The organism is Streptomyces sp. JJ66, assembly GCF_019303495.1.
Classification (GTDB): Bacteria; Actinomycetota; Actinomycetes; order Streptomycetales; family Streptomycetaceae; genus Streptomyces.
In genome coordinates, this window is record NZ_JAEVFI010000017.1 from 1 (window position 1) to 56,392 (window position 56,392).

Sequence of the window (56,392 nt, forward strand, 5' to 3'; positions counted from 1 at the left end):
GGGAGAGTAGGACACCGCCGAACAGTTTGTGTGGGAGAGCCCCGTCGGGATAACCGACGGGGCTCTCCTGCGTTCGGGGATCCGGTAAGGGTGGTGCCGACGTGCCGGTTCCGTACCCCCATAGGCCCTTCGTCCGAGCCTGCCGGTAAGGTCGGGGAGCAGGGTTGGCACGTCCGGTACAGGAGGCCCCGGGTGGAGGTCCAGGAAACACGCGTCCAGACGGACCGGGTCTTCACCATCCCCAACGTGCTCAGCATGGCCCGGCTCCTGGGCGTGCCGCTGTTCCTCTGGCTGGTTCTGCTGCCGGAGTTCGGTGGTCCGAACGCCGACGGCTGGGCGCTGGCGGTACTGGCGCTGAGCGGCGTCAGCGACTATCTGGACGGGAAGCTGGCCCGGCGCTGGAACCAGATCAGCAGCCTCGGCCGGATTCTCGACCCAGCTGCGGACCGGCTCTACATCCTGTCCACCCTGGTTGGCCTCACCTGGCGGGACGTCCTGCCGTTGTGGCTGCCGATCTTGCTGCTCTCGCGTGAGGTCATGCTGCTGGCCATGGTGTGGCTGCTCGACCGGCGCGGTTTCGCTCCACCCCAGGTGAACTTCCTGGGCAAGGCAGCGACCTTCAACCTGATGTACGCCTTCCCGCTCCTGCTGCTCAGCGACGGCAGCGGGTGGCTTGCGTCACTTGCGGCGATTTTCGGATGGGCGTTCGCCGGATGGGGTACAGCTCTGTACTGGTGGGCAGGAGCCCTCTACGTGGTCCAGGTCCGCCGGATTCTCGCGGCGGACGCTGCAACCGGCTGAGCCGTACTCCGACAGTCGCGGAGGTGCGGCGCCACTCGTTCTGGTGGGTAGACCCCTCAGGACGCGGCCGGGCTGACCGTCGTCTTGCTGAAGGAGGACGTTACCAATATGAAGGCCGTAGTGATGGCTGGTGGCGAAGGCACCCGGCTTCGCCCGATGACCGCGAGTATGCCCAAGCCGCTCCTGCCCGTGGCCAATCGGCCGATCATGGAGCACGTACTGCGGTTGCTGAAACGTCACGGCTTGACCGAGACCGTGGTGACGGTCCAGTTCCTCGCCTCGCTGGTCAAGAACTACTTCGGCGACGGCGAAGAGCTCGGCATGGACCTGTCCTACGCCAATGAGGAGAAGCCCCTCGGCACGGCGGGCAGCGTCAAGAACGCGGAGGAGGCACTGAAGGACGACTCGTTCCTGGTCATCTCCGGTGATGCCCTCACCGACTTCGACCTCACGGACCTCATCAACTTCCACCGCGAACGCGGCGCGCTGGTGACGGTCTGCCTGACGCGGGTGCCCAACCCGCTGGAGTTCGGCATCACCATCGTCGATGAGGACGGCAAGGTCGAGCGCTTTCTGGAGAAGCCGACCTGGGGGCAGGTGTTCTCCGACACCGTCAACACCGGTATCTACGTCATGGAGCCGGAGGTTTTTGACTACGTGGACCCGGACGTGCCCGTCGACTGGTCCGGTGACGTCTTCCCGCAGCTGATGAAGGAAGGCAAGCCGGTCTACGGCTACGTGGCCGAGGGCTACTGGGAGGACGTCGGCACCCACGAGAGCTACGTCAAGGCGCAGGCCGATGTCCTGGAGGGCAAGGTCCACGTTGATCTCGACGGCTTCGAGATCTCGCCCGGCGTATGGGTGGCCGAGGGTGCCGAGGTCCACCCGGACGCGGTGCTGCGCGGCCCGCTGTACATCGGCGACTACGCCAAGGTGGAGAGCGGCGCCGAGGTGCGCGAGCACTCCGTGATCGGGTCGAACGGCGTCGTCAAGAGCGGCGCCTTCCTGCACAAGGCCGTCGTCCACGACAACGTCTACATCGGTGAGCAGACCAACCTGCGCGGCTGCGTCATCGGCAAGAACACCGACGTCATGCGCGCGGCCCGGATCGAGGACGGCGCGGTCATCGGGGACGAGTGCCTGGTGGGCGAGGAGTCCATCGTGCAGGGCAACGTGCGTGTCTACCCGTTCAAGACGGTCGAGGCCGGCGCCTTCGTCAACACCTCCGTCATCTGGGAGTCGCGCGGGCAGGCGCACCTGTTCGGGGCGCGCGGGGTGTCGGGCATCCTGAACGTGGAGATCACTCCGGAGCTCGCCGTGCGGCTGGCGGGGGCGTACGCGACCACGCTGAAGAAGGGCTCCACGGTCACCACCGCGCGCGATCACTCCCGCGGTGCCCGTGCGCTGAAGCGGGCCATCATCTCGGCGCTGCAGGCCAGCGCCATCGACGTCCGCGACCTGGAGAACGTACCGCTGCCCGTGGCCCGGCAGCAGACCGCGCGCGGCAGCGCCGGTGGCATCATGGTCCGCACCACGCCGGGCGTGCCCGATTCGGTGGACATCATGTTCTTCGACGAGCGCGGGGCGGATCTCTCCCAGGCCAGCCAGCGCAAGCTCGACCGCGTCTACGCCCGCCAGGAGTACCGCCGCGCGTTCCCCGGCGAGATCGGCGACCTGTCCTTCCCGGCCAGCGTCTTCGACTCCTACACCGGTGCCCTGCTGCGTGCTGTGGACACCAGTGGCGTCGCCGAGTCGGGGCTGAAGGTCGTCGTGGACGCCTCTGGCGGCAGCGCCGGGCTGGTGCTGCCCAGCCTGCTGGGCCGCCTCGGCGTGGACGCCCTGACCATCAACCCCGGCCTGGATGAGACACGGCCTACCGAGACGGCCGACGGCCGCCGCTCCGGGCTGGTACGGCTCGGTGAGATCGTCGCCTCCGCCCGGGCCGCCTTCGGTGTGCGCTTCGACCCGGTGGGCGAACGCCTCTCGCTGGTGGACGAGCGCGGCCGCATCATCGAGGATCACCGCGCGCTGCTGGTCATGCTCGACCTGATCGCCGCCGAGCGACGCAGCGGCCGGGTCGCGCTGCCGGTGACGACCACGCGCATCGCCGAACAGGTCGCCGCCTACCACGGCACGCAAGTGGAGTGGACAACGACGTCGCCCGATGACCTCACCCGCGTCGGCCGGGACGAGGCGACGATCTTCGGCGGCGACGGCCGGGGCGGGTTCATCGTGCCCGAGTTCAGCTCCGTCTTCGACGGCGCCGCCGCGTTCGTCCGGCTCATCGGTCTGGTGGCGCGCACGCAGCTCACCCTCAGCCAGATCGACGCCCGCATCCCGCGCGCCCATGTGGTGCGACGCGACCTGGCCACGCCGTGGGCGGTCAAGGGCCTGGTGATGCGGCACGTAGTCGAGGCGGCCGGGGACCGCTCGGTGGACACCACCGACGGCGTGCGCGTGGTGGAGTCCGACGGCCGGTGGGTGATGGTGCTTCCGGACCCGGCCGAGGCCGTCACACACCTGTGGGCTGAGGGCCCCGACGACGCCTCCGCGCAGGCCCTGCTGGACGAGTGGGCCGCCGTCGTGGACGGCGCCGGACGCTGACGGCAACCCGCGTGGGCCCTCTGACGGAGTATCGGAGGGCCCATTCGGCGGTACGCCCGCCGACGTGCGACGATGAGCGGCATGTCGCAGCAGCACCCCGCACGGAGTACCGCACCGCGGCCTGCGCGACCGGACGCCTCCATGTCGCTCCTGACCAACGTCATGGAGCACAGCCTCGACGACGGCTACGCGGAGGCCGCCGCCCGGCGGGACGCGGAGGGCCGGGCCGGTCTGCCCCGCTCGCTGCGGGCCAAACTGTGGCTCGGCGTCGGCCTCGTCCTGGCCGCCCTGGTGGTGACGCTCGGCGCCGCGCAGGCGCGGCACGACGCGCCGACGGCGGCCAGGGAGCGCGCGGAGCTGACCGACCGGATCAACACCGGCACCGAGGAGGCTGACGCCTTGGAGGAGCGGGTCCACGACCTGCGTCAGGACGTGGCCGCCATGCAGCGTGACGCGCTGGAGGCCGACGGCGGTTCCCGGGACGACCTCGTCGGGCTGCTCGCCGGGGCAGTGCCCGTCTCCGGCCCGGGCCTGGAGGTCGTCGTTGACGACGCCGAGGACACCCGCGGCGGCGCGGGCAGCCCGCGCGAGACGACCGGCTTCTCCGACACCGGCCGGGTCCGCGACCGGGACCTCCAGCTCGTGGTCAACGGGCTGTGGGCCGCGGGGGCCGAGGCGACCTCCATCAACGGCCAGCGACTGACCTCCCTGTCGGCGATCCGCGCGGCGGGCGAGGCCATACTGGTCGACAATCGCCCCCTCGTCCCGCCGTACACCGTCCGCGCGATCGGTGATCCCGGCCAGCTGCGCTCCCGCTTCGAGAGCAGCGTGGACGGCCAGTACCTCCAGGTACTCGAAGACAACTACGGCATCCGGGCGCGGATCACCGAGCAGGAGCGGCTGCGGCTGCCCGCCGCGCCGAGCCTGACCCTCAGAACCGCCGAGCCGCTCCCGAACGGAAAGGGCAGCAATTCGTGATCGCCGTACTGGGACTCGTCGTGGGAGTCGTGGCGGGGCTGGTGCTCCGGCCCGTGGTGCCGACGGTGGTGGAGCCCTACTTGCCTATCGCCGTGGTCGCGGCGCTGGACGCGGTCTTCGGCGGATTGCGCGCGATGCTGGACGGCATCTTCGTGGACAAGGTCTTCGTCGTCTCGTTCCTGTCCAACGTCGTCGTTGCCGCCCTGATCGTCTTTCTCGGTGACAAGCTGGGAGTGGGGGCGCAGCTGTCGACGGGCGTGGTCGTCGTCCTCGGCATCCGCATCTTCTCCAACGCGGCCGCCATCCGGCGGCACGTTTTCGGGGCGTGAGGGCATGAACGAGGACCGGACACCGGACGAGGAGCGCGCCGCTCCGGCCCCCGGCGAAGCGCTTGGCCCCGGGCGCCTGGCCGACGAGCCCGCCGCCGGTCGGCCCGAGCCCGGCCTGTCAGGCTCCGGCCGGCCGCGCCCGGCGGCGCCCGCCGAAGCCGCGGGCGGCGTCCCACCGGGACCCGAGTCGGCGCGGCCCACCCAGCCGCAGCCCCCGGAAGGGGAGGCGCAGGACGCCCCGGCGCCCGGCCAACCGGGGCCCGGGCCGAAGGGGGAGCCGCGGCTCACCGGACGCCAGCGGCTGGCGGCCGGGCTGTGGCCGCCGCGACTGAGCCGCAACCAGCTGATCGCCGCCGCCCTGCTGTTCGTGCTGGGCCTCGGTCTGGCCATCCAGGTGCAGGCCACCAGCGAGGATGACGCTCTGCGCGGTGCCCGCCAGGAGGACTTGGTGCGTATCCTCGATGAGCTCGACGACCGCACCACGCGGCTGGAGGAAGAACAGGAGCGGCTGGACAGCCAGCGCTCGGAGCTGGAGAACAGCTCGGACCAGGCCGAGGAGGCGCGCCGCCAGACCCGCGAGCGTGAGCGCCAACTCGGTATTCTGGCCGGTACGGTGGGAGCGCGGGGGCCCGGTATCCAGCTGGAGATCCGCGCCCCGGCCGACGTCGTGAAGTCGGGGCGGCTGCTGGACGCCATCCAGGAGCTGCGGGCCGCGGGCGCGGAGGCGATCGAGATCAACGATGTGCGCGTGGTGGCCGACACCTACTTCACCGACGCCGACGGGGGAGTGCGGATCGATGGCCGTGCCGTGTCGTCCCCGTACCGCTTCCAGGTCATCGGCCAGCCGAAAGACCTGGAACCGGCGATGAACATCCCTGGCGGGGTGGTGCAGTCGCTCCAGGGTGACGGCGCCACGGTGACCATCACGCCGTCGGAGAATGTCGTGGTGGACGCCTTGCGGTCTGCGCAACGGCCTGACTACGCTCAGTCGTCATCGCGGTGAGGCGAGAATGATCTCTTCAGGGGGTCGGCGGGTCCACGGCGCGTCGCGTGGTGGAAACTGTGTACTGGCTGCGGATGCCTGCCGGAGGTTCGCTCCGGCCGGTGTGAGCATCAAGGGTCTGTCCTGCCCCGCGGGCGGGTCTGTTTCGTGCGAGGGGAATCGCCCGTGAGTTTTCTTTCGAAGTTGTTCGGCAAGCGCAAGGACGCCGGTGGTGGCGCCCACCGCGCGCCCAAGCACTCGGGCGCCGGTGAGCAGCCGACGCAGGCCGGTGGGGAGCGTCCGCTGTTCCGCCCGGAGCCCCCTGCTCCGGTGGGCGGTACTCCGGGTGGTCAGGTCCCGGTTTCTGGTGACCCGGCCGCTGCCCCAGGCATAGGTTCCCCGGTACCATCGGCCTCGACTACGGGGGGCGTACCGGGTGTGACGTTCTGTCCCAGGTGCGGAACCCAGGCGGCGGAATCGAGTCGTTTCTGCTCGAACTGCGGTGCGCCCCTGCGCGGCCGTGCCGCGGCTGAGCGCCCGTCCGAGACGACGTCAACGATCTCGATCAGCGGGCTGGAGGCGTACGACGCCGAGGCCACCGGGCAGACGCCGATGCTCTCCCCGGATGCCGTGGCCGCCATCGACGCGCTCCCGGTCGGCTCCGCGCTGCTGGTCGTGCGCCGCGGGCCGAACTCCGGTGCCCGCTTCCTGCTGGACAGCGAGCTGACAACGGCTGGGCGCAGCCCGCAGAGCGACATCTTCCTGGACGATGTGACCGTCTCCCGCCGTCACGTGGAGTTCCGGCGCGGTGCGGACGGGGGCTTCACGGCGTCCGACGTCGGCAGCCTCAACGGCACCTACGTCAACCGGGAGCCGATTGACTCGGTCCCGCTCAACAACGGTGACGAGGTGCAGATCGGCAAGTTCCGGCTGGTCTTCTTCGCCCACCAGCGAGGCGCCTGACCAGCACCGACGGCCAGGGAAGGGTCATGCTGCACACACCCTCGGGCGGCGCCGCCAGCGGCGCCGCCACCGCGCAGGACGGGCCGATGAGCATCGGGGCCGTGCTCGGTCTGCTGCGCGAGGAGTTCCCGGACGTCACGGTCTCCAAGATCCGCTTCCTGGAGTCCGAGGGACTTATCGAGCCGCAGCGCACTCCATCCGGCTACCGCAAGTTCTCCGGGGAGGACGTCGAACGGCTGGCGTTCGTGCTGCGCATGCAGCGCGACCACTACCTGCCGCTGAAGGTGATCAGGGAGCAGCTGGACGCCGTGGACCGCGGCGAGCAGGTGACGGTACCCGGCCCCTCCCAGCCCCGCGACCTGCTGGACGGGGCAGCGGTGCCGCTCCAGCCGGTGGACGCGGCACGCCTCGGCCGCACCGAGCTGCTCACCGCCGCCGAGGTGAGCGAGGAGGATCTGCGCGAGTGGGAGTCCTACGGCCTGCTCGGCCCCGCCGCGGACGGCCGGTACGACGCCGACGCGGTGGAGATCGCCCGGCTGGTGGCCGACCTGGGCCGGTTCGGCCTGCGGGCGCGGCACCTGCGCGCCGCCCGGGCGGCGGCCGAACGGGAGGCCGGACTGGTGGAGCAGGTCGTGGCCCCGCTGCGGCGCCACCGCAATCCGCAGACCCGGGCCCGTGCCGAAGCGACGGCTCGTGAGCTGGCCAGCCTCTCGGTACGCCTGCACGCCAGCCTCGTCCAGGCCGCGCTGCGCTCCCAGCAGCCCTCCCACGGCTGAGCTGCACCTCGGACGCTCGGGCACGGGGGTGCCCGACTACCCAAACCGGCGGCGCAGCGCCTAGGGTTACTGTGTGAACGAGCTCGATGTCGTGGGTGTCCGGGTCGAAATGCCCTCCAACCAGCCGATCGTGCTGCTGCGCGAGGTCGGGGGCGACCGCTATCTGCCCATCTGGATCGGCCCCGGAGAGGCGACGGCGATCGCCTTCGCACAGCAGGGCATGACCCCGGCCCGTCCACTGACGCATGACCTCTTCAAGGACGTCCTGGAGGCCGTCGGGCAAGAGCTCACGGCCGTCCGCATCACCGACCTGCGCGAGGGCGTCTTCTACGCTGAACTGGTGTTTGCCAGTGGGGCAGAGGTGAGCGCGCGTCCCTCCGACGCCATAGCGCTCGCGCTGCGCACCGGCACGCCGATCTACGGCAGCGACGGGGTGCTGGATGACGCGGGCATCGCGATCCCGGATGAGCAGGAGGACGAGGTGGAGAAGTTCCGCGAGTTCCTCGATCAGATTTCGCCCGAGGACTTCGGCACCAGCAACCAGTGACGCCCCGGGCCGGACCTCGCACCGGGCCAAATCCGCCGCCTTTACCCAGGAACAGGTCACGCAAAACCACACGTCCGGGGAGTACCACCCGGCGTGCCGAGTGTGGCGATCGTTGACGCACCCGGGGTGACTGCCTACCGTCATGGAGGCAGGTCCCGGAGGCGTTGGTCGGGACGTGAAGGGATGGAGGGTCGGCGTGACCAGCACCGGCGACGGCGAGCCCGCGAGCAGCCCGTTTCCGCTGCACGGGGCCCTTCCGCAGCCCGCGGTCCAGCAGGCCGGGGACACCGGCGAAATCTCCGGCGAACAGGTTGGCTACCGCGGGCCGACAGCATGCGCGGCGGCCGGCATCACCTACCGCCAGCTGGACTACTGGGCCCGCACCGGGCTGGTCGAACCCAGCGTGCGTCCGGCCTTCGGTTCGGGCACCCACCGCCTGTACAGCTTCCGCGACGTCGTCGTGCTGAAGATCGTCAAGCGGCTGCTGGACACCGGCGTCTCCCTCCAGAACATCCGCACCGCGGTACAGCACCTGCGTGGCCGTGACCTGCCCGACCTGCCGCAGCTGACGCTGATGAGCGACGGCGCCACGGTCTACGAGTGCTCCTCGCCCGACGAGGTGGTGGAGCTGCTCCAGGGCGGCCAGGGCGTCTTCGGTATCGCGGTGGGCGTGGTCTGGCAGGACGTGCGGGCCGCGTTGTCCCACCTGCATGCCGAGCGGGTCGGCACCGGCGAGACACTGGTCCGCGAGCACCCGGGCGACGAGCTGGCCCGCCGCCGCAACCGCGCGGGCTGACCCGCGCCCCGCCCAGCTTCACCGCCCCGCCGGGCGACTGTCAGTGCGGTGCGGCAGCATCGAGGTGTGAGAGACGCACCGACGATCCTCCATCTGGATATGGACGCGTTCTACGCGGCCGTCGAGCAGGCGGCCAAACCCAGCCTGCGCGGAAAGCCGGTGATCGTCGGCGGGCTCGGACCGCGTGGTGTGGTGGCCACCGCCTCCTACGAGGCACGCCGCTTCGGGGTGCACTCGGCCATGCCCACGGCCCAGGCGCGAAGACGCTGCCCGAACGCCGCCTACCTCATACCCCGGTTCGGCTTTTACCGGAGCATCAGCCAGACGGTGATGGAGCTGCTGGCGGGGCTCTCCCCGCTGGTGGAACCGCTGAGCCTGGACGAGGCGTTCGTCGATCTGGAGGCGGGCGGTACTCCGCCCGACGGGGCCGCCGCCCGCACAGTCGCGCGCCAGCTGCGGGCCGACATCCGGGCGGCGACGGGCCTGGCCGCCTCGGTGGGGCTCGCCGGGTCCAAGATGCTCGCCAAGATCGGCTCTGAGCAGGCCAAGCCGGACGGGCTGGTGGTGCTGGAACCCGGTAGCGAGCGGGAGCTGCTGGCGCCGCTGCCCGTCCGCACCCTGCCGGGCGTCGGTCCCGCCACGGCCGAGACGCTGCGGCGCGCGGGCATCACCACCGTCGGTGACGCCGCCGAGTCGGGCCGCGAAGAACTGCTGCGCATGCTCGGGCGGGCGCACGGGCCCGCCCTGTATGCCATGGCTCTGGGCAGGGACGACCGTCCGGTGGTGGCCGAGCGGAAGTCGAAATCCGTTTCGGTCGAGGACACCTTCGACACCGACGTCACGGACCGGGCGCGTATCCAGTCCGAGCTGGCCCGGCTCGCCGAGCGGTGCGCCCAGCGGCTGCGTGCCGCCGGACGCTCGGGCCGCACGGTGGTGATCAAGGTGCGGCGCTATGACTTCGCCACCCTCACCCGTTCCGACACCCTGCGCGGCCCCACTGATGACTCCGCCGTCATCCGCGAGGCCGCCGAGCGCCTGCTGGAAGCAGTCGACACCACCGCGGGGGTCCGCCTGCTCGGCGTCGGCGTGAGCGGCCTGGCCGACTACACGCAGGAGGACCTCTTCGCCCAGGCGGCCGGGGACGACCGGGGCGGGCCTTTGGAGGCCGACACCCAAGCACGTCCAGCACCGGAACCCCCGGCTGGCTCCAAACCGGTCTCCGCCCCGCCGGCCGCATCGCCCCCGCCCACCCCGGCACCGGCCAGCCAGCGGCTCTGGCTGCCCGGCCTCGACGTGCGGCACACCGAGCACGGCCCCGGCTGGGTGCAGGGCAGCGGCGTGGGCCGCGTCACGGTGCGTTTCGAGCAGCCCGGCTCACCGCCCGGGCGCGTACGCACCTTCCGGGCCGACGACCCGGCCCTCACCCCCGGCGAGCCGCTGCCCCTGGTGCCCGGCGGCCATGCCGCCGGCCCTGACCCGCCGTCTCACGCACCACCCGGGCCGCCGGCGCATCCGGAGCCCTCCTCGCCCGCGGCCGGCCCCGGCTCTCCCACGCTGGGGATGTCCAGCCCATAGTGGTGATAGAGCTGCAACTCCTGCTCGGGGGACAGGTGGCGGCCCACCCCGAAGTCGGGCGCCTCCCTGATCAGGTTCCGGGTGTAGGGCACGCGCAGGGTCTCCTCCACCACCTCGCTGGGTTCCAGTGGCACGAAGGCGTCCCGGCCGAACAGGCCAGTGCGCACCGCCGCCCACTCCGGCCGACCGGTCGCGTCGTCGAGGTACACCTCGTCCACGGTGCCGATCTTCGCACCGTCCCTGTCATACGCCTTGCGACCTATCAGGCTCCGCGGATCGATATCGGGCTGCACGGTTCCTCCACCAGATAGCCGTTCTCCCCGAAACTCCCTGCCTCAACACAAAGCCACAATCCGCACCCTGGCCAGTCGGCAGCGGGCCCGGAGCCGCTCCAGCGGGCGCTGGTAGGCTCGTAGGCGGCTGCTGACCCCGCGCGGGAGAGTCCTCCGGTACACGTTTCCGGGGGCGCCGAAGGAGCAAACCCTCCCCGGAATCTCTCAGGCCCACGTACCGTGCGGGCGAGGTCACTCTGGAAAGCAGGGCAGGTCACGGGCGTCATGACGCCCCGCGGCCTCTCCTCACCGACGGTGAAAGCCGGGCTGTGGCTGGCGGGCCCGGTGAAACTCTCAGGTTGAGATGACAGAGGGGGAGGCCGTTCGGGCACTGACCTGGTGCCCCTCGAAGGTCGTGACGACCAGGAGGCCCCCGCAGATGACCACCGACCGCACCTCCCTGACCGAGCTTGAGGACGGCACGCCGTTCGCCCGTCGGCACATCGGCCCCGACGCCGGGCAGCAGGCCAAGATGCTGGCCCATGTGGGTTACGGTTCCCTGGACGAGCTGACGGCCGCGGCCGTGCCCGACGTCATCAAGTCCACCGAGGCGCTGGCCCTGCCCGGGGCCCGCTCCGAGCCCGACGTGCTAGCCGAGCTGCGAACCCTGGCCGACCGCAACCAGGTGCTGGACTCCATGATCGGCCTGGGCTACCACGGCACCTTCACCCCGCCGGTGATCCTGCGGAACGTCATGGAGAACCCGGCCTGGTACACCGCCTACACCCCGTACCAGCCGGAGATCTCCCAGGGCCGCCTGGAAGCGCTGCTCAACTTCCAGACCGTCGTCGCCGACCTCACCGGGCTGCCCACCTCCGGCGCCTCCCTGCTGGACGAGGGCACCGCGGCGGCCGAGGCCATGGCGCTTTCCCGCCGGGTGGGCAAGGTCAAGGAGGGTGTCTTCCTGATCGACGCCGACTGCCTGCCGCAGACGATCGCGGTCATCGAGACCCGCGCCGAGCCGACCGGTGTCAAGGTCGTCGTCGCCGACCTGACCGACGGTATCCCCGCCGACATCGCCGAGCGCGGCGTCTTCGGCGTGCTGCTGCAGTACCCCGGTGCCTCCGGCGCCGTGCGCGACCCGCGTGCCGTCATCCAGCAGGCCCACGAGCTGGGCGCGATCGTCACCGTCGCCGCCGATCTGCTGGCCCTCACCCTGCTGACCTCGCCCGGCGAGCTGGGCGCGGACATCGCCGTCGGCTCCAGCCAGCGCTTCGGCGTGCCCATGGGCTTCGGCGGCCCGCACGCCGGGTTCATGGCGGTGCGCGAGACGTTCGCCCGCAACCTGCCGGGCCGCCTGGTCGGCGTCTCCGTGGACGCGGACGGCACCAAGGCGTACCGGCTCGCGCTGCAAACTCGCGAGCAGCACATCCGGCGGGAGAAGGCCACCAGCAACATCTGCACCGCTCAGGTGCTGCTGGCGGTCATGGCGGGCCTGTACGCCGCTTACCACGGTCCCGAGGGCCTGCGCACGATCGCCCGGCGCACCCACCGCTACGCCACGCTGCTGGCGGCCGGGCTGCGTGCGGGCGGCGTCGAGGTCGTGCACGACGCCTTCTTCGACACCGTCACCGCCCGCGTGCCCGGCCGCGCCGCCGAGGTGGTGGCCGCCGCCGCCAAGGCCGGGGTCAACCTGCGCCTGACCGACGCCGACCACGTGGGCGTCAGCTGCGACGAGACCACCGCGCGCCGCCACCTGGCCACGGTGTGGACGGCGTTCGGGGTGAGCGCCGACGTCGCCGGACTCGACGCGGCCACCGGCGACGCCCTGCCGGACTCCACCCTGCGCGGTGACGACTACCTCACCCACCCCGTCTTCCACGAGCACCGCTCCGAGACCGGCATGCTGCGCTACCTGCGCCGCCTGTCCGACAAGGACTACGCGCTGGACCGCGGCATGATCCCGCTCGGCTCGTGCACGATGAAGCTCAACGCGACCACGGAGATGGAGCCCGTCACCTGGCCGCAGTTCGGCGCACTGCACCCGTTCGCGCCCGCCGAGCAGGCCGGCGGTTACCTGACGCTCATCCGCGAGCTGGAGGAACGGCTGGCCGAGGTCACCGGCTACGACCAGGTCTCCCTCCAGCCCAACGCCGGTTCCCAGGGTGAGCTGGCCGGGCTGCTGGCGGTGCGCGCCTACCACCGCGCGAACGGTGACGACCAGCGCACGGTGTGCCTCATCCCCTCTTCCGCGCACGGGACCAACGCGGCGAGCGCCGTGATGGCCGGGATGAAGGTCGTCGTCGTCAAGACCGGCGAGAGCGGCGATGTCGACACCGACGACCTCAACGCCAAGATCGAAAAGCACCGCGACGAGCTGGCCGTGCTCATGGTCACCTACCCCTCCACGCACGGCGTGTTCGAGGAGAACATCTCCGACATCTGCGCCGCCGTGCACGACGCGGGCGGCCAGGTGTACGTGGACGGGGCGAACCTCAACGCGCTCGTCGGCCTGGCCCGGCCGGGCCGGTTCGGCGCCGACGTCTCGCACCTGAACCTGCACAAGACGTTCTGCATCCCGCACGGCGGCGGCGGTCCGGGCGTCGGACCGGTCGGCGTCCGCGCCCACCTGGCGCCATACCTGCCCAACCACCCGCTGCAACCGCAGGCCGGGCCCGGGACGGGCATCGGCCCGGTCTCCGCCGCGCCGTGGGGTTCGGCGGGCATCCTGCCGATCTCCTGGGCGTACGTGCGCCTGATGGGCGCCGAGGGACTGCGCCGCGCGACGCAGGTGGCCGTGCTCAGCGCCAACTACATCGCCAAGCGCCTGGAGCCGCACTACCCGGTGCTCTACACCGGCCCTGGCGGGCTCGTCGCGCACGAGTGCATCATCGACGTGCGGCCGCTGACGAAGGCCACCGGCGTCAGTATCGACGACGTCGCCAAGCGGCTGATCGACTACGGCTTCCACGCGCCGACCATGTCCTTCCCCGTCGCGGGCACACTGATGATCGAGCCGACCGAGAGCGAGGACCTCGCCGAGCTCGACCGGTTCTGCGATGCGATGATCGCCATCCGGGCCGAGATCGAGCGGGTGGGCTCCGGCGAGTGGAGCGCCGAGGACAGCCCGCTGCGCGGTGCCCCGCACACCGCCGCCCAGCTGGCGGGGGAGTGGGGGCTGCCCTACACCCGGGCGGAGGCCGCCTACCCGGCTGGTGTCGCGGCTGAGGGGAAGTACTGGCCGCCGGTGCGCCGCATCGACGGCGCCTTCGGTGACCGCAACCTGGTGTGCTCCTGCCCGCCCCCGGAGGACTACGAGGGCTGACGGCCCCGGACGGTACCAGAACCGGCCCGGGGCCCGGCGGCACGCACACCGCCGGGCCCCGGGCCGGTCCGCGTGCCGCCGGGCCCCGGGGTGCGTCCCGTGGACGGGCCGAAGCCTCAGGCCGCCGTCACCACCGCCCCGGCCTCCAGCGGGCGGCGCGGTGCGATCACGCGTCCGTCCGGCAGGAGCTCGCCGGTGTCGTCGAAGAGCAGGACGCCGTTGCACAGCAGGCTCCAGCCCTGCTCGGGGTGGTGGGCCACCGGGTGGGCGGCCTCCCGGTCGGCGGAGTCTGCGGACGGGCAGGTTGGCTTGTGCTGACACATGACAGTGTGCTCTCGGTTCTCTCGCTGCGGTGTGACGTGCGTGCTGCGGCGGTGCTGGACGCTCATGGCCGCTCCCCCGGTTTCTCCGGTACTCGTGGTCCCCAGTGTCGTCCCGCGGACGGTGTTCCGCAGGGATTTCCTTGCAGCGGTCCTCTACGGGTGATGACGCGTCACCCGCACGAGCGGTTGCCCCGCGCGCGGACCATCTTTCCGGGTGGTACGGGGGCCCACAGTGACTAGTTCATCGGACGCCCCTCCCCAGGCGGCCCCGGCCTGAGGTGGTGGACGCCGCGACACGGGGAAGCACTGCCCGCGGCCGCGCACGGATGGCCACGGGCAGCGAACAGGCCCCGCGGCCAGGGACCGCGGGGCCTGTTCACCCCCATCGCCGAACGAACGTTCCGCCTTCTGGGACGACCGCTACACCGGAGTCTGCAGCAGCGGCGACGGTACCAACCGGTGCGTCAGCAGGGGCAGCAGCGCCCCGACCCGGTGCGGGACGCTGGCGGCGATGCCCGGAGGCGCGGGCGCCAGCGGCATGAGCAGGTCAGCGGGCAGCAGCGTACCGCCGGCCGGGTCGGCCGTGGCGTCGCTGTGCAGCCACAGTGTCAGCATGTACAGCTCCGGCACCGACAGCAGCCGGGGCTGGTACGGCGTCGGCAGGGCCTCCGCGTGCCGCAGTGCCGTTTCCGTCGAGCGGACGTAGGGGCCCTCGCCGAAGTGGGAGAACGCCCAGCCGTCCGCCGTCAGCCTCGCCTCTGCCGTACCCACCGCCCTGTCATTGCCGCGCAGCAGGAAGCGCCACCCGGTGAGCCGGGGGCTCGGCGGGCCGTCGGCCCGGGTGATGCCCGTCAGTACGTGCACGGGCAGCGGCAGTTCGGGCCGCAGCGTGCCGTAGGCGGCGGTGCGGGAGCGGACGCCCCGGACCGCGGCGGTGGGGGATCCGAGCGCGGCGAGAACGCTGCGCAGGGCGGCGGAGGGGGCCGGAGGAACATACATCGGCATGGCGGGTCGCCTCTCACTTGGGGAGACAGAAGGGTGCGCGGAGAGGCCGGACGACACTGTCGGCACCACCGGTGGCACGGCGCAGGGCCGGGCGGAGAGAAGAGGGACCGGAACCGAGAGTTGTCACGTCACGGCCTCATGGCGAAGTTTATACGACATTTGTTCCCGGGGCGTTTCCGCTAGGCAAACCGGGTGTGCCGCGCAAGGAGAAATCTCGCCGCATGGCGAATCGTACCGACCTGGAGTGGGAACGCGCCGGTTTCGGTGACCTCGGCGGCTGCACGTTCCACGGATGGCCGGAACTCGGCCGTGTTTGCCGTCACTCTCAGCGGGAAACCGCGATCAGACTACCGTATGCCCTCGGAATGTGCCGCTCGAAAAGTACCCCGGCCGTCTCGGCCTTCCGCGCCCCCCGGGGGTTGCCGATCGTGACGCGGGGCATCATCGAGGCACCGCCGAACGAGGAGGAACACACCCATGGGGGAGAAGGTCGCGGCCGACGGGTTCGGTCTCCCGGACCGTCGGCGCTACCGGGAGAAGCTCCACCAGTGCCTGACGGGGCTGGAGACACTGCTGGGTCAGCAGCGGTTCGAGCGCCCGCGCAACCTCATGGGGCTGGAGATCGAACTCAATCTCGCGGATGCTGGCGGAATGCCCCGGATGATAAACGGAGAGGTCCTGGACCGCATCGCGAGCCGCGATTTCCAGACCGAGCTGGGGCAGTTCAATCTTGAGGTCAATATCCTGCCGCATCCGTTCCACGGCCGAGTCCTCGACCAGCTTGCCGAGGAACTGCGTACCGGTTTGGCCTACGCGGACCGCAAGGCGCGGGAAGCCGATGCCCGCATCCTCATGACCGGCATTCTCCCCACCCTCACGCCCGACGACCTGATCTCCGCGAACTTCTCCGACGCCGAGCGCTACACGTTGCTCAACGACGAGATCATGGCGGCCCGGGGCGAGGAGATCGCACTCGACATCCGGGGCCCGGAGCACCTGACGTACAGCTCTCCGTCCATCGCCCCAGCCGCCGCCTGCACCTCTGTGCAGCTGCACCTGCAGGTCACCCCGGACCGCTTCGCCGACGTGTGGAACGCCGCCCAGGCCGTGGTCGGGGTGCAGCTGGCCGTGGGCGCCAACTCACCGTTCCTGTTCGGCCGCGAGCTGTGGCGCGAGTCGCGCATTCCGCTCTTCCTGCAGGCCACCGACGCCCGCCCGCCGGAGTTCGCCGCCCAGGGCGTGCGTCCGCGCGCCTGGTTCGGTGAGCGCTGGATCGACTCGGCCCACGACCTGTTCGCCGAGAATCTGCGCTACTTCCCCGCGCTGCTCCCGGTGTGCGACCCAGAGGAGCCGCTGCGGGAGCTGGAGGACGGCGGCATCCCCACGCTGGCCGAGCTGGCCCTGCACAACGGCACGGTCTACCGCTGGAACCGGCCGGTCTACGGCGTCGCCGACGGCGTGCCGCACCTGCGGGTGGAGAACCGCGTGCTGCCCGCCGGGCCCACCGTGACCGACATCCTGGCGAACACCGCGCTCTACTACGGTCTGGTGCGGGCACTGGCCGACGAACAGCGGCCGCTGTGGAGCCGGATGCCGTTCGCCGTGGCCGAGGAGAACTTTCACGCCGCCGCCCGGCACGGCATCGACGCCCGCTTGCGCTGGCCGCGGCACGCGCGCGGCGCGCTGCACACCGTGCCCGCCCACCGGCTGGTGCTCGACGAACTGCTGCCGCTGGCCGCCGCAGGGCTGGACGCCTGGGGGATCGAGGCAGCCGACCGCGACTTCTACCTCGGCGTGATCGAAGCCCGCTGTCGTCAGCGGACGAACGGTGCCGCCTGGCAGGTAGCGGCCTACCACCGCGCCCGGGACGGCGGGCTGGACCGCGAGAAGGCTCTGGCCGCTGTGACCCGCCAATACGCCGACCTTGTCCACACCGGTGAACCCGTGCACACCTGGCCAGCGCAGAACTGACGCGCGCCGCCGTGCCGGGCGGCCGCCACCCGGGTCTGGACCACCCGGCCGGCGCGGCGGTGCGGTGCATGCGGCAAGCTGGAGCGCAACCAGCAGTCCAGCGCCGCCGGGAGGCCCCAGGGTGAAGTCGTGGTTCGCGGACGGCGCCGCAGGCGCGCCCCGGCTGGAACTCGCCGACCCGGCCGCCCGCCGGGTGCTCGGCCGCGAGACGCTCTTGGTGCTCGCGCTCTCCCTCGGTGCGAGCGCGGTGTCGTCGTTCATCAGCTTCACCGGTGCGCTGACCCGCCCCGGCGGCCTGAACGCCCAGGCGGCGAACCTCAACAGCTCCTTCGCGCCCGACCGCCCCTGGCTCGACCTCGCCTGGCAGCTGTTCGGCATCGCCACGGCCCTGGTGCCCGTCCTGCTGGTCGGGCATCTGCTGCGCCGCGAGCCGACGGGCGTCCCGGCCGCGTCCGGTCTGGGTGCCCTCGGCTTCGACCTGCGCCGACCGGGGTTCGACCTGAGCCGGGGTGTGCTGGTGGCCGCTGGGATCGGGGGCAGCGGCCTGCTGCTCTACCTCGGGGCCCGGGCGGCCGGGGCCAACCTGACGGTGGTGCCCGAGTCGCTGCCCGAGGTGTGGTGGAAGCTGCCGGTGCTGGTGCTCGCGGCGGTGGAGAACTCCGTCGTCGAGGAGGTCATCGTCCTCGGCTACCTGCTGCGCCGTCTGGACCAGCTCGGCTGGAGCCCACTGGCCGCGCTCGGCGCCAGCTCCGTGCTGCGCGGCAGCTACCACCTGTACCAGGGCATCGGCGGCTTCGTCGGCAACCTCGCCATGGGCGTGATCTTCGTGTGGCTCTACCGCCGCTGGGGCCGGGTGGGCCCGCTGGTCGCGGCGCACGCGCTCATCGACATCGTCGCCTTCGTCGGATACGCCCTGCTCGCGGGCGAGGTGGGCTGGCTGCCGACGGCCTGACCGCGCCACCCGCTGCCTTGACGCCCCGAGGCAGCGGGTGGCGCGGTGGCGGCACTGGTGCCCGGCGACTCCCGGGCCGCTTCAGGGACGGGCGTAACCCGTGAGGTAGTCCGGGGCGGTGACGCCGGGGTCCTGGCCGTCAGCGGGGACGGGCTCCCCGTGCACGGTGGCCACGGGCAGCAGGCCGCTCCAGTGCGGGAGTGCGACGTCCTCGGGCTCGTCGTCCGGACCGCCGGTCCGCAGCTTTGCCGAGACCTCCGCCAGCGGCAGCGACAGCACAGCCGTGGCGGCCAGCTCCTTGCGGTTCGCCCGCCGGGAGTCGGCCGCCCGGCCCGGCAGGACATGGTCCACCAGCGCGTCGAGGGCCGCCGCCTTTTCCTCGGGGTCACCGACCTGCGTCGCCGTGCCGTGCACCACCACGGAGCGGTAGTTGACGGAGTGGTGGAACGCGGAGCGGGCCAGGACGAGGGCGTCCACGTGGGTCACCGTCACGCAGACCGGCAGCCCGGGCTCCTGGCGGGCGCCGCGTAGCGGACGGGCACCGCTGGAGCCGTGCACGTACAGCCGTTCGCCGACCCGGGCGTACAGGGTGGGCAGGACGACCGGCCGTCCCTCGCGCACGAAACCGAGGTGGCACAGGTAGCCCTCGTCGAGGATCGCGTGCACCAGCTCCCGGTCGTAGGCAACCCGGCCCGGGTTGCGGGTGGGGGTGGTGAAGGGCGTCGGTGCGTAGGAATCGGGGGCGGCGCTAGCGGACATGATCGGTGGCTCCTCGCAGAGTCGGCGCGGTTTCCCTGGCGCCCACTTTTGTACTGGTGCATAATAAGTGTTGTGCTAGGAGAATACAGGATCACGGGACGTGGCGCAGCCGAGATCGCCGCGAGTATCGAAGAAGGGGTGGGCTCCGGAGCCTTGCCCCCGGGCCACGCGCTGCCGCCGTTGCGCGAGGCGGCGGCGGCGCTCGGCGTCAACGCCAACACCGTCGCCGCCGCCTACCGGACGTTGCGCGAGCGCGGCGTGGTGGAGACCGCCGGGCGTCGCGGTACCCGGGTCCGCGCGCGCCCGGCCAGCACCCCGCGCGAGGCCATCAGCGTGGAGGCACCCCCCGGCGGCCGGGACATCGCCCAGGGCAATCCGGACGTCGCGCTGCTACCCGCGCTGGACCAGGCCCTGGCCGCGGCAGCCGCCAGGCACGCGGCCCGCCCCACGCTCTACGGTGAGGCAGCCGTCAGCCCCGAGCTCGTCTCCCTGGCCCGCGCCGGTTTCGCGGCCGACGGCGTGCCCGGCGGCCCCGTCGCCGTCACCTCCGGTTCGCTGGACGCCACGGAACGCGTGCTCGCCGCACACCTGCGGCCCGGAGACGCCGTGGCGGTCGAGGACCCGGGCTGGGGCAGCCTGCTTGACCTCCTCCCGGCGCTGGGCCTGCGCACCGTGCCGGTGGACGTGGACGACGACGGGCCGGTACCGGACGCCGTGGCGCGTGCGCTGGAGAGCGGGGCCCGCGCCCTCGTGGTCACCGCCCGCGTGCAGAACCCCACCGGGGCGGCCGTGGGCGCGGAGCGGGCCGCCGCGCTCCGCGCCGTGCTGGCCGCACATCCGGCTACGTTGCTGATCGAGGACGACCACGGGTTCGCCATCACCGACCTGCCGCTGCACCCGCTGGCGGGCCTCACCTCGCGCTGGGTGGTAGTGCGTTCGGTAGCCAAGGGCTACGGACCCGATCTCCGGCTGGCCGTCCTTACCGGCGACTCCCTCACCCTCGACCGGGTGCAGGGACGCCAGCGCCTGGGCCCGGGCTGGGTGAGCCGCCTGCTCCAGGATGCGGTGGCGCATCTGTGGCGCGAGCGGGCGGTGGACCCGGTGGCGGTCGCGCGGGCCTACGGGGTCCGGCGCACCGCGCTGCTGAAGGAGCTGGCCGCGCGCGGGGTGCGGGCCCACGGGCGGTCGGGGATGAACGTGTGGGTGCCCGTCCCCGAGGAGTCCGCCGCCGTCGCCGCGCTGCTGCGGGCAGGCTGGGCGGTGGCCCCTGGGGCCCGCTTCCGGGTGGCCACGCCGCCCGCCGTCCGGCTCACGGTCTCCGGCCTTGACCTGGCCGAGCTGCCCGCGCTGGCGGACGCCGTCACCGCCGCCGTCCGCCCGTCGCAGCCGCCCCGCTACGGCTGACGGCCCGGGGCGACCTGGTGCGGTCTTAGGCTCGCGGCCGGTTCATTCCAGGCGGATCGAGTCGCCGGAGACGGTGATCCCGGCCGGCGGCAGCGGTCGCTGCGCGGGCCCGGCCGTGACGCTGCCGTCCGCGACGGCGAACGCGCTGCCATGGCACGGGCAGGTGATGGACCCGTCCGTCACCTCCGCCACCAGACAGCCTTCGTGCGTGCAGGTGGCGGAGAAGGCGCGGAACTCCCCGGCGCTGGGCTGGGTCACCACCACCTTCTGCTCCTGGAAGACGACGCCACCGCCTTGCGGGATGTCACCGGTCTTGGCCAGCTCCGCGCCGCCCGCCTCGCCGCTGCCGGAGGTGGCCGGGGGCGTGCCCGCGTCCGTGCCGCCCGGGCTCTCCTCCCCGCAGGAGGTGAGGGCGGCGGTGAGCCCGGCGGCACCGGCCGCGGCGAGCAGGGTGCGTCGGTCGCAATGTGCTGGGGTCATGGCGGAGCCCTTCGTTCCGGGTTTACCCCCTCATACGCGTACCCCCTGCCGGACCGTTCACCGCTGCCGGCACATCTGCGCGCCCGCACCCTTGGCACGGCTCTCAGCTGGAGGGGTGCTTCCCGAAGTCACCGCGATAGCTGAGGACGCCGCGCAGCCCACGAGAGGCGTTCCGCTTCAACCTGTCGCCTGCCCGGAGGGGGTGAGGATGGCCTGATCGCGGATGAGGAACGGTTCGTGGAAGGTGCTGAGGTCGTCCATGACATGGGTCCTCCACGACATGGAAGGCCAGGCGCAGTTCGGCGAGGACGGCGCATCATCTCCTCCAGCCGGGAGCTGCGGGGCCAGGGCGACGACCTGGTGAAAGTGGATACTGGCGTTGCTGAGTGGTGCCTTCGGTCCCGCCACCCCGCCGCTCCCAGACCCTGCCACGGCAGCCCTCACGGGTCTGACCCCCGACGCTGGTCTGCCCACCGGCGTTCGGGCCCAGGAGTTCCGCGGAGGATGCCCCCGGGCGGCGGCTCGTGGTGCGATGGAAGGACGAGGAGACTGAGCGGCGATGACAGACACCGTGATCGATCTCAACGCCGACCTCGGTGAGGGGTACGGGCGCTGGACCCTCACCGACGACGAGGTGATGCTGGCCCTGGTCACCAGCGCCAACGTCGCCTGCGGCTTCCACGCCGGGGACCCCGGCATTATGCGCGGGGTCTGCGCCACCGCGGCCGAACGCGGGGTGCGGATCGGAGCCCAGGTCTCCTACCAGGATCTGGCAGGCTTCGGGCGCCGGGCTATGGAGATTCCCGCTGAGCAGCTCGCCGACGAGGTCAGCTACCAGATCGGAGCGCTCCAGGTCTTCGCCCGCGCGGCCGGTTCCCGCGTCTCTTACGTCAAACCGCACGGTGCGCTGTACAACCGGGCGGTCTGGGACGAGGAGCAGGCGTCGGCCGTGGTCGAAGGCGCCCGTCTGGCCGACCCCGGCCTGGCCGTCCTGTGCCTGCCCGGCTCAGCCCTGCACCGCCGGGCCAGGCAGGCCGGACTCGCCGTGGTCAGCGAGGCGTTCATCGACCGTGCCTACACGCCCTCGGGGACGCTGGTGCCACGCGCTACCCCCGGAGCGGTCATCACCGACCCCCGGCAGGCCGTGCACCGGGCTCTCTCGCTCGCCGGGGAAGGCCGCGTCGCCACGCTGGAGGGGGGAAGCGTAGCGGTCCGGGCCCGTTCCCTGTGCCTGCACGGTGACACCCCGGGCGCGGTCGGACTCGCCCAGCGGGTACGGGCCGCGCTGGAGGAGGCCGGAGTCAGAGTGGAGGCGTTCGCGTGAGACTGCTGCCGGTGGGGGAGAACTCCCTCCTGGTCGAGCTGGACACCGCGCAGGAAGCACAGTCCTGGTACGTAGAACTCCTGCGCTCTCGCCGTGAGGGGTCCCTGAGCGCCGTCCAGGACATCGTGCCGGGAGACAGGACGGTCCTGCTGTACGGAGTGTCCGGCCCTCCCTCCGCGCTGGCCGCGCTCCGTGCCGAACTGGGGCACTGGTCTCCGCCCGGCATCGTGGCAGACTCCGGCCCGCTGGTGGAGATCCCCGTGCGTTACGACGGCGCCGATCTGGGCGAGGTCGCCCGGATCTGGGGCGTAACTCCCCAGGAGGTGGCGCGGGTGCACAGCGGCGTGGAACACCGCGTGGCTTTTTGCGGGTTCGCTCCGGGCTTCGCCTACATGACGGGCCTGGGGGAGGAACATCACACGCCTCGTCATGCCGCACCGCGCACCTCGGTCCCCGCTGGCTCAGTGGCGCTCGCCGGTCCCTACACCGGCATCTACCCCCGGTCCTCTCCGGGAGGCTGGCAGTTGATCGGCGCTACCTCGGTGAATCTGTGGGACCTGGAGCGCGAGCCCCCCGCTCTGCTCACTCCCGGCACGCGGGTCCGTTTCCTGCCCTGCGGCTCTCCCGCGTCCCGGCCGGCCGGCACGGAGGGGCGTCAGGGGCGCGGCGAGAGGGGTCAGCCGTGAGGGAAGGGGAACTTCGCGTGGTGCGGGCCGGTGCCCTCACCACCGTCCAGGACCTGGGCCGGCCCGGCCACGCCGCCCTGGGGGTACCGCGCTCCGGCGCCCTGGACCAACCAGCCCACCGGCTGGCGAACCGGCTCGTGGGCAATCCTCCCGGAGCCGCGACGCTGGAGACCACCTTGACGGGGGTCTGTGTGCGCACCTCCCGCGCCGCGGTCTTCGCGGTAACCGGGGCGCCCGCGGCGGTACGCGCCGAGGGTCGCCCGGCCGCGTGGGCGAGCGCTGTTCACCTGCCGGCCGGAGGCACGCTGGAAGTGGGTGCCCCCACCAGCGGTCTGCGCAGTTACGTGGCTGTTGGCGGAGGCGTGACCCCCCAGCCCGTCCTGGGCAGCCGTTCCCGTGACCTGCTCTCCGGCCTGGGTCCGCCACCGCTGGCGGACGGCGACACGCTTCCGGTGGGAGCGCCCTGCGGACCACCGCTCCACACCGACCTGGCGTGGTGTCAGGCCCCGCCCAGCGAACTGGTGCTGCCGGTGCTGCTGGGGCCGAGGGAGGACTGGTTTACCTCCGAGGCGCTGCGCACCCTTGCCTCGGCCGGGTTCTCCGTCTCCTCCCGCAGTAACCGCATCGCGCTGCGGACGGAAGGGCCTCCCCTGGAACGCGCCGTGAGGCGGGAACTGCCCAGCGAGGCCATGGTGGTCGGCGCGGTTCAGGTCCCCACGGACGGAAGGCCGGTGGTCTTCCTCGCGGACTGTCCCACGACTGGCGGCTACCCCGTGATCGGGGTGGTACCGGAGAGCGGACTGGCCGCCGCGGCCCAGGCGGTTCCGGGCACGGCGGTCCGGTTCGTGCCGACCTCCCGGCACCGCGCCCGGCTTCTGTCCAGCAGGTCCCAGCGCGGCGCCTGCTATCCGCGGTAACCCCTGCGCGACGTCAGCCGGGCCGGACGCAACCTCCAAGGCCCGCCCCGGGCCGGTCTTCCTCCCTTCCTCGCCCCCGGCTGGCGGCAGTGGTGTGGCTGACAGTCGTGGTGAGCCGGAATCAAGGGAGCGGAGCGTGGAGTGCGGTGTGCCCGCCCCTGTCATCCGTGGATTCCCAGGCGGCCCGTCCGTATAGCCTGGGGAAATGCTTCCCGAAGTCACCGCGATCCGGCACGCGGTGGAGTCGGTGTGCCGGGGCGGGGCGGACGCCGGACAGGCGGCGGGCGAGGACGCCGGACGCCGGTTCCGCTGGCTCATCGCCCCCCGCAGCACCGTCGTGCAGCCCGGTCCGGTGCACACCGGGCTGACCGCCGATCCCCGGGCGGAGGCGGAACACCTGCTCGACGTGCTGGTCCGCACGCCCCGGCGTGGCGCGCCCCGTACTCCGCGGGCACCGGGGCAAGGCTGAACAGGACAACCGTTGACAGCGCTCGACCCAGGCTTCTAGCGTCACGTACGGCGAAGGTACTAAGCGGTTGCTCAGTTTCACGGATGAGGAGACCCAGGGATGTCCAGCACCGAGCAGCGCGTCGCGGTCGTGACGGGCGGAGCCCGAGGAATCGGCGCGGCGACGGCCGTGCGACTGGCCGGGGAGGGGCACGCCGTCGCGGTGCTTGACCTCGACGAGACGGCCTGCGAGGAGACCGTGGACGCGATCACGGCGGCGGGCGGCCGGGCCCTGGCCGTCGGCTGCGACGTCTCCGACGCGGGTCAGGTCGAGGCCGCCGTCAGCACGATCGCCGAGCAGCTCGGCGCGCCCGTCATCCTCGTCAACAACGCGGGCGTACTGCGCGACAACCTGCTGTTCAAGATGAGCGAGTCCGACTGGGACACCGTCATGAACGTGCATCTGCGCGGCGCCTTCCTGATGTCCCGCGCCTGCCAGAAGCACATGGTGGACGCCGGGTTCGGCCGCATCGTCAACCTCTCCTCCAGCTCCGCGCTCGGCAACCGTGGCCAGGCCAACTACTCGGCGGCGAAGGCCGGTCTGCAGGGTCTGACCAAGACCCTCGCCAAGGAGCTGGGCAAGTTCGGCATCACCGCCAACGCCGTCGCCCCCGGTTTCATCGCCACCGACATGACCGCCGCCACCGCCGCCCGCGTCGGCATGGACTTCGAGGACTTCAAGGCCGCCGCCGCCACTCAGATCCCGGTGCAGCGCGTGGGCCGCCCAGAAGACGTCGCCGGTGCCGTCGCCTATTTCGCCGGCGAGGACAACGGCTTCGTCTCCGGCCAGGTCCTGTACGTCGCTGGCGGACCGCTCGACTGACAGCCGCGTCCGCGCAGCTAACACCGGAAAGGCAGGAAGTGCGATGACAGCGCAGGACAGCGGGCGGGTCGCCCTGGTCACCGGCGCCAGCCGGGGCATCGGATACGGCATCGCCCAGGCTCTGGTGGCGCGCGGCGACCGGGTCTGCATCACCGGGCGCAACGAGGACGCGCTGAAGGAGGCCGTCACCTCGCTCGGCGCCGACCGCGTCATGGGTGTGGCGGGCAAGGCGCACGACGTGGCGCACCAGGCGGAGGCGGTCGAGCAGGTGATGGCCGCCTACGGGCGCGTGGACCACCTGGTCAACAACGCGGGCACCAACCCGGTGTTCGGCCCCATCACGGAGGTGGACCTAGACGTCGCCCGCAAGGTGTTCGAGACCAACGTGGTCTCCGCCCTCGGCTTCGCCCAGCGCACCTGGGCGGCGTGGCAGAAGGACAACGGCGGTTCGATCCTCAACATCGCCTCGATCGCCGGGCTCAGCGCCTCGCCGTTCGTGGGTGCCTACGGTGTCAGCAAGGCCGCCATGATCAACCTGACGCAGCAGCTCGCCCACGAGATGGCCCCTGGCGTACGTGTCAACGCCATCGCGCCCGCGGTGGTGAAGACCAGGTTCGCCGCCGCCCTGTACGAGGGCCGTGAGGAGGAGGCCGCCTCCGGCTACCGCCTCGGCCGCCTGGGCGTGCCCGAGGACATCGGTGCCGCGGCTAAGTTCCTCACCTCCGAGGGCGCGGGCTGGATCACCGGACAGACGCTCGTCATGGACGGCGGCCTGTTCCTCGACGCGGGCGTGGCGTAACCCGTCCCGGCGGGTCCGCTCTTCCTCGCGCCTCTTCCTCCTGCCGCCGGTTCGTGCGCGGAGCGGCGCCGCTCGCATGCCGCCACCCCTTCCCAGGCCCCGGGACGCCCGGCACCAGGGCCGGGGAGGGCGGCGGCAGACCTTCCGTGGCCCCGCTGCGTCACGGTGGACGCCGCCTGCGTGACGGCCGGAAAGGCGATGCAGAGGGCATTGATCCGTCCATGTAGTTCCGGCGACTGCTGGGGTAGGGTCTGCGCAGTCACAGGCATGCGGGGGTCCGCACGCCGCACCGGTGCGCTCTGCACGGGGGCCGAAAGGGGGCGCGTCCACGTCCTCGACGTCCACGGGAAGCCGGCGTACGCACCGGCCAGCGACGGCCTCCGCCCACCGAGGAGCGTGCACGTGTTCAGGCGCAAGAAGCTTCTGGGGAGCACGGCGATGATCTCGGCGGCCGTGGTGCTCGCCGGCTGTTCGTCGCTGACCGGGGGAAGCGAGGAGAACGACGAGCCGATCGTCGTCGGAACCACCAGCGAGCCGACGGTGCTTGACCCGGCCGGAGCCTGGGACGGCTCGTGGGAGCTGTACCGCAACGTCTACCGGACGCTGCTGTACTTCCCCAAGTCCAGCGGGACGCCCAAGCCCGACGCCGCGCAGGAGTGCTCCTTCACCGACAACAGCAGCCAGGTCTACCGGTGCACGCTGAAGGACGGGCTGACGTTCGAAGGCGGCAACGCGCTGGACGCGCAGGCGGTGAAGCACTCTTTCGAACGCACCCTGGCCATCAAGGACCCCGGCGGACCGGGGCCGCTGCTGGAGTCGATCGACCGCATCGAGACCTCTGGCGAGAACACGGTCGTCTTCCATCTGAAGAAGTCCAACGCGACGTTCCCGCTGATCCTGGCCACCCCCGCGGCCTCCCTCGTGGACCCCGCGACCTTCCCCGCCGACAAGCTGCTGCAGTCGCGTGACATCGTCGCCTCCGGCCCGTACAAACTGGCCGCCTACACGCCGGGCGAGCGGGCCGAGCTGGTGCGTAACGACCAGTACGAGGGCCCGGCGAAACTGCGGAACGAGGCGGTGACGATCCGTTACTTCGGCGACTCCGGCCCCATGCTGAAGGCATTGGAGGACGAGGAGATCGACCTCACCTACCGTGGCCTGGCCCCGCAGCAGATCACCGCCATCCAGGACGGGGAGAGCAGCAACCGCAACATCACGCTGCACGAGGCCACCGGCACCGAAATACGCTACCTGGTCTTCAACCCCGCCTTCGACGCCGTCGCGGAACCAGCCGTGCGCCAGTCCATCGCCCAGCTCATCGACCGCAAGACACTGGTACGCGAGGTCTACCAGCGCACCGCCGAACCGCTGTACTCGATGGTCCCCGGCGGCATCACCGGCCACACCAGTGCCTACTTCGACCAGTACGGGGAGCCGAACCAGGACAAGGCCGAGCAGCTGCTCGCCGACGCCGGTATCAGCACCCCGGTGCGGCTGAAGCTCTGGTACAGCACCGACCGCTACGGCACCATCACCGCGGCCGAGTTCGAGGAGATCCGGCGGCAGCTGAACGAGTCCGGGCTGTTCGACGTGGAAATCGAGGGCCGCACTTGGGAGGACTTCCAGGAGGGCATCGAGAACGGGGAATACGCCGTGTTCGGCCGCGGCTGGTTCCCCGACTTCCCGGACGCCGACAACTACATCGGCCCGTTCGTGGGCGCCAACACCTCCGTGGGGGTGCCGTACGAGGACGAGCGGCTCACTGGCGAACTGCTGCCCGACTCGCGGCGGCAGAGCGTGCGCGCCGCCGCGGGCGAGACGCTGAAGGAGGCCCAGCGCATCCTCGCCGAGGACGCGCGCCTGCTTCCGCTGTGGCAGGGGCGGCTCTACCTCGCGGCGCACAACGAGATCGCCGGGATCGAGTGGACTATCGACGCCTCGACGATCATGCACCTGTGGGAGTTGCACCGCAAAGAAAGCTGGTGACCGGGCACCCGTTGTCGGTGACAGCGGGTACGTTCACAGGAGCCCGGGGAGAACCGGGCGCACAGTGAGAGGTGTACCGGAGGGTGACGACGTGAATGGCATGCTGCCCGCCTCCTGGCAAGGTGTGCTCGGCGACGAGCTGGACAAGCCCTACTTCAAGGAGCTGACCGAGTTCGTCGAGGAGGAGCGGGCACGCGGGCCGGTCTATCCGCCGCGCGAGGAGGTATTCGCGGCCCTGGACGCCACCCCGTACGAGGACGTGAAGGTGCTGATCCTCGGCCAGGACCCGTACCACGGGGCAGGCCAGGGCCACGGGCTGTGCTTCTCGGTGCGACCGGGTGTGCGCGTCCCGCCGTCCCTGCGCAACATCTACAAGGAACTGCACGCCGACCTCGGCGTGCCGGTGCCAGCCCACGGCCATCTGATGCCGTGGGCCGAGCAGGGTGTGCTGCTGCTCAACGCGGTGCTGACCGTGCGCGGCGGCGAGGCGAACTCGCACAAGAACAAGGGGTGGGAGCAGTTCACCGACGCGGTGATACGCGCCGTCGACGCCCGGCGTGACCCGGCGGTGTTCGTGCTGTGGGGCAACTACGCGCAAAAGAAGCTGCGGCTTATCGACACCGGGCGTCATGCCGTGGTGGCCGGGGCCCACCCCTCCCCGCTGTCGGCCCGCAAGTTCCTGGGCTCCCGTCCGTTCACGCAGATCAACGAGGCTGTCGCCGCGCAGGGGCACACACCGATCGACTGGCGCATTCCCGACCTGGCGGGCTGACGCGCCGTCGGGCGCCGCCCGCACCCTCACCCATGACGAGGGTGGCCACAGCCCTGGCTGCCGAGGAGGAGCACCGTGTCCCCGAAGACGCCTCCCGCCGACGAGATGACGACCCGTATCGGGCAGGTGATCATGCTGCTCCACGGCGGGGACCGGGAGGAGGCCCGCAACCGCTTCGCCGCGCTGTGGCCCGAGCTGGAGGCCGGCGGCCACCTCCTCCAGCAGGTCACCGTCGCCCACTACATGGCGGACGTCCAGGACGACCCGGGCGCTGAGCTGGCCTGGGACCTGCGGGCGCTGGGCGCGGCGGACGCGCTCACCGAGGATGAGGTCGCCTTCGGCGAGCACGCCGTGGCGGTGCGCGGCCTGTACCCCTCGCTCTACCTCAACCTGGCGGCGGACTACCTCAAGCTGGCCGACCGGGCGGCGGCGCGCCGGGAGCTGGACCGCTGCCACGCCGTGCTCGACGCACTGGCGGACGACGCCTACGGGGCCACCGTCCGGGCCGCGGTGGGCCGCCTGGAGGCCCGGTTGTCCGGTGAGTCGCCGTAACCCGCCGCCGGACGGTCTGTCGCCCGAGCAATCCGCCGCTGGGCTGTCAGCCGTAGGTGTCGCGGCACAGTTCCAGGGTGCTGCTGTCCGGCCCCCAGCCGCCGTACGCCTCGCCGAGATCGCACACCTGACCCATCGAGGGTGCGGTGGGCGTCCGGCGGGGCGGGGGAGCGGACGCCGTGGGCTCGGGCACAGCCTCGGCCGGGTGGCCGGGGGGTGCCGGTGCCGGACGTGCGCTCCGCGCGGGCGGCGGAGAGGCGGCCCGGGTCAGGGCCGGAGCGGGCGGGCGGGTTTGCGGCGTGGTGATGGCCTCGCGCGCGGAGGCGCTGGGCGCCGCCGAGACGTGCCCGTCGGGAACCGCGGCGCCAGGAGCGTTCCCCGCAGGTGGCTTCGGCGGCTCCGGAGCGGAGACGGTGACGCAGCCTGGCGCCCCCGCCAGGGCGGCTCCGGCTAGCAGCAGCGCTCGCGTCATGTGTCGCACCCGCCCCACTGTGCCCTGTGCGGGTCCCCGCGTCACGCCCCCGCAGGCGTGAACCGTGCGGCACGGGGTTCACCGCCCGGTATCCGGGCAGCAGGCACCAGCGGCAGGTCGAAAGGTGCGCGAGTCCGCGCCGTCGTATCACCGCGCTCGTATGCTGCCGGGGAGCGGGGTGCCACGGCGCAGCCGGGCAGCGGGCCGAGGTGAGGGAGACATCAAGTGAAGGTCGGCATCATCGGACTGGGCGACATCGCCCGGAAGGCGTACCTGCCGGTCATCGCCACGCAGCCCGGCATCCAGCCGCACCTGCACACCCGCGCCCCCGCCACCCTGCACCGCACCGGCGACGCGCACCGCGTCCCGCGTGAGCACCGCCACGAGCGCTGGCGGGACCTGCTGGCCGCCGACCTGGACGCCGCCTTCGTGCACGCTCCCACCGCCGTGCACCCCGAACTGGTCGCCGACCTCCTGGCCGCGGGCGTGCCCACCTACGTGGACAAGCCGCTCGCCTACGACCTCGACGACGCCCGGCGGCTCACGGCGCTGGCCGAGGAGCACGGTGTCAGCCTCGCCGTCGGCTTCAACCGCCGCTTCGCGCCCGGTTACGCCCAGTGCCGCGAGCACCCGCGCGACCTCATCCTGATGCAGAAGAACCGCGTCGGCCTGCCCGAGGCCGCCCGGCCGGTGATCTACGACGACTTCATTCACGTAGTGGACACCCTGCGCTTCCTCCTGCCCGGCCCCTACGACCAGGTGGACGTGCGGGCCCGGCAGCGCGGCGGTCTGCTGCACCACGTCGTCCTCCAGCTCTCCGGGGAGTCTTTCACCGCCGTCGGCGTCATGAACCGGCTCTCCGGCTCCGCCGAGGAGGTGCTGGAGGTCTCCGGGCAGGACACCAAGCGGGAGGTACGCAACCTCGCCGAGGTGATCGACCACAAGGGCCAGCCCAGCGTCCGCCGCCGCGGGGACTGGGTGCCGGTAGCCCGCCAGCGCGGCATCGAACAGGCCGTGCTGGCGTTCCTCGACGCCGTGCGCGAGGGCCGCACCCTGAGCGCCCGCGACGCCCTGCGCACCCACGAGCTGTGCGAGCAGATCGTCACCGCCGTGGAGCCTCCGCGGGCGTGACACCGGTGAGAACCTCGCCGCGCCGGGCCATGCGGTGCCCCAGCGCGACGCCGCCCGCCAGCGCCAGCGTGCCCAGCGAGAGCCACACCGCCCAGTCGCCGATCCGCACGTACGGGGTCTCACCGGCCGCCAGCGGCACCGGGTAGACCTCCGCCGCGCCACGGGAGGGGCCCAGCCTCGGGCCCACCGGCTCGCCGCCCGGCCCGTACACCGCGGTGACGCCGGTCAGCGTCGCGTGCACCATGGAGCGCCCGGTTTCCGCCGCGCGCAGTGCGCCCAGGGAGGCGTGCTGCTCTGGCGCCCACGTCTCCTGGAAGCTGCTCGTCGCTGACTGGCCCACCAGCACCTGCGCGCCCTCGCGCACCAGTTGGCGGCTCATGTCGGGGAACGCCGTCTCGAAGCAGATCAGCGGCCCGGCGCGCAGCCCGTCCGCGTCCATGACGACCGGTTCGCCGCCCCGCACGCGGTCCACCCGCGCCGCCTGGCCGACCTGCGTCACCCAGCCCAGCACCGACCGCAGCGGTACGTACTCGCCGAACGGCACCAGGCGCATCTTGTCGTACCGGTCGCCGGTGACCCCCTCGGCGTCCACCAGGACCGAGCTCTTGAAGATGCCCGGCCCGCCCACGCGCCGCGCGTCCACGTTCACCAGCAGCGGCGCCCCCACCGCGCGGGAGGCCCCGGCCAGCTGCGCCGCCCGCTCCGGCCGCGCCGACAGGTCGAAGCCCACGCTGCTCTCCGCCCACACCACCAGGTCCACCTCGCGTCCGGCCAGCGCCCGGGTCAGTTCCAGACCCCGCGCGAAGCGCGGTTCCGCGGCGTTCAGCTCGCCCGGCTGCACCACGGCGATCCGGGCCGCACCCGACACTGGCGGCGGTGCGGCACTGGCCCACGCCCCGAGCCCCAGCAGGGCGCAGCAGCCCAGCACCCCGGCCGCCGCGAGCCGTCCGCGCGCAAGCGGCCGCGTCAGCACCACCGTCACCGCGACGTTGACGGCGACGATCAGCCAGCCCACCAGCCACACCCCGCCCAGTGCGGCCACCCGCAGTGCCGGGGTCCACTGCCACTGGCTGGCCCCGAGCATCCCCCATGGCCCGCCCGCGTACTCCCACGAGCGCACCAGCTCCGCCACCAGCCAGCCCGACGGCAGCAGTACCACCGCCCTGAGCGTGTGCCGTCCGCCGGACGGACCCGCCAGCAGGCGGTGCGCGAGCCAGCCCCACGGCGCCCACAGCAGCCCGAGCAGCGCGGCCAGCGGCAGCAGGAAGACGTGGACGTGCGGCGTCAGCCAGTGGTGTGTGGCCAGAACGAACCCCGTGCCGCCCAGCCACCCGCAGACCGCCGCCCGCCGCCCGCCCGGCGCCGCCCGCAGCACCAGCAGCCATGGCACCAGCGCGACGTAGGCGAGCCACCACAGCGCGGGCGCGGGGAACGCGAGGGCGGGCAGGGTTCCCGCGAGGAACGCCGCGGGAACGTGCCACCAGCGTGCGGGCGTACCGCTCATACCGCGCCCTTCCCGTCCCGGACATCGGAGGGACGGTTCCCAGTGTGCTCCCCTCGGGGCGCCGGCGGGGCCGGGGCGTCAGCCGACGTCGTTCCCGGCCAGCGGGTCGAGCACGCCCATCCAGACCAGCACCAGGACCACGCTGCCCAGCAGGATGCGGTAGATGACGAAGGGCAGGAAGCTGCGGTGCGAGATGAACCGCATGAACCACGAGATCACGGCGTAGCCGATCAGACCACTCACGAGGGTCGCCAGGATGGTCGGACCCCAGTCCACGTGGCTGCCTTCCTCGCCGATCGCGGTCAGCTCGTACGCGCCTGAGGCGAGCACGGCCGGGATGGCCAGCAGGAAGGAGTACCGGGCCGCCGCGGCGCGGTTGTAGCCCAGGAACAGGCCGCCGGTGATCGTCGAACCGGAGCGGGACATGCCCGGGATCAGCGCCAGCGCCTGGCAGAACCCGTAGAGGATGCCGTCGCGGACGGTGAGGTCTTCCAGTTCCTTGGGCTGCCGCACCGCGCGGTGCCGTCCGCCCTTTTGTGCCCGCTGGGCGGCGCGGCTCGCCATCCGGTCAGCCACACCCAGGACGATGCCGAGGACGATGAGACTGGTGGCGATCAGCCGCAGGTCACGGAACGGCCCCTCGATGTGGTCCTTGAACAGCAGCCCGAGAACGCCGATAGGCAGGGTGCCGACGATCACCAGCCAGCCCATGCGGGCATCCAGCGTCCTGCGCACGGCCGGGTCGCTCAGCGAGCGCCACCAGGCGGTGACGATCCGGCCGATATCCTTGCGGAAGTAGATCAGCACCGCGATCTCCGTGCCGATCTGGGCCACGGCGGTGAAGGCGGCGCCCGGGTCCGGCCAGCCCGCCGCGACGGCGGCCAGGCGCAGGTGCGCGCTGGAGGAGATGGGCAGGAACTCCGTCAACCCCTGGACCGCCCCGAGGATGAATGATTCGAACCAGGTCATGTCGGGTTGCGCTCGTCCTTGTCGTAGGCAGGTCGGATGGGTGGGGCGCGGGCGGGGCGTGCGTCCCCGGGCGGCGCACGGCTGGCCCCGCGGATCGGGTCAGATGCTACGTCCGGGGACCCCTCATCCCGGCGCAGGCCCGGTCCCGGTGACCAGCCGCCGCAGGTTGTACAGCGCGCCGGTGACCACGGCGGCGGCCAGCAGGGCCAGCAGCACCGCACAGCGCGGCCAGGGGGAGCGCAGCGCGGCGACCCCCAGCGCACGCAGCCACCCGGCGGCAGGCGACGCCGCGAGCGGGGCCCGCAGGAGGCGCCGGGCTCAGGAGCACCGCGGCAGCCGGGGGCGTAACGCACGCGGCGTCCGGTGCCGCGCCGGAGACCGGGGGAGAGGCGGGGTCGAGCACCGGGTGAGGTTAACCCACTCAGGTGAAGCACAGTCGGCTACACGGTGACGTGGCGGTGGACCGGTACGCCGGGCCACCCCTTCCGGCAGTCACCCGGACGGCCGAGCCGCGCCACCCGCACAATGGGGGCCGTGAGCGAACCCCTGCCCGTCGTCCGCGCGGTGGACCACGGCACCGCGCGCCTGCTGCCCGACCTGGACCGCGACGCCGCCTGGCTGCTGACCGTGGACGGCGCCCCCCAGTCCCACCTCGATCTGGACGACCCCACCCACCTGGAGTTCGAGTACACCCGCCGCATCGCCCATCTCCTGGACACCGTCGCCCCGCCGGGACCGCTGGATGTGCTGCACCTGGGCGCTGGTGCGCTGACGCTGCCCCGGTACACCGCCGCCACCCGCCCCGGTTCCCGGCAGCGCGCCGTGGACTCCGACGCGGCCCTGCTCGCCCTGATCGCCGAGCACCTGCCCCTGCCGCCCCACAGCGGAATCGACGTCTGCTCCGGTGACGCCCGCGCGGCCCTGGAGAGCGCGGCTCCGGCCACCTGGGACGTGATCGTCGCCGACGTCTTCCGCGGTACGCGTGTCCCGGCCCCGCTGACCTCCGTCGAGTGCGCCCGTGCCGCCGCCCGCGCGCTGCGGCCGCACGGTGTCCACGTGGCCAACCTCGCCGACGCCGCGCCGTTCGCCTTCGCCTTCGGCCTACCTGGCCGCGCTCGCCGACGTCTTTCCCTTCACGTGCGTCCTCGCGGAGCCCGCCGTGCTGCGCGGCCGCCGCTTCGGCAACCTCGTCGTGGCCGCTTCCCGCGCGCCGCTGCCGGTCGCCGCCCTCACCCGCCGCTGCGCCGCCGAGGCCTTCCCGGCCCGCGTCGTCCACGGCCCGGCCCTGCACCGACTGATCGCGGGCACCCGCCCCGTTTCCGACGAGCGCGCCACGCCCTCTCCGGCCCCGCCTCCGGGCGCGTTCAGCATCGGCTGAGCCGGATCCGGCGCCATGGCGGAGCGGGCTGCCGGCGTCACAAGTCTTCGTACGGGCGCAGGCTCGCTGTCATGGTGTCGATGACCTTCTGCGGCACCTCTTCCTTCACGCCGGTGTCCGAGACCAGCACCCACAGCCGCAGGTTGCGCTCGCCGTCCAGCCAGGAGATGGCGACCGACTTGCCGTCGGCCTGGCACTTGTCGGTCTTCTCCCCGCCGGTGTGGGTGGCGGTGGCGATGTGGCCCTCGATGCCGTGGTCGTTGCTGAAGGTCTCGGACTCTGTCCAGTCCACGAGCTCCTTGCCCTCGCCGTTCTCGCCGCCGTGCCGGTAGTAGACGAAGTTCTGGGCAGCCGCCAGCGCCGCCTCTTCGGTGTTCTTCGCCCCTTGCGCGCCCTTGGTGCCCACCACGGCACGGGAGTAGGAGCCCCCTTCGGAGTCCCGGCACCAGTTCTCCTCCAGGAAGGCCGGGGCGCTCATGGCCACCGCGGGGGCGGGGATGAGGGCGTCCTCGGACTCCTCGGACTCGCCCCAGCCGACGATGGTGGTCTCGCTGGCCGGTTCCCACGCCGCCGGCACGTCGAACGCGCTGTTGTGCTCGCTGTTGACGACCACCTGCCAACCGTCAACCACTGGCCTTGGCTCGTCATCGCCCGGCCCGGAACCCTGGTCATCGCCCTCGGGTTCTCCGGTCTTTGCCGTGGACCGCGACGGGTCGGCGGACGCGGTGGCCGGGGGAACGCCGCCGCCTTTCGGGTCGCCGTCCCCGTCATCCGAGAGCAGCCACACCCCGGTCACCACGGCACCGGCCATCACCGCCAGGGACACCGCGATCGCCAGCACGGTGTTGCGCGTGGTGTTCTTCGGCCTGCCGCCGCCCGGCGGGAGCTGGGGGCTGCCCGGCCCCGTCGGCTGTCCCCACGGCTGCTGGCCGCTTAGGCCGCCCGGCTGCTGGTACGGATTGGGCTGCTGAGGGTATCCGGGCTGCCCACCGCCCGGCTGCTGGTACGGGTTCGGCTGCCCGAAACCCCCCGGTTGCTGGTACGGGTTGGGTTCCTGCGGGTTCTGGCCGCCCCCGGGCTGTTGTCCTGGCCACATAGCGTGAACTCTACGAGTGGGCCCTCTCCGGATCACCGCCACCCCTGTTTCGGTTACGTGTCCGCGACATGCCCCGCGGTATCACGGGAGGCCGGGCAGCTGAGCGCGCGAGACGGTCGGGCACACCGGTCCGATGAAGCTACTGGCTGGTAATGTTCTGGGTATGTCTGAGACCCAGCCGTCGATCGGCGAGCTCCTGACGGCCACCGTGCCGATGGTCCGCACCCTCAACCTGGAGTACGTGGAGACCACGCCCGAGCGTGCCGTCCTGCGGCTGCCGGACCAGCCCGAGTACCACAACCACGTCGGCGGCCCGCACGCCGGCGCGATGTTCACCCTCGCCGAGTCGGCCAGCGGTGCCGTGGTGCTGGCCGCCTTCGTGGACCAGCTCTCCCGTGCGGTGCCGCTGCCCGTGCGGGCGGAGACCACCTACAAGAAGCTCGCCAAAGGCCCGCTGACGGCCACCGCCCGCCTCGGCCGCCCGGTCGCGGAGATACTCGCCGAGCTGGACGCCGGGGCGCGCCCGGAGTTTCCCATCACCGTTGACATCACCCGCGAGGACGGCGACGTCACGGGGGACATGACGATCGTCTGGACCCTCCGTCCGAACTCCTGACCCGTCCTGGCATACCGTGCGGGTAGGCGCGGCGAGCCGGTAGCACCCGAGGAGTTCGTTCATGGCACAAGCGTTGGTCGCGGGCGTGGGCGGCAGGGAACCGCACATCGACCCACAGGCGTATACCGCACCGACGTCCGTCATCGTCGGCGACGTCACCCTCGCCGCTGGCGCGAGCATCTGGTACCACGCGGTGGTACGCGGCGACATGGGCGCCATCACCATCGGCGCGGGCAGCAACGTCCAGGACAACTGCACCGTGCACGTGGACCCCGGCTTCCCCGTCACCGTGAGCGCCGGAGTCTCGGTGGGACACAACGCCGTCCTGCACGGGTGCACCGTGGAGGACGACGTACTGGTGGGCATGGGAGCCACGGTGCTGGACGGCGCCGTCATCGGTGCCGGGTCGCTGGTGGCGGCGCAGGCACTGGTGCCGCAGGGCATGCGGGTACCGCCGGGCTCGCTGGTGGCCGGGGTCCCGGCGAAGGTACGCCGCGAGCTGACCACGCAGGAGCGCGAGCACATCAGGCTCAACGCCGCGGCCTATCGCGACCTCGCCGACGAACACCGCGCGAGCGTCTGCGGCCCGGGGGAGGGCTGAGTGAACCGGCACACCGTCCCCGCCCTGCTGAGCCGGGCGGTGCACCGCACCTGGCGCTGGGCCCAGCGGGCGGGGGCGGTGACCCGGGAGCGCCCGGGCCCGTACGCGTTCCGCCGCATCGGCCGCGGCACCCGGATCGCGTTTCCGCAGGGCACGATCTTCGGCGCGCCGTGGATCGAGCTGGGCGACCACTGCGTCATCGGCGCCGAGGTCACGCTGACGGCGGGGATGATGCCCGATCTCGACCTCGGCCCGCGTACCGTGCTGCGGCTGGGGGACGGCATCGTGCTCGGGCGGGGCAGCCACGTCATCGCACACGACGCGGTGACCATCGGCGACGATGTCTTCTTCGGCCCCTACTGCTACGTCACCTCCACCAACCACTCCTACGACGACCCGCGGGAGCCGGTCGGCAAGCAGTGGCCGCGCTCGGCACCGGTGGAGATCGGCGCGGGCAGCTGGCTCGGGCATGGTGCCGTGGTGCTGCCGGGCGCGAGCCTTGGCCGCAACGTCGTAGTGGCGGCGGGCTCGGTGGTGCGCGGAAAGGTCCCCGACCACGCGGTGGTCGCCGGGACGCCCGCGAAGATCGTGCGGCGCTGGGACGCCGAGTCCGGCTGGCAGCCGCCGCTGCGTACCCCGCCGCCCGTGCCCGTCCCCGAAGGCGTCACCTCGCAGCAGCTGCTCGCGCTCGCCGAACTGGCCGAGGCCGGTGCGCCGCCGCCGGAGGTGGGCGCCGGAGAAACCCAGCCGCCCTCAGGCTGACGGGACCACACCGGGAGGTTCGCCCCGGCGGTCCGCACCGCCGTGGCCGCTTACTGAGCCAGCCGCGCGCGACGACGGCGATGACTACGGGTGCGCGAACACGAGCACCGCCGCGAGCTGCGCACCGAGCACCGGGCTCAGCCGGTACGCCCGGGCAGGCGTCAGCGGAGATTGACGATGGCCGTCTCCCACCCCGGTCCCCACGGAGCGGCAGTGCTCAGGTGACTCGCCCACTACAGCAAGGGGAGCTCGATCGCCGGGCAGCGGTCCATCACCATCTCCAGGCCCGCCGCCCGGGTGCGCGCGTAGGCGTCGGCGTCCACCACACCGAGCTGGAACCACACGCCCTGGGCGCCGATCGCCACCGCCTCGTCGGCCACCTGCCCGGCCAGCGCGGAATTGACGAACACGTCCACCACGTCGACCGGGAACGGTATCTCGGCCAGGCTCGCGTAGCCGCGCTCCCCGTGCACCGTCTCCGCCTTCGGATGCACCGGCACGATCCGCTTGCCGTACCGCTGCAGAACGCGCGCGACGCCGAACGCCGCGCGCGTGGTGTTGTGCGACAGCCCGACAACGGCCCAGGTCCCACCCAGCTCCGTCAGCATTCGGCGTACCGCCTGGTCGCCCGCTCCCGTCCCGACATCCATGCCCGGCACAACCCCCACCGCCTGCCCCGCATTCCCGCCACCCCGCCACCCGCTCCACCAGCCGTGCCCGCACCCGTGGCGGACGCCCGTGCCTGGCGCCCCGGGGAGCCCCATAGGCTGGTGGTATGCAGGACCAGTACCTCACCGTCGCGGCCGCCGGCGTCCACGAGACGGAGGTCAACCGCTCCCGCTTCGTGTGCGCGCTGGCCCCGGCCACCACCGAGGCGGAGGCCCAGGCGGTCCTGGCGGCCATGCGGGCCGAGCACCCGGCGGCGTCGCACCACTGCTACGCCTACGTCCTCGGCGCAGACGGTGCGGTGCGGAGGTCCGGCGACGACGGGGAGCCCGGCGGCACGGCGGGACTGCCCATGCTGCAGATGCTGCTACGACGCGACATCCGTGACGCCGTCGCCGTCGTTGCCCGCTACTTCGGCGGCACCAAACTCGGCGCGGGCGGCCTCATCCGCGCCTACTCCGGCTCCGTGGGCGCCGCCCTCGACGCCGTCGGCACCGCTACCCGCCGCCGCGTGCGGCACGCCACCGTCACCGTCGGGCACGACCGCGCCGGGCGGCTGGAGAACGACCTGCGCGCCACGGGCCATCAGGTGCACGACGTGCGCTACGGCGCCGAGGTCGCCTTCCACCTCAGCTTGCCCGCCGCCGACACCGACGCCTTCCGTGCCTGGCTCGCCGACGCCACCGCGGGCACCGCCCGCCTGAAGCTGCACGACGACAGCCCTTAGGCGCACAGCGCCCTCGGCCGCGCGGACCCGCGGCGTGCCCCGGCCGCCCGGCCGCACCGGGGCCCCGCGCGGTGTCGTCAGCGCGGGGGCTTAGGGTCGGGGGCCATGCGTCTGCTGCACACCTCCGACTGGCACCTGGGCCGGAGTCTGCACCGGGTGAGCCTGCTGGAGGCCCAAGCCGCCTTCCTGGACCACCTGGTGGAGACGGTCCGCGCCGAGCGTGTGGACGCGGTGCTGGTCGCCGGAGACGTCTACGACCGCGCGGTGCCCCCGCTGCCCGCGGTCGCCCTGTTCGACGACGTGCTGCACCGCCTCGCCGCCCTGGGCGTCCCGGTGGTGATGATCTCCGGCAACCACGACTCGGGACGCCGCCTGGGCGTGGGCTCCGGCCTGCTCAGCCGGGCGGGCGTCCACCTGCGCACCGATCCGGCCCACTGCGGCACCCCGGTCCTGCTGGCCGACGCGCACGGCCCGGTCGCCTGCTATGGGCTGCCCTACCTCGAACCCACCCTGGTCCGCGAGCAGCTGGAGGCCGAGCGGTCCTCGCACACCGCCGTCCTGGGGGCCGCGATGGCACGCGTGCGCGCTGACCTCGCCACCCGCCCGCCCGGCACCCGCTCCGTCGCCCTGGCCCACGCCTTCGTGACAGGCGGCCAGGTCTGCGACAGCGAGCGGGACATCACCGTCGGCGGCGTGGCCGCGGTACCGGCCGTGGTGTTCGACGGGGTGGACTACGCCGCCCTCGGCCACCTGCACGGCTGCCAGCGCATCACCGAGCGGGTGCGCTATTGCGGCTCCCCCCTCGCCTACTCCTTCTCCGAGGCCGACCACCGCAAGTCGATGTGGCTGGTGGACCTCGACGCCGCCGGAGCGGTGCACGCCGAACGCGTGGACTGCCCGGTGCCCCGTCCTCTGGCCCGCATCCGGGGGCGGCTGGACGCACTGCTGAGCGCCCCGGAGCTGGAACGGCACACCACCGCCTGGGTCGAGGCCACCCTCACCGACCCGGCCCGCCCGCCCGAGCCCATGGCCCGCCTGGCCGGGCGCTTCCCGCACGTCCTCAGCCTCGTTTTCGACCCCGAGGACAGCGAGCAGCGGCCACGGCGCTCCTACGCCCAGCGGCTGCGCGGGCGCACCGACCAGGAAATCGCCGAGGATTTCGTCACCCACGTCCGCCCGGGCCGCACCGCGAGCCCCGGGGAACGCACGGTACTGCGGGAGGCGTTCGACACGGTGCGGATCTCCACGGCCCGCACCGAGGAGACCCGTTGAGACTGCATCGCCTCACGCTCACCGCCTTCGGCCCCTTCGCCGCCCGCGAACACGTCGATTTCGACGCCCTGTCGCGGGCCGGTCTGTTCCTGCTGCACGGCGCCACCGGCGCGGGCAAGACGTCCGTGCTCGACGCCGTCTGCTACGCGCTGTTCGACGGCGTCCCCGGCGCCCGGCAGAGCCAGGGCCGCACCGCCCTGCGCAGCAGTCACGCGGGTCCGGCCACCCCCACCGAGGTCTCGCTCGACCTCACCGTCGGCGGGCGTCGGCTGGAGGTCACCCGGCGGCCCGAGCACCCCCGTCCCAAGCGCCGCGGGAGTGGCTACACCACCGACAAGGCGCAGGCGACCCTGCGCGAGTACGACGCGGCCACCCGCACCTGGCGGGCGCTCAGCCGCTCCCAGCAGGAAATCGGCCGCGAGCTGGCCGGCTTGATCGGCATGAGCCGGGAGCAGTTCTGCCAGGTCGTGCTGCTCCCCCAGGGGGACTTCGCCCGGTTCCTGCGCGCCGACGCCGAGGAGCGGGGCAGGCTGCTGGGCCGCCTGTTCGACACCAGCCGCTTCAAGGCCGTCGAAGAGCACTTGGCCGAACGCCGCGGCGAGGCGCTGCGGCGGCTGCGCGCGGCGGATGAGTCCCTGCTCGCGCTGGCGCACCGCATGCACCAGGTCGCCCAGCCCCTCCCGGTGGACGCCGCGTTCCCCGACCTCACACCCGGCGCCCCCGGCCTGGCGGACACCGTGCTGGAGTGGGCGGCCCAGGCGCGCACGGTCGCCCGGGAGCGGGCCGCGAGCACCGCCCTGGCCGTACACGCGGCCGAGCACGCCGAACGGGCGGCCCAGCACGCCCTCGCCCGGCAGCAGGAGCTGGCCCGCCTCCAGCACCGGCACGACGACGCCCGCCGCCGTGCCACCGCGCTCGCCGCCGAGGCGGAGGCCCAGGCGGACGTGCGAGAACGCCTGGAGCGCAGCCGCCGCGCCGAAACCGTCACCTCGGCGCTCGTCCTGCACGAGCGCGCCGCGAGCGAGCACCAGCGTGCCGCCCAGACCGAGCGGCGAGCCCGCGCCCAGCTACCCGGCCACCTCGCCCAGGCTCCGGCGCAGCAGCTCACCGCCGCAGAACGCGAAACCCGCCGCGCGCTCGGCTCCCTGGACGCCGCCCGCCGCGCCGAGGAGCGCGTGAGCGCCCTCACCGCCGAACTGGCCGCGCTGGACCGCCAGACGGGCGCGGACGAGGAAGAGCTGCGGGACGCTGAGGAATGGCTGGAGCACTGGCCCGCCCAGCGCGCGGCCCTCCAGCGCCGCGTTGACCGGGCGCAGGCCGCCGCCACCCGGGCCGAGCACGTCGGCGCGCGGCTGGAAGCCGCCGAACGCCGCCTGAACGCCGCCCGGGAACGCGACCGGCTCGACGCCGAGCACTCCCACGCCCGCGAACACCTGCACACCGCCCGGGAGAGTGCCACCTCCGCTCAGGCCACCTGGCTGGAGCTGAAGGAGCGCCGCCTCGCGGGCATCGCCGCCGAGCTCGCCGCCGGTCTGACCCCCGGCCGCCCGTGCGCCGTGTGCGGCTCCACCGACCATCCGGCCAGGGCCGAACCGGCCACCGGCCACGTCGACGCCACCGAGGAGGACGCCGCGCTGGCGGCCTACCAGGACGCCGAGACCGCCCGTGAACAGGCCGAGCAGTCCTGGCGCCGCCTGCGGGACGCCCGCACCGTGGCGGCCGAAGCAGCCGGGGACGCCGCCACCGGGGAGTGCGCCACCACGGTGGCGGAGCTGCGGCAGGCCGCCGCCGAAGCCCGCCACACCGCCGCCACAGCGCACGCGGCCCAGGAGGCCCTTGCCCAGGCCGAACGCGAGCACAGCCGCCGTCTCGCCGCCCGGGACGATGCGGGCCGCCGCGCCGCCGCCCGCACTTCGCACCGCGAAGCACTGCGGCAGGAACTCACCGGCCGTCAGCAGGAGGTCGCCGGAGCCCGGGGCGAGGCCGCGGGCGTCGCCGAGCGCACCGCACACCTCAGCGGACTGGCCACCGCCCTCGCCGCCGCCGCCGAAGCGGCGCTCGGGGCCGAGTCCGCCGCCCGGCATCTCAAGCAGGCCGACGCCGACCTCGCTGATGCCTCCTGGCGGGCCGGTTTCCCCCGCCCGGAGGCGGCCGCCGACGCCCTGCTGGCCGATGCGGACGCCCGTGCCCTGCGGGCCCGGCTCGACGCGTGGCAGACCGAGGAGGCCGCGGTCGCCGCCGAACTGGTGGACCCGGCCGTCCAGGACGCCGCCGCGCAGGCGCCCGCCGACGTGGCGGCGGCGCGGCGCCGAGCCGAGACGAGCGCGGCCCAGCGCCGCGCCGCCGACACCGCCGCCACGGCCACCCGCCAGTACGCGGCCGACCTGGACGCCCTCGGCGCACAGGCCGCCGACGCCGTGCGCCGGCTCGCGCCCCGACGCGCCGAGCACGAGGGCATCAGCCGTCTGGCCGGCCTCACCGCTGGCACCTCAGCGGACAACGAGCGCAAGATGCGCCTGGAGACGTACGTGCTGGCCGCCCGGCTGGAGCAGGTGGCCGCCGCGGCCGGGCACCGGCTGCACCGGATGTCCGGCGGCCGCTACGCACTCGTCCACTCCGACAGCCGGGCCAGCCGTGGCGCCCGCTCCGGGCTCGGGCTGCACGTCGTGGACGCCTGGACGGGCCAGGAGCGCGACACCGCCACCCTCTCGGGCGGGGAGACGTTCTTCGCCTCCCTGGCGCTGGCTCTCGGACTCGCGGACGTTGTCGGTGACGAGGCGGGCGGCACCCGGCTGGACACCCTGTTCATCGACGAGGGCTTCGGCAGCCTCGACGAGCAGACGCTCGACGAGGTCCTCGACGTGCTGGACGGCCTGCGCGAACGCGACCGCTGTGTCGGCATCGTCAGCCACGTGCCGGACCTGCGGTTGCGTATCCCCACCCAGCTGGAGGTCCGCAGGAGCCGCACCGGCTCCACTCTGCGCCATCACACGGACACCGTTCGCGCTGACGGCCCCTGACACCCCGCCCCCGGCCCCCGCCACTCGGCCCCCGCCACCGGGGCTCACAGCAGCGCCAGCTCGCGGCCCAGCTCGTCCAGGCCCAGCGAGCCCTGCGACAGCGCGGCCATGTGCCACGCCTTGGCGTCGAACGCCGCCCCCCGGGCCGCGCGCGCCGCCTCCCGCCCGGCCAGCCACACCCGTTCGCCCAGCTTGTACCCGATGGCCTGGCCCGGCTTGCCCAGGTAACGCACCAGCTCGCTGTCCAGGTAGCCGCGCGGGAGCCCGCTGTGCCGGGCGAAGAACTCCCGCCCGAGCGCGGGCGTCCACCGCTCACCTGCCCCGAGCGGCGCGTGGCCGGGCACCCTCAGCTCCAGGTGCATGCCGATGTCGATGATCACCCGGATCGCCCGCAGCATCTGCTCGTCCAGGTAGCCCAGGCGCCGCGCCGGGTCGGTGAGAAAGCCGAGTTCGTCCATCAGCCGCTCCGCGTACAGCGCCCACCCCTCGACGTTGGCGCTGACCAGGCCCAGGGTCGTCTGGTACCGCGACAGGCCGTCCGCCACGTGGGCCCACTGCGCGAGCTGGAGATGGTGCCCGGGCACGCCCTCGTGGTACCAGACCGAGACGAGTTCGTGCACGGGGAAGCGGGTCCGGCCGAGCGTGGGCAGCCAGGTGCGGCCGGGCCGGGTGAAGTCCAGCGACGGACCGGTGTAGTACGGGGCGGCGGCGGTGCCGGGCGGCGCGATCATCGACTCCACGCGGCGGACGCGTGCGGCCAGGTCGAAGTGCGTGCCGTCCAGCGCCAGGACGGCCTCGTCCATCAGCGCCTGCAGCCACGCACGCGTCGCCTCCACGCCGTCCACGGCGGGCCCGTGCACAGCCAGGTGCCCCAGCGCCTCCCACGGCGTGGCCGCCCCGGGGAGCACCTTCTTGGCCTCCGCGCGCATCTCGGCGTGCAGCCGGTGGAATTCCGCCCACCCGTAGGCATAGGCGTCCTCCAAGTCCAGGTCGGTGCCGTTCCAGTAGCGCGCCCCCCGCACATACCGCTCCCGTCCGACGACGTCGGCGCCGTCCTCGACACCGGGGCCGTACACCTCGCGCAGCCAGCCGCGCAACCGGTCCACGGCGGCGTCGGCGAGCCGGGCCGCGGCGGTGAGTTCGGCCCGCAGCGCGGCCGGGCCGTCGGCGGCGAAGACACTGAACCAGCCCCCGCCCGCGCTCCATTCGCCCAGCTGCGCCACCATCGCGGCCACCTGCCGCGGTCCGCCCGGCAGCCGCCGCTCCAGGCCCGCCGCCAGCGACGCGCGATATCCCTCCAGCGCCTCGGGTACCGCCCGCAGGCGCTGGGCGACGACGGCCCAGTCATCCGCGTCCGCCGTGGGCATCAGAGAGAAGGCCAGGCGCACCGTGTGCGCGGGTGACCCCAAGTTGGTGACGGCGCGCAGGTGTTCATGGGCTTCGTAGAGGGCCAGCTGGGCGTCCAGGCGTTCGCGCAGCAGGCCGGCACAGCGGCGCTCGGCCGGTGTGCCAGCGCCCGGCTGGCTCTCGGCCTGGGCGAGCCTGGCGAGCGTGGTGCGCTGGAGCGCGGCGATCGCCTCCCGTCCCTCCGGGGAGAAGTCGGGCAGCCTGCCGTGGCAGCTGTCGATGCCCAGCGACGTGCCCTGCACGGGGTCGAGTTCCACGTAGGCGTCCACGTAGGCGTCGGCGAGCTGGCGGGGGAGCGGCGCGGTCGGGCTCAGCGTTTCGGACATGCCCCCATCCTGGCCTGCCGTTCGCCGTTCCGTCACCGCGACGCGGATGCCGGGTTCGTCCCCCTGAACCGGTCAACGGCCGGTGGCGCACTCAGGGTTCGTCCGGCTCCGGCGGCAGCAGCGGCCCGCACGACCACTGCTGGAAGATCAGCCGGGTTTCCACCCGGGCCACCTCCCGCCGCGAGGTGAACTCGTCCAGCACCAGCCGCTGAAGGTCGGAAGGGCCGGTGACGGCCACGTGGATCAGGTAGTCGTCGGGGCCGGTGAGGTGGAACAGCGCCCGCGACTCCGGCAGAGCCCTGACCCGCTCCACGAACGGACCGATCAGCTCCCGGCGGTGCGGCCGCACCTGCACGAGCAGTAGCGCCTCCAGCGAGCGCCCGAGCCTGGCCGGGTCCAGCCGCAGCGCGTGGCCGAGGATGAGCCCGGTGCGGCGCATCCGCGCTACCCGGTCCAGGCAGGTGGACGGGGCGAGCCCCACCGCCTGGGCGAGGTCGCGGTAGGTGGTCCGGGCGTCGTTCTGCAGGAGCCGCAGAATCTCCAGATCCACCGGATCGAGACGGACGGAATCGGACATCGGCCGAACGTAGCACGGCTCCATGCCGCTACGCCCCGGTAACTGTTCACTCTGCTCTCATGGACACGACATGTCACACCCCGGGTTTCCCCGACGGCCACGACCTCCCCGCCACCTCCGGGGCACTGGCCACCCGTGCCGTGCACGCCGGACGCGAGGACCTCGCACCGCTCGGTCTGCACGCTCCTCCGCTGGATCTGTCCACCACCTACCCGAGCCCAGACAGCCGGGGTGAGGGAATGCGCCTGGACGAGTTCGCGGCCACCGGCGCCGAACTGGAGGGCCCGCCCGTCTACGGCCGCCTGGGCAACCCGACCGTCGCCCGCTTCGAGCGGGCGCTGGCCCGGCTGGAGGGCACCGGGGCGGCCGTCGCCTTCGCCAGCGGCATGGCCGCGCTCACCGCCGTGGTCCTGGCCCGGTCGGCGGCCGGAATGCGGCACGTGGTGGCGATCCGGCCGCTGTACGGCTGCAGCGACCACCTGCTGAACAGCGGCCTGCTGGGCACCGAGGTCACCTGGACAGACCCCGGCGGCGTCGCCGCGGCCATCCGCCCGGACACCGCGCTGGTCGCCGTGGAGACCCCGGCCAACCCCACGCTGCGCGAGGTGGACCTGCGGGCGGTCGCCGACGCCTGCGGCGAGGTGCCGCTGCTGGTCGATAACACCTTCGCCACCCCCGTTTTGCAGCGCCCGGCCGAGCACGGTGCCCGGCTGGTACTGCACAGCGCGACGAAGTACCTGGGCGGCCACGGCGACGTGCTCGGCGGCGTCGTCGCCTGTGACGAGCAGTTCGCCCGCGACCTGCGGCGCGTCCGGTTCGCCACCGGCGGCGTCCTGCACCCGCTGGCCGGATACCTGCTGCTGCGCGGACTGGCCACGCTGCCGGTGCGGGTGCGCGCGCAGTCGGCGACCGCGGCGGAACTGGCGCGCCGCCTGGCCGCCGACCCCCGCGTCGAGCGCGTGCACTACCCGGGCCTGGGCGGGGCGATGGTGGCCTTCGAGGTCACGGGTGACCCGCATGAGGTGATCGCCTCAGTCCAGCTGATCACCCCGGCGGTCAGCCTCGGCAGCGTGGACACCCTCATCCAGCACCCCGGCTCGATCAGCCACCGGATCGTGGGGGAGGAAGACCGCGCCGCCGGAGGCATCAGCGAGAGGCTGCTGCGCATGTCCGTCGGCCTGGAGGACGTCGAGGACCTGTGGCAGGACCTGGACGCCGCCCTCAGCGGTGTTCGCTCCCGGCCGGCGACGCCGGAAACGGCGAGGACGCTGACGGCACCGGAACCAGCGGCGCACTGAGCACCATCGTGCCCTCCTCGATCTGGTAGTCCAGCGGCAGGCCGAGGCCGCGCATGGTGGCCACCATGCCGGTGTTCGCGGCCCGGGTGACGGCGTAGACGCTCTCGCACCGCGCCTCGACCGCCAGATCCACCAGCCGTCGCAGCAGCTCCGCGCCGATGCCGCGCCGCTGCCAGGCGTCCTCCACCAGCAGCGCCACCTCGGTCTCGTCGCCGTCCCACAGCAGGTGACCGAGCGCCACCAGGCGGCCGGACGCGGTGTGCACGGCCAGCGTCCGGCCGTAGCGCGGGGACAGCAGGTGGGCGAGGTAGCGGTCGGCGTCCTGCACGGGGCCGTGGTAGCGCGAGGCGAGGGTCCCCGCCGAGCACCGGGCGTGCATGGCCAGGGCGGCGTCCAGGTCACCCGGCTCGGCCCGGCGGATGGTGATGGCGTTGCCCTCGGGCAGGGTGAGCACGTCCCGGCGGCGGGGCACCCGCTGGCCGAGCCCTGCGTCCAGCGCCACGAGCGCCCGGGCGCGGGCGAACTCCGTCGGAGTGAAGGGCAGCTGCGGCCGTTCCACCACGATCGTTCCCCCGGCCGGGTCGGGCAGCCGCAGCACGGTGTCCTCCAGCACCCCGCCGGGTGGTACCTGCTGCTGTGACGGCGTGCCGTGCAGCGAGACAGCGGGCCGGGAACGGATGGTGCACCGCCCCAGCAGCTCCCGCAGCGCCAGCGGCAGTTCCGCGCTGTCCAGGGCGGTGCGGGTGGCGAGCGCCAGGGTTCGGGTGGGGGCATCGACCAGGTCGTGGGCGTCCGCGCGTTCCACCCAGGTCTCGCGTCCCCCGCCTGATACGGCTAGCGCGGTGAGCTGCTGGGCCTGGATCCCGTCGGGGGCACGCAGCAGGAACTCGTCCACCGTCGCCGCGCCGAGCGGATGCGTCTGCAGGGCGAGGATGTCGATCCGCTGGCGTGCCATCGAGGTGCACAGGGCGGCCAGCGCGCCCGGCCGCTCGGCAACGGTCGTCCGCAACCGCCACAGCGCCGTGGCCGGTCCGTCCACACGCCGTGCGGCGGCCTCCCGCGCTGTGCCGGTGCCGGTATCGAGCCCGGTGTCCCCGGGCGGTGTGCCCCGCCTTCGCCGCCGGGCCCACCACAGGCGGCAGCGGCGCAGCGCCGTGGCGGGCGAGACGGGCGGGCGGTTCGGGAATGCGGTCATCCCCCCACCCTGAGCCACCGGTGTTGCGGCGCCACGAACGGTTCGTGACCGGTGAGTTAAGTGACGATCAGATGATTTAGAAGTCATTTCTGCCATTTCAGCCATCCAGCGCGGTCAGTGCGGAGGGTTGCGCGTCCCGCGGGGCGATCGGCCCAGCGGCGGCCGCGTCAACGAGCCCGGTCCTCGCGGGATTCCAGTCGGTGGTGAGGAAGCGCGCGCCCTCCGGTCGTGGGCCGACGCGGTGGGAGGCGTGGTCAACGCCCCACTGCCCGCAGCCCGTTGCCGAATCGTAATGCGTGCGCCCCGGCCGGGGAACCGGGCGCGGGGCATCTCGGCCGGAGGCCCGGCACCGCGTGCGGCTTGATCCCGTCGCGTGTCGCTCCCGGCGCACATCACCCGCCGCCCTGTCCCACACCACCCCGGCTGCCGCCGCAGCCCGGCGCGCGTATCGGCGGATACGCCCACCCGGGCGGACGGCGGTGCGAACGTCCAGGTCACGGGCGCGTCGCTCGGTGGCCGACACGGTGCCTGATCACCCGTCCGCCCCGCGATGGGGTACCTCGTCCGGGGGCGTCACCCCGCCACCCGGCCCACCCGGGTGACGGCCGGAGTGCCGCACCTGACCGCTCGTTGCTGCTTTCGGGTGAATATCGCCCCATAAACCAGGCCGTAACCGGGTGGACGGCGAAGCACCCACGATCCTCGGCTGTGAACCAAGTGGCTCATCCGCAGCCGCCCCACCAATCTGAAGGAGAACCACCATGCGTCGCATGGCGAAGTCCGCGGTGATGCTCGCGGCAACCTCCGGCCTCGTTTTCGCCGGTGCCACCAGCGCGACGGCCGACGCCGACGCCGACGGTGCCGCGGTCGGCTCGCCGGGCGTGCTCTCCGGCAACGTCGTCCAGGTGCCGATCAACGTGCCGATCAACATCTGCGGCAACACGGTGAACGTCATCGGGCTGCTGAACCCGGCCGCGGGCAATGTCTGCATCAACGGCGACTTTGAAAAGCACGACAAGCACCACAAGCACGGCAAGCACCACAAGCACGACGACTACGGCCACCACGGCTGGTGATCGCCGGAGGTACGGGGGGCCGGACGCCTGACCGGGCGGCCTGACCGCCCGTCTCCGTGACCGTGGGCCCCCGCCGACCGGTGGGGCCCACGGTCGCTCCCGGCACCGGCCGGGCAGCGAAAACCGGTCAGCGCGCGGTCTCCGAGATAACACGGACCACCTGGGCCGGATCGTCGTTCATCGGCACGTGGCCACAGCCGCGCAGCCGTACCAGCCGGGCGCCGGGAATCGTCCGCTTGGCGCGCAGGCCCTGCCGGGGCAGCAGCAGGCGGTCCCGGTCGCCCCAGGCGATGGTTACCGGCACGCTGGTCACATCGTCCCGGAACGCCGCGGCCCGGCCCGCTGCCAGGGTGCGTGCGAAGCCCGGAGCGGCGCGCAGCGCCCGCAGCTCCGCTTCCACCGCTGACGGGGCTCGCAGGGAGGGCTTGGCGTAGATCGTGCCGGTGAGCGCGAAGCGTCCCGCAGCCGTCCGTGCCAGGCGGGTGACCAGTGCCTCGGGCAGCCCCCGGGCGCCCAGCCGCATGCCGCGCAGCACCGTGAAGGCGTACCTCCGCTCGGGCTCGTTCCAGAACCCGCCCGGGGACAGTGCCGTCACCGAGCGGGCGTGCCCGGCCCGGCCCATCCCGAGTGCCAGCATTCCGCCCAGCGAGTTCCCCGCGACGTGCGGGCGGACCGTACCCAGTGCCGTGCAGGCCCGCGCCAGCACCTCCACCACGGAGGGCACATCGTGGGCGTGGTCCGGCGGCAGCGGCGTGGACTGCCCGAAGCCGGGCAGATCGAGCTCGATGACGTCGTAGGAGGCTGCTAGCGCGTCGGAGACCGGTTCCCACGCCTGCAGGTGATGGCCGATGCCGTGCAGCAGCAGAAGCGGTTCACCCGTTCCCCGGCGGCGGTAGCACAGGTGGACGTCCGACGCCCCGGCGGGCACCGTCAGAACGGACAGCGTCTTCGCCATGGGAACTCCTCGTCGTGCGCGCGCCCTTCACGGGCCGCCGGGCCGGCTACTTGCTGGACACTTTGTCAGCAAGTTCGCCCCGGGGGAAGGCCCGGACACCGCGGGGTGCGATCCGCTGCCCCCACACCACGCCGCACCGGTTGCGGCCCATGTCCGGCCGTCGGCCGCACGCACGGCGGCTGCCGACCGTTCGACCGCCTCGGCGTCCTGTCGGAACCCCACAGCCACGTCGTGCCCCGAGGCGGCCAGCCGCACGGCCACCGCCGCTCCGATGCCCCGGCTTCCTCCCGTCACCACAGTGATCTGCCGCTCCACAGCCCCCTCTTCCGTCCGTCCCGTGCCGTCCGGCCCTGTGGTCGCCGACGCTATCCCATTCAACCCCAGGCAGGCCCGGTCGATTGGTCTTGACCAGAGGGTCATGCGGTTCTAGGGTCACAAGCCATACGCAACAAGATTTAAAAAAGATCGCAGTATTACAGCCAGCGCGAGGCGATTGCGGAGGACAGGGTGGGGACCACACGGGCGGAGCCGGTGCCGGAGCCGAAGTACTGGCACGTGAAGACAGTGCTGTCCGAGGCGCTGGAATCGGAGTTCGCGGTAGGCCAGGTCCTGCCGAACGAGCGCGATCTCGCGGCTCGCTACGGCGTGGCCCGGGCCACGCTGCGTCAGGCACTCGAACAGCTGGAGCTGGAAGGCCGGTTGCAGCGCCGCCGTGGTGTGGGCACCACGGTAGCCCCGCCGCGCATGGGCGTGGAGGTGACACCGGGCCCGGACGGCTGGCCGGGTCTGGCCGGTGACGCCTGGCACGTCGAGGACTGCGCGTGGCAGACCGCACCCGCAGCGGTCAGCCGGCTGCTGGAGGCTCAGGAGAGCGCGTCCGTCCACGTGTTGCGGCGGGTGCGGACCGAAAGCGGCCAGCCGGTGGCCACCGAGGTGCTCTACGTGCCCGGTTCGGTGACCGGTGAGGTCCCCGCCACCGGAGCCGCCCGCGGGCACGCCGTCCTGCGCGCCCTGCACCGGGGGAAACCGCAGGCGCAGGAGCGCTCGGTGGAGCTGGGCTCGGTGCCCGCGGACGACGCCCGCCGCCTGGACCGGCTGCCCGGTGCCCCCGTCCTCGTCGTCACCACGCGGTACCTGTCGGACGCCCGCACCGTGGCCGTCGCCGTCGCCACCTACCGGGCGGACACCTGTCGCCTGACCTTCGGCGACCGGGGCCCGGTGGACCTGCTCGCGAGCTGAGTCCGCACGCGCTCACCGCTGAACGGCGCTCACTTGGTGCCGTCCGGTGCCGTCATCAGGCCCGGCCCGTGGCACCGGGTCTACGGCGTTTCCGCCACCGAGAACAGCCGCTCCTCGACGTGGTCGAGCGCCAGACGCAGCGCGCCGGTGGCCACCGCCTTCTCGCCCAGCCCGGACAGCTCGATCCTGGGGGGTCGCAGGCAGTACCGCTCCAGTTCCCGGCGCAATGGGTCCAGGACGCCGTAGAGCCCGGCCGTCCAGCCGCCGACGACCACCAGTTCCGGATCGAGGGCGAGGACGAGCGCGGCCACCTGGTGCACTAGCCGCCGCACATACCGGTCCACGGCTTCGCTCGCCCGCGTGTCACCGGTCCTCGCCAGCCGGAACACCTGGGCGACGGCTGCCTCGTCCAGCGGGTGCAGCGGGTCCTCGGTGGTGGACAGCAGCCGTTCGGGGAACGCCTCGCGCCCCAGCAGGTGCAGGGCACCGATCTCCCCGGCGGCGCCGCCGAAACCGCGGTGCAGCCGTCCGCCGATCAGCGAACCTGCCCCGGGGCTCAGCCCGGCGAGCACCATCACCACGTCGTCGCAGCCGTGCGCCACACCCTTCCAGCGCTCGCCCAGCACCGCCGCGTTGGCGTCGTTTTCCACCAGGACGGGGCAGCGGAAGGACCGGCCCAGCCGCTCCCCCAGCGGCAGCCCGGTCCAGCCGGGCAGTGCCGTGCACAAGGTGAGCGTGCCGTCGGCGCGTACCACGCCCGGGGTGCCGACGCCGACGGAGCGCAGCGTGGCGCGGGGGACGCCGGTGCGGCGCAGCAGGTCGGAGACCCCGGCCCGCACCCGGGCCAGCCGCTCGGGCGGCCCGGCCTCCTGCGTCACCAGGCGTTCCTGGGAGCCCACCACGTGCCCGGTGAGGTCGCTCAGGACGGCGGTCACCCGGTGCGGGCCGATCTCGATGCCCAGCGCGTGTCCCGCTTCGGCACGGAACCGGAAGCGGCGCGCCGGACGGCCCTGGCGGCGGGCGGCGGGACTGGCGGGGGCTTCGGCGACGAGGCCGGTCTCCACCAGCCCGTCCACTACCCCTTCGACGGTGGGGCGGGACAGGCCGGTCTGCCCGACGAGGTCGGTGAGGGTGGGAAAATTCTCCGCCCCGCGCAGCGCCCGCAGAACGACGGCGGAGTTGATCCTGCGCAGCAACGACGGGTCCCCGCCGGTGAGCCTCCCCACTGCCTTTCCTCCCTGCGCCGTGCACGTGGCCCGGATCGTAACCGGTGCCGTCCGTGCACGGCGAGCAGGTGGGGTGTCGTCACCGCCGGGTCACGTGCCTGGCGGTGTCACGGACGGCGTACCAGCCGTCCGGCGACGAGGTGGCCGAGGAAGAGGTAGACTAGGGCGGCGAGCCCGTAGCCGCAGACCACGCGGGCCCACTCGGCGTCGAAGGTGAACAGGTCGTGCGACCAGGCGGCCAGGAAGCGGGCGGCGTCCTGCACAAATTGCACCAGGCCGTTGGCTGGGTTGGCGTCGAGCAGGTACAGAAGAATCCACAGGCCCAGGATGAAGGCGCAGATGTCGGCGATGAGCGCGATGGCTCTCGCGGCCCCGAGGTAATTTCGTCGTGTGGACATGACAGCATTCTGGCCGCTGCCCTCCTCCTGAAACCCGCCGGATTCCGTGTCCTTGCCACGGGTACGGCCGGGGCACCGCCGAAGCCACCCGGCGCCGCCCGAACCGTCCGGGACGTCGGCCGGCCACCGCGGCCCTACAGGATGTCCCCGGGCGTGTACGCGGCGGCCTTCGGGTGGAGCCCGGTGATCTCCTCGACGCGGGTGAGCACCGCGGAGACCTGGTCCCCGGCCGCGCCGGTGAAGGACAGCCGGTCCGCCATCAGCTCCTCCAGACGCGCCCGGTCCAGCGGGACGCGCTCGTCCGCGGCCAGGCGGTCCAGCAGCTCGTTGCGCTCCGCCCCCGCACGCAGCGCCAGCGCGGAGGCCACCGCGTGCTCCTTGATGGCCTCGTGCGCCACCTCCCGGCCCACACCGGAGCGCACCGCGGCCATCAGCACCTTGGTGGTCGCCAGGAACGGCAGGTAGCGGTCCAGCTCCCGGGCCACCACGGCCGGGAACGCGCCGAACTCGTCCAGGACCGTCAAGAACGTCTCCAGCAGCCCGTCGAAGGCGAAGAACGCGTCCGGCAGCGCCACGCGGCGTACGACCGAGCAGGACACGTCGCCCTCGTTCCACTGGTCACCCGCCAGCTCACCAGCCATCGAAACGTAGCCCCGCAGCACGACCGCGAGCCCGTTCACCCGTTCACACGAGCGAGTGTTCATCTTGTGCGGCATTGCCGAGGAGCCGACCTGCCCCTCCTTGAAGCCCTCGGTCACCAGCTCCTGCCCCGCCATCAGCCGGATCGTCTTGGCCAGCGACGACGGCGCGGCCGCCAGCTGTACCAGCGCGCTGAGCACGTCGTAGTCCAGCGAGCGCGGGTAGACCTGGCCGACGGAGGTGAAGCGGTGCGAGAAACCCAGGTGGGCGGCGATGCGGTCCTCCAGCTGCGCCAGCTTGTCCGCGTCCCCGCCCAGCAGGTCCAGCATGTCCTGAGCGGTGCCCACCGGGCCCTTGATGCCGCGCAGCGGATAGCGTTCCAGCAGCTCCTCCAGGCGCCCGTAGGCCACCAGCAGCTCGTCGGCCGCGGTGGCGAACCGCTTGCCCAGCGTCGTCGCCTGCGCGGCCACGTTGTGCGAGCGCCCGGCCATCACCAGCGCCGCGTGCTCCCCGGCCAGCCTGCCCAGCCGGGCCAGCAGCGCGACGGCGCGGTCGCGCACCAGCTCCAGGGAAAGCCGGATCTGCAGCTGCTCGACATTCTCGGTCAGGTCGCGCGAGGTCATGCCCTTGTGCACGTGCTCGTGCCCGGCCAGCGCGTTGAACTCCTCGATCCGCGCCTTCACATCGTGCCGGGTGACCTGCTCACGCCGCGCGATCGACGCCAGGTCCACGTCCCCGAGTACCCGCTCGTAGTCGGCCAGGGCCTGCTCCGGCACGTCGATGCCGAGGTCCTTTTGCGCCCGCAGCACCGCCAGCCACAGCCGGCGCTCCAGCGTCACCTTGTATTCGGGGGACCACAGCTCGGCCAGCTGTGTGGAGGCGTAGCGGCTGGCCAGGACGTTCGGGATGCGCGGCTTGTCAGTCACGCTCCCGGATTCTACGGGGTGTCCTCGCAGGCCAGCGGCGTCAGGTCCGGGCGTTTGGGCAGTCGGCCGTCGCCCGAGGAGCGCCCGGTCAGACGGCGCGCGATCCACGGCGCGAGGTGCTGGCGGGCGAACTGGAGGTCCGCACGCCGCCGCAGGTGCCAGGCGGGCGGCACGAAGACGGGCAGCGGCTCGTCCCAGTCGCACTCAGCCGCGCGCCCCAGCCGCTGCCAGACGGCCTCGGCCACCCGCCGGTGCCCCTCGCCGGTCAGGTGCAGCCGGTCCTCGGCCCACAGCCGCGGGTCGCCCAGCGAGGCGGACGCGTACAGATCGACCACCAGCGCGCCGTGCCGTTCGGCCAGCACCTCGATGAAGCCGAACAACTGCTCCATGCGGGTTCGGTACCGCTCCAGCACCGGTCCGCGGCGGCCGGGGCTGCGCATCAGCACCAGGTGCCCGCAGGCCGGGGCCAGCCGCTCCACCGACTGTTCCAGCAGCCCGCACACCCGTCCCATGTCGCACGACGGGCGCAGGACGTCGTTGAGCCCGCCCACGAGGGTCACCAGGTCGGGCCGCATCGCGACGGCGCGCGGCACCTGCTCATCGGCGATCTGCTGGATCAGTTTGCCGCGCACGGCCAGGTTGGCGTAGCGGAAGTCCCGCGCCCCGGCGGCCAGCCGCCGCGCGAGCCGGTCGGCCCACCCGCGGTAGACGCCGTCCGGACCCGGGTCCGACATGCCTTCGGTGAAGGAGTCCCCGAGGGCGACGAAGCTGCTGATCTGCGCTGGGTTCTGCATGGCCGGGCCATGCTACCGATCCGTGACGATCACCGACTGGCCGGTATCCCACCGGTGTGGAAGCCCCCCGTCAGCGTGCACCCGTGCCGTCCGCCGGGTCGCCGCCCACCAGCTCCCGCAGCACGTCCTCCATCGTCACCAGCCCCACCGCGCGGCCATCCCCGCCCACGACCGCCGCCAGGTGGGTACCGCTCGCGCGCATCGCACCCAGCACATCGTCCAGCGGTGTCCGCGCCCGTACCCGCGCGATCGGACGCAGCGCCGACGGGGGGAACGGGGCGTCCCGCACCGGGGCGTCCAGCGCGTCCTTGACGTGCAGATACCCGGCGGCCCCGCCACCGGAGCGCACCACCGGGAAGCGTGAGTACCCGGTCCGGGCACACAGCTCCTCCAGCTCCTCAGCCGTCACACCCAGCGGGGCCGTCACCACCCGCCGCCCCGGGCGCACCACCTCCGCCACCGGACGGCGGCCCAGCACCAGCGCGTCGCGCAGCCGGGCGGTGGCCCGCTCGTCCAGCAGCCCGGCCGCGCTGGAGTCGGCCACCAGGCGCGCCAGCTCCTCGTCGGAGAACGCCGACTCCACCTCACTGCGCGGCTCCACCCGCAGCAGCCGCAACAGGCCGCTTGCGAGCGTGTTGATGCCGAAGACCACCGGGCGCAGCGCCCGTGTCAGCGCGGCCAGCGGCGGGCCCAGCGCCAGCGCGGTGCGCTCCGGCTCCGCCAGCGCGATGTTCTTCGGCACCATCTCGCCGAACAGCATGTGCACGTAGGTGGCCAGCGCCAGGGCGATGACGAACGAGACCGTGTGCGTCAGCGCCCCGGAGAGACCCACGGCGTGGAAGAGGGGTTCCAGCAGGTGCGCCATCGCCGGTTCGGCGACGATGCCCAGGACCAGTGTGGTGAGCGTGATGCCG

General features: G+C 72.8%; 52 protein-coding genes, 3 pseudogenes and 1 riboswitch (1 of these 56 cut by a window edge). Of the genes and pseudogenes, 34 read left to right on the forward strand and 21 right to left on the reverse strand.

What is annotated here, in order from left to right:
* The first annotated feature begins 192 nt into the window (after window positions 1–192).
* The 10 genes from JJV70_RS14380 to JJV70_RS14425 all read left to right on the forward strand — a co-directional run bounded on the left by JJV70_RS14380 (window position 193) and on the right by JJV70_RS14425 (window position 10,351).
* On the forward strand, window positions 193–801 hold the full coding sequence (locus tag JJV70_RS14380) for a CDP-alcohol phosphatidyltransferase family protein (protein WP_219048332.1): 609 nt from the start codon (window positions 193–195) through the stop codon (window positions 799–801).
* Window positions 802–909: 108 nt separating this feature from the next.
* Window positions 910–3,405 (forward strand): mannose-1-phosphate guanyltransferase, encoded by a 2,496-nt coding sequence (locus JJV70_RS14385; protein ID WP_219048333.1) that lies wholly within the window; start codon window positions 910–912, stop codon window positions 3,403–3,405.
* Window positions 3,406–3,486: 81 nt separating this feature from the next.
* Window positions 3,487–4,383 carry a DUF881 domain-containing protein gene (locus tag JJV70_RS14390; RefSeq protein ID WP_219048335.1) on the forward strand — a complete coding sequence of 299 codons (897 nt, stop codon included), beginning with the start codon at window positions 3,487–3,489 and terminating at the stop codon, window positions 4,381–4,383.
* Entirely contained in the window at window positions 4,380–4,712 is a 333-nt protein-coding gene (locus JJV70_RS14395) for a small basic family protein (RefSeq protein ID WP_219048337.1), read from the forward strand. Before JJV70_RS14390 ends, JJV70_RS14395 begins: the two co-directional genes overlap by 4 nt.
* A 4-nt stretch (window positions 4,713–4,716) precedes the next feature.
* Entirely contained in the window at window positions 4,717–5,715 is a 999-nt protein-coding gene (locus JJV70_RS14400; RefSeq protein ID WP_219048339.1) for a DUF881 domain-containing protein, read from the forward strand.
* A gap of 57 nt (window positions 5,716–5,772) precedes the next feature.
* Window positions 5,773–6,657, forward strand: coding sequence for an FHA domain-containing protein (locus JJV70_RS14405; protein WP_374227305.1), 885 nt, complete (start codon window positions 5,773–5,775; stop codon window positions 6,655–6,657).
* Window positions 6,658–6,683: 26 nt separating this feature from the next.
* Window positions 6,684–7,433 (forward strand): MerR family transcriptional regulator, encoded by a 750-nt coding sequence (locus tag JJV70_RS14410; RefSeq protein ID WP_219048340.1) that lies wholly within the window; start codon window positions 6,684–6,686, stop codon window positions 7,431–7,433.
* A gap of 73 nt (window positions 7,434–7,506) precedes the next feature.
* On the forward strand, window positions 7,507–7,980 hold the full coding sequence (locus JJV70_RS14415) for a bifunctional nuclease family protein (protein WP_219048341.1): 474 nt from the start codon (window positions 7,507–7,509) through the stop codon (window positions 7,978–7,980).
* 196 nt (window positions 7,981–8,176) lie between these two features.
* Window positions 8,177–8,776 (forward strand): MerR family transcriptional regulator, encoded by a 600-nt coding sequence (locus JJV70_RS14420; protein WP_219048342.1) that lies wholly within the window; start codon window positions 8,177–8,179, stop codon window positions 8,774–8,776.
* A 66-nt stretch (window positions 8,777–8,842) separates the two neighbouring features.
* Window positions 8,843–10,351: a DNA polymerase IV gene (locus JJV70_RS14425; RefSeq protein ID WP_219048343.1), complete on the forward strand. Its 1,509-nt coding sequence runs from the start codon at window positions 8,843–8,845 to the stop codon at window positions 10,349–10,351.
* Here the strand turns inward: JJV70_RS14425 and JJV70_RS14430 are convergent.
* Entirely contained in the window at window positions 10,261–10,644 is a 384-nt protein-coding gene (locus JJV70_RS14430) for a PRC-barrel domain-containing protein (protein WP_219048345.1), read from the reverse strand. The genes JJV70_RS14425 and JJV70_RS14430 overlap by 91 nt on opposite strands.
* A gap of 131 nt (window positions 10,645–10,775) precedes the next feature.
* Window positions 10,776–10,874: riboswitch (glycine riboswitch) on the forward strand.
* Window positions 10,875–11,062: 188 nt separating this feature from the next.
* Here JJV70_RS14430 and gcvP point away from each other — a divergent pair.
* Entirely contained in the window at window positions 11,063–13,948 is a 2,886-nt protein-coding gene (gene gcvP, locus JJV70_RS14435) for an aminomethyl-transferring glycine dehydrogenase (protein ID WP_219048347.1), read from the forward strand.
* A 116-nt stretch (window positions 13,949–14,064) separates the two neighbouring features.
* Here the strand turns inward: gcvP and JJV70_RS14440 are convergent, their stop codons facing one another.
* Both JJV70_RS14440 and JJV70_RS14445 read right to left on the reverse strand, forming a co-directional pair.
* Window positions 14,065–14,271: a DUF5999 family protein gene (locus JJV70_RS14440; RefSeq protein WP_219048413.1), complete on the reverse strand. Its 207-nt coding sequence runs from the start codon at window positions 14,269–14,271 to the stop codon at window positions 14,065–14,067.
* A gap of 420 nt (window positions 14,272–14,691) precedes the next feature.
* On the reverse strand, window positions 14,692–15,276 hold the full coding sequence (locus tag JJV70_RS14445) for a hypothetical protein (protein WP_219048349.1): 585 nt from the start codon (window positions 15,274–15,276) through the stop codon (window positions 14,692–14,694).
* Between the two features lie 477 nt (window positions 15,277–15,753).
* On the opposite strand from JJV70_RS14445, the gene JJV70_RS14450 reads away from it, so the two are divergent.
* Both JJV70_RS14450 and JJV70_RS14455 read left to right on the forward strand, forming a co-directional pair.
* Window positions 15,754–17,247: a glutamate-cysteine ligase family protein gene (locus JJV70_RS14450; RefSeq protein WP_219048351.1), complete on the forward strand. Its 1,494-nt coding sequence runs from the start codon at window positions 15,754–15,756 to the stop codon at window positions 17,245–17,247.
* Between the two features lie 163 nt (window positions 17,248–17,410).
* A complete protein-coding gene (locus JJV70_RS14455; RefSeq protein ID WP_219048414.1) occupies window positions 17,411–18,199 on the forward strand; it encodes a CPBP family intramembrane glutamic endopeptidase in 789 nt (262 codons plus the stop codon).
* 81 nt (window positions 18,200–18,280) lie between these two features.
* Here JJV70_RS14455 and JJV70_RS14460 read toward each other — a convergent pair whose 3' ends face one another.
* Window positions 18,281–18,958 carry a pyridoxamine 5'-phosphate oxidase family protein gene (locus JJV70_RS14460; RefSeq protein ID WP_219048352.1) on the reverse strand — a complete coding sequence of 226 codons (678 nt, stop codon included), beginning with the start codon at window positions 18,956–18,958 and terminating at the stop codon, window positions 18,281–18,283.
* 72 nt (window positions 18,959–19,030) lie between these two features.
* On the opposite strand from JJV70_RS14460, the gene JJV70_RS14465 reads away from it, so the two are divergent.
* Window positions 19,031–20,362, forward strand: a complete 1,332-nt coding sequence (locus tag JJV70_RS14465; RefSeq protein WP_219048353.1) for an aminotransferase class I/II-fold pyridoxal phosphate-dependent enzyme — start codon at window positions 19,031–19,033, stop codon at window positions 20,360–20,362.
* A gap of 42 nt (window positions 20,363–20,404) precedes the next feature.
* Here the strand turns inward: JJV70_RS14465 and JJV70_RS14470 are convergent, their stop codons facing one another.
* Together JJV70_RS14470 and JJV70_RS14475 are read right to left on the reverse strand one after the other, a co-directional pair.
* Window positions 20,405–20,842 carry a Rieske (2Fe-2S) protein gene (locus JJV70_RS14470; protein WP_219048354.1) on the reverse strand — a complete coding sequence of 146 codons (438 nt, stop codon included), beginning with the start codon at window positions 20,840–20,842 and terminating at the stop codon, window positions 20,405–20,407.
* 177 nt (window positions 20,843–21,019) lie between these two features.
* Window positions 21,020–21,250: a hypothetical protein gene (locus tag JJV70_RS14475; RefSeq protein ID WP_219048355.1), complete on the reverse strand. Its 231-nt coding sequence runs from the start codon at window positions 21,248–21,250 to the stop codon at window positions 21,020–21,022.
* 151 nt (window positions 21,251–21,401) lie between these two features.
* Between JJV70_RS14475 and JJV70_RS14480 the strand changes: the two genes are divergently transcribed.
* The 9 genes and pseudogenes from JJV70_RS14480 (at window position 21,402) to JJV70_RS14520 (ending at window position 29,208) form a co-directional block, all read left to right on the forward strand.
* A complete protein-coding gene (locus tag JJV70_RS14480) occupies window positions 21,402–22,166 on the forward strand; it encodes a LamB/YcsF family protein (protein WP_219048356.1) in 765 nt (254 codons plus the stop codon).
* Window positions 22,163–22,852, forward strand: a complete 690-nt coding sequence (pxpB, locus tag JJV70_RS14485) for a 5-oxoprolinase subunit PxpB (RefSeq protein ID WP_219048358.1) — start codon at window positions 22,163–22,165, stop codon at window positions 22,850–22,852. Before JJV70_RS14480 ends, pxpB begins: the two co-directional genes overlap by 4 nt.
* Window positions 22,849–23,769: a biotin-dependent carboxyltransferase family protein gene (locus JJV70_RS14490; protein ID WP_219048359.1), complete on the forward strand. Its 921-nt coding sequence runs from the start codon at window positions 22,849–22,851 to the stop codon at window positions 23,767–23,769. The genes pxpB and JJV70_RS14490 overlap by 4 nt, the downstream gene beginning before the upstream one ends.
* A gap of 223 nt (window positions 23,770–23,992) precedes the next feature.
* Window positions 23,993–24,238 (forward strand): annotated as a pseudogene (locus JJV70_RS14495) (DUF3037 domain-containing protein); the annotation flags it as partial.
* 99 nt (window positions 24,239–24,337) lie between these two features.
* Window positions 24,338–25,099 carry a 3-oxoacyl-ACP reductase FabG gene (gene fabG, locus JJV70_RS14500; protein WP_219048361.1) on the forward strand — a complete coding sequence of 254 codons (762 nt, stop codon included), beginning with the start codon at window positions 24,338–24,340 and terminating at the stop codon, window positions 25,097–25,099.
* Window positions 25,100–25,142: 43 nt separating this feature from the next.
* Complete coding sequence (locus JJV70_RS14505; protein WP_219048363.1) at window positions 25,143–25,898, forward strand: SDR family oxidoreductase; 756 nt, start codon at window positions 25,143–25,145, stop codon at window positions 25,896–25,898.
* A 402-nt stretch (window positions 25,899–26,300) separates the two neighbouring features.
* Complete coding sequence (locus JJV70_RS14510) at window positions 26,301–27,884, forward strand: ABC transporter substrate-binding protein (protein WP_374227304.1); 1,584 nt, start codon at window positions 26,301–26,303, stop codon at window positions 27,882–27,884.
* Between the two features lie 100 nt (window positions 27,885–27,984).
* On the forward strand, window positions 27,985–28,656 hold the full coding sequence (gene ung, locus JJV70_RS14515) for a uracil-DNA glycosylase (protein ID WP_219048416.1): 672 nt from the start codon (window positions 27,985–27,987) through the stop codon (window positions 28,654–28,656).
* A gap of 105 nt (window positions 28,657–28,761) precedes the next feature.
* On the forward strand, window positions 28,762–29,208 hold the full coding sequence (locus JJV70_RS14520; RefSeq protein WP_219048417.1) for a hypothetical protein: 447 nt from the start codon (window positions 28,762–28,764) through the stop codon (window positions 29,206–29,208).
* Between the two features lie 46 nt (window positions 29,209–29,254).
* Here JJV70_RS14520 and JJV70_RS14525 read toward each other — a convergent pair whose 3' ends face one another.
* Complete coding sequence (locus tag JJV70_RS14525; protein ID WP_219048364.1) at window positions 29,255–29,680, reverse strand: hypothetical protein; 426 nt, start codon at window positions 29,678–29,680, stop codon at window positions 29,255–29,257.
* A gap of 225 nt (window positions 29,681–29,905) precedes the next feature.
* Between JJV70_RS14525 and JJV70_RS14530 the strand changes: the two genes are divergently transcribed.
* A complete protein-coding gene (locus JJV70_RS14530; RefSeq protein WP_219048365.1) occupies window positions 29,906–30,811 on the forward strand; it encodes a Gfo/Idh/MocA family protein in 906 nt (301 codons plus the stop codon).
* Here JJV70_RS14530 and lnt read toward each other — a convergent pair.
* Together lnt and JJV70_RS14540 are read right to left on the reverse strand one after the other, a co-directional pair.
* Complete coding sequence (lnt, locus tag JJV70_RS14535; RefSeq protein WP_219048366.1) at window positions 30,783–32,315, reverse strand: apolipoprotein N-acyltransferase; 1,533 nt, start codon at window positions 32,313–32,315, stop codon at window positions 30,783–30,785. The two genes, JJV70_RS14530 and lnt, sit on opposite strands and share 29 nt — an antisense overlap.
* A 78-nt stretch (window positions 32,316–32,393) precedes the next feature.
* The gene (locus tag JJV70_RS14540) at window positions 32,394–33,284 is read right to left on the reverse strand and encodes an undecaprenyl-diphosphate phosphatase (RefSeq protein WP_219048368.1); all 891 of its coding nucleotides are present in this window, start codon (window positions 33,282–33,284) and stop codon (window positions 32,394–32,396) included.
* Between the two features lie 534 nt (window positions 33,285–33,818).
* Between JJV70_RS14540 and JJV70_RS14545 the strand changes: the two are divergent.
* A pseudogene (locus tag JJV70_RS14545) lies at window positions 33,819–34,662 on the forward strand (spermidine synthase).
* Window positions 34,663–34,699: 37 nt separating this feature from the next.
* Here JJV70_RS14545 and JJV70_RS14550 read toward each other — a convergent pair.
* Complete coding sequence (locus JJV70_RS14550; protein ID WP_219048370.1) at window positions 34,700–35,758, reverse strand: hypothetical protein; 1,059 nt, start codon at window positions 35,756–35,758, stop codon at window positions 34,700–34,702.
* A gap of 163 nt (window positions 35,759–35,921) precedes the next feature.
* On the opposite strand from JJV70_RS14550, the gene JJV70_RS14555 reads away from it, so the two are divergent.
* The 3 genes from JJV70_RS14555 to JJV70_RS14565 all read left to right on the forward strand — a co-directional run bounded on the left by JJV70_RS14555 (window position 35,922) and on the right by JJV70_RS14565 (window position 37,737).
* Window positions 35,922–36,374 carry a DUF4442 domain-containing protein gene (locus JJV70_RS14555; protein ID WP_219048371.1) on the forward strand — a complete coding sequence of 151 codons (453 nt, stop codon included), beginning with the start codon at window positions 35,922–35,924 and terminating at the stop codon, window positions 36,372–36,374.
* Window positions 36,375–36,435: 61 nt separating this feature from the next.
* Entirely contained in the window at window positions 36,436–36,975 is a 540-nt protein-coding gene (locus JJV70_RS14560) for a gamma carbonic anhydrase family protein (protein ID WP_219048372.1), read from the forward strand.
* Window positions 36,976–37,737, forward strand: coding sequence for a DapH/DapD/GlmU-related protein (locus JJV70_RS14565; RefSeq protein WP_219048373.1), 762 nt, complete (start codon window positions 36,976–36,978; stop codon window positions 37,735–37,737).
* A 233-nt stretch (window positions 37,738–37,970) separates the two neighbouring features.
* Here JJV70_RS14565 and JJV70_RS14570 read toward each other — a convergent pair whose 3' ends face one another.
* Window positions 37,971–38,387, reverse strand: coding sequence for a CoA-binding protein (locus JJV70_RS14570; protein WP_219048375.1), 417 nt, complete (start codon window positions 38,385–38,387; stop codon window positions 37,971–37,973).
* A gap of 125 nt (window positions 38,388–38,512) precedes the next feature.
* Between JJV70_RS14570 and JJV70_RS14575 the strand changes: the two genes are divergently transcribed.
* From JJV70_RS14575 to JJV70_RS14585, 3 genes are all read left to right on the forward strand, one after another.
* Window positions 38,513–39,130 carry a YigZ family protein gene (locus JJV70_RS14575; protein WP_219048377.1) on the forward strand — a complete coding sequence of 206 codons (618 nt, stop codon included), beginning with the start codon at window positions 38,513–38,515 and terminating at the stop codon, window positions 39,128–39,130.
* Between the two features lie 105 nt (window positions 39,131–39,235).
* Window positions 39,236–40,402, forward strand: a complete 1,167-nt coding sequence (locus tag JJV70_RS14580; RefSeq protein ID WP_219048379.1) for an exonuclease SbcCD subunit D — start codon at window positions 39,236–39,238, stop codon at window positions 40,400–40,402.
* Entirely contained in the window at window positions 40,399–43,422 is a 3,024-nt protein-coding gene (locus tag JJV70_RS14585) for an AAA family ATPase (protein WP_219048381.1), read from the forward strand. Before JJV70_RS14580 ends, JJV70_RS14585 begins: the two co-directional genes overlap by 4 nt.
* 44 nt (window positions 43,423–43,466) lie before the next feature.
* Here the strand turns inward: JJV70_RS14585 and JJV70_RS14590 are convergent, their stop codons facing one another.
* Both JJV70_RS14590 and JJV70_RS14595 read right to left on the reverse strand, forming a co-directional pair.
* Complete coding sequence (locus JJV70_RS14590) at window positions 43,467–45,155, reverse strand: DUF885 domain-containing protein (protein ID WP_219048382.1); 1,689 nt, start codon at window positions 45,153–45,155, stop codon at window positions 43,467–43,469.
* Between the two features lie 91 nt (window positions 45,156–45,246).
* Window positions 45,247–45,732 (reverse strand): Lrp/AsnC family transcriptional regulator, encoded by a 486-nt coding sequence (locus JJV70_RS14595; protein WP_219048383.1) that lies wholly within the window; start codon window positions 45,730–45,732, stop codon window positions 45,247–45,249.
* A 59-nt stretch (window positions 45,733–45,791) separates the two neighbouring features.
* On the opposite strand from JJV70_RS14595, the gene JJV70_RS14600 reads away from it, so the two are divergent.
* Window positions 45,792–47,030, forward strand: coding sequence for a PLP-dependent aspartate aminotransferase family protein (locus JJV70_RS14600; protein WP_219048384.1), 1,239 nt, complete (start codon window positions 45,792–45,794; stop codon window positions 47,028–47,030).
* On the opposite strand, the gene JJV70_RS14605 is transcribed toward JJV70_RS14600, so the two are convergent.
* Complete coding sequence (locus JJV70_RS14605) at window positions 46,954–48,321, reverse strand: GNAT family N-acetyltransferase (RefSeq protein WP_219048385.1); 1,368 nt, start codon at window positions 48,319–48,321, stop codon at window positions 46,954–46,956. The genes JJV70_RS14600 and JJV70_RS14605 overlap by 77 nt on opposite strands.
* A 665-nt stretch (window positions 48,322–48,986) precedes the next feature.
* On the opposite strand from JJV70_RS14605, the gene JJV70_RS14610 reads away from it, so the two are divergent.
* The gene (locus tag JJV70_RS14610) at window positions 48,987–49,301 is read left to right on the forward strand and encodes a chaplin (RefSeq protein WP_219048386.1); all 315 of its coding nucleotides are present in this window, start codon (window positions 48,987–48,989) and stop codon (window positions 49,299–49,301) included.
* Between the two features lie 127 nt (window positions 49,302–49,428).
* Here the strand turns inward: JJV70_RS14610 and JJV70_RS14615 are convergent, their stop codons facing one another.
* The gene (locus tag JJV70_RS14615; protein ID WP_219048387.1) at window positions 49,429–50,256 is read right to left on the reverse strand and encodes an alpha/beta fold hydrolase; all 828 of its coding nucleotides are present in this window, start codon (window positions 50,254–50,256) and stop codon (window positions 49,429–49,431) included.
* Window positions 50,257–50,409: 153 nt separating this feature from the next.
* Window positions 50,410–50,571: pseudogene (locus tag JJV70_RS22820) on the reverse strand (SDR family NAD(P)-dependent oxidoreductase); the annotation flags it as partial.
* 192 nt (window positions 50,572–50,763) lie between these two features.
* On the opposite strand from JJV70_RS22820, the gene JJV70_RS14625 reads away from it, so the two are divergent.
* Complete coding sequence (locus tag JJV70_RS14625) at window positions 50,764–51,495, forward strand: GntR family transcriptional regulator (RefSeq protein WP_219048389.1); 732 nt, start codon at window positions 50,764–50,766, stop codon at window positions 51,493–51,495.
* An 80-nt stretch (window positions 51,496–51,575) separates the two neighbouring features.
* On the opposite strand, the gene JJV70_RS14630 is transcribed toward JJV70_RS14625, so the two are convergent.
* From JJV70_RS14630 to JJV70_RS14650, 5 genes are all read right to left on the reverse strand, one after another.
* Entirely contained in the window at window positions 51,576–52,721 is a 1,146-nt protein-coding gene (locus JJV70_RS14630) for an ROK family protein (protein WP_219048390.1), read from the reverse strand.
* A 107-nt stretch (window positions 52,722–52,828) separates the two neighbouring features.
* Window positions 52,829–53,119 carry a hypothetical protein gene (locus tag JJV70_RS14635; protein WP_219048391.1) on the reverse strand — a complete coding sequence of 97 codons (291 nt, stop codon included), beginning with the start codon at window positions 53,117–53,119 and terminating at the stop codon, window positions 52,829–52,831.
* A gap of 134 nt (window positions 53,120–53,253) precedes the next feature.
* Window positions 53,254–54,684 (reverse strand): adenylosuccinate lyase, encoded by a 1,431-nt coding sequence (gene purB, locus JJV70_RS14640; RefSeq protein WP_219048392.1) that lies wholly within the window; start codon window positions 54,682–54,684, stop codon window positions 53,254–53,256.
* Window positions 54,685–54,695: 11 nt separating this feature from the next.
* The gene (locus JJV70_RS14645; RefSeq protein ID WP_219048393.1) at window positions 54,696–55,478 is read right to left on the reverse strand and encodes an SGNH/GDSL hydrolase family protein; all 783 of its coding nucleotides are present in this window, start codon (window positions 55,476–55,478) and stop codon (window positions 54,696–54,698) included.
* Between the two features lie 70 nt (window positions 55,479–55,548).
* Window positions 55,549–56,392, reverse strand: the 3' portion of a protein-coding gene (locus JJV70_RS14650) for a hemolysin family protein (protein WP_219048394.1). Its footprint extends 191 nt past the window's final position; the window shows 844 of its 1,035 coding nt (coding positions 192–1,035); its start codon lies off the right edge, out of view; its stop codon occupies window positions 55,549–55,551.

Bases quoted from the DNA above. Each gene is read 5' to 3' on its own strand.
- JJV70_RS14385 (WP_219048333.1), top strand. From the start codon at position 910: ATGAAGGCCGTAGTGATGGCTGGTGGCGAAGGCACCCGGCTTCGCCCG.
- JJV70_RS14390 (WP_219048335.1), top strand. From the start codon at position 3,487: ATGTCGCAGCAGCACCCCGCACGGAGTACCGCACCGCGGCCTGCGCGA.
- JJV70_RS14400 (WP_219048339.1), top strand. From the start codon at position 4,717: ATGAACGAGGACCGGACACCGGACGAGGAGCGCGCCGCTCCGGCCCCC.
- JJV70_RS14410 (WP_219048340.1), top strand. From the start codon at position 6,684: ATGCTGCACACACCCTCGGGCGGCGCCGCCAGCGGCGCCGCCACCGCG.
- gcvP (WP_219048347.1), top strand. From the start codon at position 11,063: ATGACCACCGACCGCACCTCCCTGACCGAGCTTGAGGACGGCACGCCG.
- JJV70_RS14440 (WP_219048413.1), bottom strand. From the start codon at position 14,271: ATGTGTCAGCACAAGCCAACCTGCCCGTCCGCAGACTCCGCCGACCGG.
- JJV70_RS14445 (WP_219048349.1), bottom strand. From the start codon at position 15,276: ATGCCGATGTATGTTCCTCCGGCCCCCTCCGCCGCCCTGCGCAGCGTT.
- JJV70_RS14450 (WP_219048351.1), top strand. From the start codon at position 15,754: ATGGGGGAGAAGGTCGCGGCCGACGGGTTCGGTCTCCCGGACCGTCGG.
- JJV70_RS14460 (WP_219048352.1), bottom strand. From the start codon at position 18,958: ATGTCCGCTAGCGCCGCCCCCGATTCCTACGCACCGACGCCCTTCACC.
- JJV70_RS14470 (WP_219048354.1), bottom strand. From the start codon at position 20,842: ATGACCCCAGCACATTGCGACCGACGCACCCTGCTCGCCGCGGCCGGT.
- JJV70_RS14480 (WP_219048356.1), top strand. From the start codon at position 21,402: ATGACAGACACCGTGATCGATCTCAACGCCGACCTCGGTGAGGGGTAC.
- fabG (WP_219048361.1), top strand. From the start codon at position 24,338: ATGTCCAGCACCGAGCAGCGCGTCGCGGTCGTGACGGGCGGAGCCCGA.
- JJV70_RS14505 (WP_219048363.1), top strand. From the start codon at position 25,143: ATGACAGCGCAGGACAGCGGGCGGGTCGCCCTGGTCACCGGCGCCAGC.
- ung (WP_219048416.1), top strand. From the start codon at position 27,985: ATGCTGCCCGCCTCCTGGCAAGGTGTGCTCGGCGACGAGCTGGACAAG.
- JJV70_RS14520 (WP_219048417.1), top strand. From the start codon at position 28,762: ATGACGACCCGTATCGGGCAGGTGATCATGCTGCTCCACGGCGGGGAC.
- JJV70_RS14525 (WP_219048364.1), bottom strand. From the start codon at position 29,680: ATGACGCGAGCGCTGCTGCTAGCCGGAGCCGCCCTGGCGGGGGCGCCA.
- lnt (WP_219048366.1), bottom strand. From the start codon at position 32,315: ATGAGCGGTACGCCCGCACGCTGGTGGCACGTTCCCGCGGCGTTCCTC.
- JJV70_RS14540 (WP_219048368.1), bottom strand. From the start codon at position 33,284: ATGACCTGGTTCGAATCATTCATCCTCGGGGCGGTCCAGGGGTTGACG.
- JJV70_RS14550 (WP_219048370.1), bottom strand. From the start codon at position 35,758: ATGTGGCCAGGACAACAGCCCGGGGGCGGCCAGAACCCGCAGGAACCC.
- JJV70_RS14555 (WP_219048371.1), top strand. From the start codon at position 35,922: ATGTCTGAGACCCAGCCGTCGATCGGCGAGCTCCTGACGGCCACCGTG.
- JJV70_RS14560 (WP_219048372.1), top strand. From the start codon at position 36,436: ATGGCACAAGCGTTGGTCGCGGGCGTGGGCGGCAGGGAACCGCACATC.
- JJV70_RS14570 (WP_219048375.1), bottom strand. From the start codon at position 38,387: ATGGATGTCGGGACGGGAGCGGGCGACCAGGCGGTACGCCGAATGCTG.
- JJV70_RS14575 (WP_219048377.1), top strand. From the start codon at position 38,513: ATGCAGGACCAGTACCTCACCGTCGCGGCCGCCGGCGTCCACGAGACG.
- JJV70_RS14580 (WP_219048379.1), top strand. From the start codon at position 39,236: ATGCGTCTGCTGCACACCTCCGACTGGCACCTGGGCCGGAGTCTGCAC.
- JJV70_RS14590 (WP_219048382.1), bottom strand. From the start codon at position 45,155: ATGTCCGAAACGCTGAGCCCGACCGCGCCGCTCCCCCGCCAGCTCGCC.
- JJV70_RS14595 (WP_219048383.1), bottom strand. From the start codon at position 45,732: ATGTCCGATTCCGTCCGTCTCGATCCGGTGGATCTGGAGATTCTGCGG.
- JJV70_RS14600 (WP_219048384.1), top strand. From the start codon at position 45,792: ATGGACACGACATGTCACACCCCGGGTTTCCCCGACGGCCACGACCTC.
- JJV70_RS14605 (WP_219048385.1), bottom strand. From the start codon at position 48,321: ATGGCAGAAATGACTTCTAAATCATCTGATCGTCACTTAACTCACCGG.
- JJV70_RS14610 (WP_219048386.1), top strand. From the start codon at position 48,987: ATGCGTCGCATGGCGAAGTCCGCGGTGATGCTCGCGGCAACCTCCGGC.
- JJV70_RS14615 (WP_219048387.1), bottom strand. From the start codon at position 50,256: ATGGCGAAGACGCTGTCCGTTCTGACGGTGCCCGCCGGGGCGTCGGAC.
- JJV70_RS14635 (WP_219048391.1), bottom strand. From the start codon at position 53,119: ATGTCCACACGACGAAATTACCTCGGGGCCGCGAGAGCCATCGCGCTC.
- JJV70_RS14645 (WP_219048393.1), bottom strand. From the start codon at position 55,478: ATGCAGAACCCAGCGCAGATCAGCAGCTTCGTCGCCCTCGGGGACTCC.